Source organism: Streptomyces sp. NPDC126499 (assembly GCF_040302485.1).
In the GTDB taxonomy this organism is placed as follows: domain Bacteria; phylum Actinomycetota; class Actinomycetes; order Streptomycetales; family Streptomycetaceae; genus Streptomyces.
Genome location: NZ_JBEOUO010000003.1, coordinates 343,164 through 384,206, shown reverse-complemented (window position 1 = coordinate 384,206; position 41,043 = coordinate 343,164). Strand labels below are relative to the sequence as shown.

Below are 41,043 nucleotides of genomic sequence, written 5' to 3'. Positions count from 1 at the left end.
GTCCCACTTCTTGGAGGGGTTGGTGAAGTCGGTGCCCGTGCTGGTGAGGGTCCACAGGGCGGTGACGTTGGTGCCGTCGGTCTGGCGGCCGTTGTCGTAGAGGACGCCGACGTCGGTCTTGCCGTCGCCGTTGAAGTCGCCCGAGGTCACCTTGGAGCGGTCCCAGCTCCAGGAGCCGAAGTTGGTGGAGACGTTGTCCCACTTCTTGGAGGGGTTGGTGAAGTCGGTGCCCGTGCTGGTGAGGGTCCACAGGGCGGTGACGTTGGTGCCGTCGGTCTGGCGGCCGTTGTCGTACAGGATGCCCACGTCGGTCTTGCCGTCACCCGAGTAGTCACCGGCGGTGAGCCGGGAGCGGTCCCAGTTCCAGGAGCCGAAGTTGGTGGACACGTTGTCCCACTTCTTCACCGGGTTGGCGAAGCCGGTGCCGGTGCTGGTGAAGGTCCACAGCGCGGTGACGTTGGTGCCGTCGGTCTGGCGGCCGTTGTCGTAGAGGACGCCGATGTCGTCCTTGCCGTCACCGTTGAAGTCGCCCGCGATTGTCTTGGAGCGGTCCCAGTTCCAGGAACCGAGGTTCGCCGAGACGTTGTCCCACTTCTTGACCGGCTGACCGAAGCCGGATCCCGTGGACGTGAGCGTCCACAGGGCGGTCCGATACGTGCCGTCCTCCTGCTTGCCGCTGTCGTACAGCACGGCGACGTCGTCCTTGCCGTCACCATTGAAGTCGCCGGTGGTCTGGGTGTGGTTGGCGCGGTTCGCAGTGAGGAAGCTGATCGGATCCGACACCGGCCCGGCCTGCCCCGCCTCGTTGACGGCCCGGACGGTGACGTAGTGGACGGCGTCGGTCAGCGCCGTGGTGTCGAAGGAGACGCTGTACGTGGGGCCCGAGCCGGTGTCCGTGCCGACGGCGACGCCGTCCACGTAGAAGGTGGCCTTGGTCGGCTTGCTGTTCTCGTCCGCCACGCTCGCGGTGAAGGTGACCGTACCGTCCACCACCGTGGAGTGGGACAGACCGACGATCTTGGCGACCGCGGCCACGGGGTCCGGGTAAGGATCCGCGTCGTCTGCGCCGAGACCGGCGGCCGGCCCGCAGTGCGGCCACGCGCCCTCGCCCTGGCTGGCCAGGACCTTCTCGGCGGTGAGGATCTGCTCCTGCTTGGTGGCGAGGTCGGCGCGGGCGGCGTAGGCCGTACCGCCGAACGCCTGCCAGGTCGACTGCGAGAACTGGAGCCCGCCGTAGTAGCCGTTGCCCGTGTTGATGGACCAGTTTCCGCCCGACTCGCACTGGGCGACCTTGTCCCAGGTGGCGACGGAGGCGGCGGTGGCCGTGGTGGCGGAGAGCAGGGTGCCGGCGATGCCGGCGGAGGCGACGAGCGCGGTGGCGGTGGTGAGCAGCCGGGAGCGGCGGGACATCGTGAGGACTCCTGGGACGAGGGAGGGAGCGAAGCGGGGTGGGGGCCTCGGAGGGCCCGGGGCGGCCCGGCCGGCCGGAGGGGTCCGGCCGGCCGGGCCGTCAGGGCGTCGGCCGCGGGTCAGCCGAGCTTGCTGGTCTGCCAGTTCCAGCTGCCGAAGCTGCTGGCGCTGTCCCACGACTTGACCGGGTTCGCGAAGTCGGTGCCGGTGCTGGTGAACTTCCAGATCGCCGTGCGGTTGGTGCCGTCGTCCTGGCGGCCGTAGCCGTAGAGGACGCCGACGTCGGTCTTGCCGTCGCCGTTGAAGTCGCCGGCGGTCAGCTTGCTCGTCTTGGTGTTCCAGCTGTCGGTGCCGGAGTCCCACTTCTTGGACGGGTTGGTGAAGTCCGTGCCGGTGCTGGTGAAGGTCCACAGCGCCGACTTGTTGCGGTTGTCCTCGGTCTGGCCGTTGTCGTAGAGGACGCCGACGTCGGCCTTGCCGTCGCCGTTGAAGTCACCGGTCGTCACCTTCGACCGGTCCCAGTTCCAGGAGCCGAAGTTGGTGGAGGCGTTGTCCCACTTCTTCGACGGGTTGGTGAAGTCGGTGCCGGTGCTGTTGAGGGTCCACAGGGCGGTCACGTAGGTGCCGTCGCTCTGCCGGCCGTTGTCGTACAGCACGCCGATGTCGGTCCTGCCGTCGCCGCTGAAGTCGCCGGCCACCATCTTGGAGCGGTCCCAGTTCCAGGAGCCGAAGTTGGTGGAGGCGTTGTCCCACTTCTTGGAGGGGTTGGCGAAGTCGGTGCCGGTGCTGGTCATCGTCCACAGGGCGGTGACGTTGGTGCCGTCGGTCTGCTGACCGTTGTTGTAGAGCAGGCCGACGTCGTCCTTGCCGTCGTTGTTGAAGTCACCGGTGGTGAGCTTGGTCCGGTTCCAGTTCCAGGAGCCGAAGTTGGTGGTGAGGTTGTCCCACTTCTTCGACGGGCCGGTGAAACCGGTGCCGGTGCTGGTGAAGGTCCACATCGCCGTGACGTTGACGTTGTCGGCGTTCTGGCCGTTGTTGTAGAGGACGCCGACGTCGTCCTTGCCGTCGCCGTTGAAGTCGCCGGTGGTGACCTTGGAGCGGTCCCAGTTCCAGGAGCCGAAGCCGGACGAGACACTGTCCCAGACCCTGACCGGCGCGTTGAAGCCGGATCCGTTGCTGAGGTACGTCCACAGGGCGGTGTGGTAGTCGCCGCTCGCCTCCTGCCCGTAGTCGTACAGGACGCCGATGTCGGCCTTGCCGTCGCCGTTGAAGTCGGCGTGGAAGGTGGACGTGGCCTCGCCGTTGGAGGTGATGACCTGGGAGCGGGAGGCACCGGTGTTGCCGTTGACGTCCGTGACCTCGGCGGTGACGGTGTGCTTGCCGTCCGGGAAGCGGCTGGTGTCGAGGGCGAAGCCGTACGGGGCCCGGGTGAGCTTGCCGCTGACCGGCTCGCCGTCGACGTAGTACTGCACGGAGGCGACGCCGTAGGTGCCGGCGGTGACGGAGGCCGACAGGTTCGCGATGCCGGAGACGGTGCCGGCGGCGCCGGAGAGGGTGACCTTGGGCGGGGTGGCCTGCTGGAGCACCGGGGAGATGTAGCCGCTGATGACCTGGCCCCAGGGGGCCTGACCGACCCGGTAGGAGGTCGTGGAGGCGGTGGAGACCATGCCCTCGGGGTTGGAGGAGTGGCTCTGGTTGCCGCCGGTGATGGTGACGACGCCGTTGCTGACACCGGTCACGATGGCCACGTGCTGGGCCCAGCCGTTGCTGTAGCCGTACACGACCGCGTCGCCGACGTGCGGGGTGCTGGAGAGGGTGCCGTACGTCTGCCCGTACTTGTAGAAGCTGGAGGCGGCGTCGGTGAGGATGCTCTGGCCCTTGACGTTGTACTTCGACCAGACCCAGCCGACGAAGTCGGCGCACCAGGCGTGCGATTGCCCGCCGTAACCGTCGCAGCTGTTGTTCTGGTTGAGGCCGTTGTCGTAACCACCGCCTGCGCAGGGCCCGTTGCCGTTCTGACTGAGGGCGGTGTTCGCCATGTCCGTGAACTCGTCGGCGAACGCCGGGACGGTGGCGAGGCCCGACAGCGCGGCGGCGACCACGAGGGAGGCGAGACCGGTCTTGACGGTGCGGGGCAGGACGGTGCGGGACATGGAGATCCTCCTGGCGAAGGGCATGGCGGTGCCCTGGGAAGGGGTGGATGAGAGAGGTGAGGGGGCCGGCCGGGCGCGTGGTGGTGCCGGGCGGCGGGGGACTCCGGAGCGCGACGAGGCGACGGAGGGAAAAGAGGAGACGGAAAGCGAAGACGAGGACGGGGGGCGGGCGCCCGGACGGCGACCACGTGTACGGGGCCGGGGGCCCGGACCACTGCGCGGGATCAGTCCGCGGGGTCAGTGGGCGGGGAGCGCGTACCCCTGCGCGGCGATCGAGCGCCGGGCGCGGTCGAGGAGCGGGCGCATCTGTGCGACGGCCGGATCGTCACCCTCGGCGCGGACGAAGAGATAGAGGTCGATACCGCGGTCGGTCGGGCGTGGTTTCACGTGCTCCAGGCCGTCCTCGGGCAGGGCGTGCGCCCACAGCAGATCGGTGACGACGGCGACGGTCTCGGCACGGTGGGGGCCTTTGGACGTCCTTGTCAACGAGGCCAGAACCACGCGCACGAGGGGTCAGTCCCAGCCGATGACGTCGGTGCCGGTGGGGGTGGAGTCCCAGCCGATCACCTCGGAGCCGAGCGGGGCGGAGGCCCGGACCGAGTCCCAGCCGATCACCTCGGAGCCGGAGGTGCCGGAGGTGCCCGCGGCCTGGGCGGTGGCGGCAGCGGCCACGGAGACCAGAACGGCGAGCCCGGCGGCGGCGATGAGGCGGGGGATGCGGGACATGACGGTTCCTTCCAAACGGTAGGTGATCGGTGGGGCGTCGGGGGCTTTTTCCCGCCGCCGTCCTCGTGACCACTACCTTGCCGCCCAGGTCGGGAGCCCCGGAAGGGCTTCCGGGTGGCCCGAAGCTGCCTGGCAGGTTGAGGACGGATCGCTCTTGCCTGAGGGCAACCTTTCAAGATCAGATGTCTCCTGCGCAATCAGGCTGGAAACAACCCATGGGGGGGTTGAAGTGCTCGAAGTACTGGGTCTCGCCGCCGACGAGGAGTCCGTCTACCGGGAGATGCTGGCCGCACCGGCCGGCGGGGTGGAGGCCCTGGCGGCCCGTCTCGGCATGACCGAGACGCGGGTACGGGAGGCCCTCGACCGCCTCGTCGACCTGGACCTCCTGACACCGTCGAGGGACTCCACGGGCGGCCTGCGGGCGGTCTCGCCGGACGTCGGCCTCGACACGATGATCCGCCGCCAGGAGGCGGAGCTGGCCCGCCGCCAGGCCGAACTGGCCTCCAGCAAGGCGGCGGTGGCGAGGGCGGTCGCCGAGTACGCCCATCTGCGGCCGAACACGGAGACGGAGCAGGCGGAGCGGCTGGTGGGCCTCGACGCGATCCAGGACCGCCTGGAGATCCTCACCCGCGGGCTCACCGAGGAGTGCCTGTCGATCATCCCGGGCGGCGCGCAGTCGCAGCGCAGCCTCGACGCCTCGCGCCCGCTCGACGAGGAGGCGATGGCGCGCGGGGTCCACCTGAGGGCGGTGTACCAGGACAGCGCCCGCAACGACGGGCCGACCCTGGCCTACGCGCAGTGGACCACGGACCGGGGCGGCCTGGTCCGGACGAGCCCGGTGCTGCCGCCCCGCATGCTGATCTTCGACCGGCGGACCGCGCTCGTCCCCATCGACCCGGAGAACTCCCGGCTCGGCGCGCTGTGCACCTCGTCCCCGGGCATCGTCGCCTCCCTCGTGTCGCTCTTCGAACAGACCTGGGAGACGGCGGTCCCCCTCGGCGCCGACCACCGCCTGCGCCCCGACGACGGCATCACGGCCGGCGACCGCGAACTCCTGCGCCTCCTGGCCTCGGGCCTGACCGACGAGGGCGCGGGCAAGCGCCTGGGCGTCTCGGTCCGCACGGTCCGCCGCCAGATGGCCGCCCTGATGGAACGCCTCAACGCCAGCAGCCGCTTCGAGGCGGGTTTGAAGGCGGCGCAGCGCGGCTGGCTGTGAACGGGGCGGTGCCCGCCGCGCAGGGTGGGGGGCGCGGCGGCGCGCGCCGCGCCCCCCGGTGGGCGGTTTCCCGTTCTCTCCAGCTCGCGCCTTAGCCGACAGTCCGAGTTATGCAATGACGCGCATAGTCGCGTTCCCGCATGGACGGCTCACCCGTCGCGCTCGTAACGTCATGGCGAGCGGCTCACAGGGGGCCTGTACGAGGGGGGTCTCATCCATGGCTCGTGGGGAACTGACTCGACTGACCGGCAACGGAAACGGCAACTGCAACAACGACGACTGCCCGAACGTCTACCGCACCGCGTCCGGCTCGTTCGTCGTCCAGGGCGATGTGTCCGACGCCTTTACGGCCCCTGCGGGGGAAGGGCTCGTGGAGATCCCCGAGAGTGTGCTGAGGGAGGCTTTCCGTGCTCTTGGATGGTGAGGCGTGGGCCTCGAAGGTCCAGGGCTTCAAGCGCGAAGCGTGGCGACTCGAAACATTGCCCTGGTATCGGGTACCCAGTGAGGACGGCGACATCCGGGACTTCCTGACCGGACGGCGAATCGACCCGCAGAACTACTCCTCGGCCTACACGGATGGCCTGCGGAAGCTCATCGCTGAGGGAAAGACCAAGGGGCGCGTTCACATCGTCACCCGACCTCTCACGGACTACCTCCGCTTCGAGTTCATGTACTACGAGGCTCACGCCCTGGCCGGTGACGATATCCGCATTCTGGATGTGACCGACCGGCCCAATCCCCTCGCCGGGGTCCAGGACTTCTGGCTCTTCGACCGGTCCGACGTCGTGCTCATGCACTACACGGAGGACGGGACGCAGATCGGCCGGGAGCTGTACGAGGGCGATCCGGCTCCGTATGTCGAATACCAGCGCATCGCGCTTGCGGAATCGGTGCCGTTCAGGGAGTACGTGAACGGTGGCCATAGAGCCTGACGAGCTGGAGCAGTCGGGCCGTGAACTGGCGGCCATGCTAAAGCACCTCCGTAGAAAAGCCGGACTCTCAGGAGTCCGGCTTGCCGCGCGCTGCCACATGTCCCAGTCCAAGATCAGCCGGATCGAGAGCAACAAGAGCCGGCCCTCGCTGCTGGACGTGGAACAGATTCTTCGGGGTCTCGACGCGTCCCCCGCCATAGCGGCCGAGGTGATGGCCCTGGCAAGGATCGCTCAAACGGAGTGGCAGGACGGCAGAACGCTCCGCAGGAAGGGTCTCGACAAGAAACAAGTGCAGCTGGCGGGGCTCGAAGCGTCGTCCACCACATTTCGCTACTTCCTGCTCTCGATGATCACCGGACTCTTGGCCACGCCTGAATACGTCCGAGCCAGCCTTGCGCAGGCCCCGCCGGATCAGCAGGCCAAAGCCGTGGCCATGAAGCTGGACCGGCAGCGGGTGCTGTTCGACCGGTCCAAGCGATTCACGTTCATCCTCACGGAACAGGCTGTCAGGTACCCGCTCGTCCCGCCGGATGAGCTGGCGATGCAGATCGATCGGCTTGCGTCGCTGACCTACCAGCCCAACATCAGACTCGGCGTCATCCCCATGGAAGTTCACTTCACCTCTGGCGCGCTGAGCACCTTCACGGTATACGACGAGTCGCTGGCGACCGCCGAACTCGACCTGGGGGCAATCGTCTTCCGTGACGGACGTGACATTCAGGACTTGATTCGCCGATTCATCTCGTACGAAGAGCACGCCGCTTTCGGTGAGCAAGCGCGAGAGCACCTTGCGGAATGGGCCGCGTACTGCCGTCGGTGATCTTTAGTCGATAGCGCGCATATGTCGTCATGCTCCACCGGTACGGCGGGATCATCTACCTGCTACGGAATTCCGGAGGGCAGTGATGATGACCACGAACGCAGCGGCTACGGATGCGATCAACTACGAGTACGGCACCTACGCCCCTGCGGGGCACGTCTGTCCTGCCTGTCGGCAGGCCATCGCCCCGACCGAACCGGTTCGGCGCGGATACCGGCGGCCCGAGGACGCCGTGCATCTGGTCCCGGCCTACTGGCACGCCGACCGGTGTCCGCAGCTCGTGCCGATCACTCACGCGGAAGAGAGGGCGTCCTCATGACGGTGACGGCGTTCTGCGCCGAGGAGCACAGGCTCGATCCGGCGATGCCGTTGACGGTTACCGCTGTTCCCACGCGGCGCGGGTGAGTTCGTACTCGACTTCACCGTGTTCGGAGCCCTCGATGGCCTCCGGCCAGTCCCCGGTGAAGTTCCGGACGAAGGTCAGGCCCGACTTCTCCATGACGCGGCGGGAACGGGTGTTGACGGCCATCGTGTTCGCCGTGACCCGCTGGACCTCCAGGTCCGTGAACCCCTTGTGGATCAGCGCCCGGGAGCCCTCGGTGGCGTAACCGTGCCCCCATGCCGCCTGGTTCAAGCGGTAACCGAGTTCCACCACGGCGGGGCTGTGCTCGTCCAACGGCCGGAACTCGAACCACCCCAGGAAAGTGCCGGTGGTCTTCTCCTGCGCGGCCCAGTAGCCGCGGGTCCCCCAGCACGGGTAGTCGTGGAGGAGTCGCGGCAGGACCCGCGTCTCGATCACCTCACGGCTGGTAGGGCGGCCGCCGTTGATGAAGCGCATGACCTCGGGGTCGTTGTCGAGGGCCAGCAGGTGGTCGGTGTCGGCCGTCGTGAACGCGCGCAGGACGAGCCGGTCGGTCTCCAGGAAGTCGGACATGCCGCGATCTTCACCAGAGGCCGGCCGGGCCGCCACCGGTTTTCCGGAGTGCGTGGCCGTGGCCCTCGCGCCGGACGACAGTGCCGACCTGCTGACTAGGCTTGCCGAAGGAAGAGAGTGAGAGAAGGTGCGCGGAATGCGGTACGAGCCGGCCACGCTCGCGTGGCGCAGCAGCAGTTACAGCAGCGGGAACGGGCAGTGCGTCGAGGTCGCGGACGACCTTCCGGGCACCGTGCCGGTGCGGGACAGCAAGACGGCCGCAGGGCCCCACCTGGTCTTCGGAGCGGACGCCTGGTCGTCGTTCGTCGGCACGCTGAAGGACCGCCGCCGCGAGTGATCAGCTTCCGCGATGGGCCCGGGGCCCGGCCCACGCGTCCCGCCGCGTCGCCCGGCACCACGCCGTGAAACGCCCCGTGCCCGCCGCCCACCAGCAGGTGGGCGACGGGCACACGGGGCAACGTGACCGGCTCAGCCGCCCAGCCCCAGCTCCCGCGCGATCAGCATCCGCTGCACCTCGCTCGTGCCCTCGCCGATCTCCAGGATCTTGGAGTCGCGCCACATGCGGGCCACCGGGTACTCGTTCATGAAGCCGTAGCCGCCGTGGATCTGGGTGGCCTCGCGGGCGTTGTCCACGGCCACCGTCGAGGAGTACAGCTTCGCGATCGCCGCCTCCTTCTTGAAGGGCTCGCCCAGGACCAGCCGGGAGGCCGCGTCGCGCCAGCCGATGCGGGCCATGTGGGCGCGCGTCTCCATGTCGGCGATCTTGAACTGGATGGCCTGGTTGTCGGCGATCGGGCGGCCGAAGGCGTGACGTTCCTTCGCGTACTTCACCGACTCGTCCACACAGCCCTGCGCCAGGCCCGTCGCGAGCGCCGCGATCGCGATCCGGCCCTCGTCCAGGATCCGCAGGAACTGCGCGTAGCCGCGGCCCTCCTCGCCGAGCAGGTTCTCCACGGGGACCCGCACGTCGTCGAAGGACAGCTCCCGCGTGTCCGAGGCGTTCCAGCCCACCTTCGAGTACGGCGCCGCGACCGTGAAGCCCGGCGTGCCCGAGGGGACGATGATCGAGGAGATCAGCGGCTTGCCGTCCGGCTTGCGCCCGGTGACCGCCGTGACCGTCACCAGACCCGTGATGTCCGTACCGGAGTTGGTGATGAAGCACTTGGAGCCGTTGATCACCCAGTGGTCGCCGTCCCGGACGGCGGTGGTGCGGGTGCCGCCCGCGTCCGAGCCCGCGCCCGGCTCGGTCAGCCCGAACGCGCCCAGCATCTCGCCCGAGCACAGCTTCGGCAGCCAGGCGCGCTTCTGCTCCTCCGTACCGAAGCGGTAGACCGGCATCGCGCCCAGCGAGACGCCCGCCTCCAGCGTGATGGCGACCGAGGAGTCGACCCGGGCCAGCTCCTCCAGGGCGATGCCGAGCGCCAGGTAGTCGCCGCCCATGCCGCCGTACTCCTCGGGGAACGGCAGGCCGAACAGGCCCATGCGGCCCATCTCGGCGACGATCTCGTACGGGAACTCGTGCCGCTCGTAGTAGTCGCCGATCTTCGGCGCCACGACGTCGTGGGCGAACTCCTCGACGGTGCGGCGGAGTTCCTCGTGCTCTTCGGAGAGCCGGTGGTCGAGGGACATGGGTTTCGTCACTCCTTGTGGGAGAGGGCGCGGACGGTACGGGAAGGGCTGGGCCTGCCCAGGTGTTCGGCCATCCACGCGCTCGTGGCGGTGAGCTTGGCCAGATCGACCCCGGTCTCGATGCCGAGACCGTCGAGCATCCACACGAGGTCCTCGGTGGCGAGATTGCCGGTCGCGCTCTTCGCGTACGGGCAGCCGCCGAGGCCACCCGCGGACGCGTCGACCGTGGTGACGCCGTGCCGGAGCGCGGCGAGCGTGTTGGCGAGGGCCTGCCCGTAGGTGTCGTGGAAGTGCACGGCGATACGGGAGGTGGGCACCCCGCCCTCGTTCAGGGCCGTGAGCAGGGCCTGGACGTGGCCGGGCGTGGCGACGCCGATGGTGTCGCCGAGGCTCAGCTCGTCGCAGCCCATGTCGGCGAGCGCCTTGGTGACGCGGACGACCTGCTCGATGGGGACGGCGCCCTCCCAGGGGTCGCCGAAGCACATCGACAGATAGCCGCGGACCTTGAGTCCCGCCTCTATGGCCCGGGTGACGGTCGGCGCGAACATCGCGAGCGCCTCGTCGACGGTCCGGTTGAGGTTCGCCTTGGCGAACGACTCGGTGGCCGAGGCGAAGACGGCGACCTCGCGGGCGCCCAGCGCGAGGGCCCGGTCGAGCCCCCGCTCGTTCGGTACAAGCACCGGCAGCCGCACGGGCAGGTCCCGCACCCGCGGGAACAGCTCCTCGGCGTCGGCCAGCTGCGGCACCCACTTCGGGTGCACGAAGCTCGTCGTCTCGACGGTGGACAGGCCCGCGTCGGCGAGCCGCCGCACGAACTCGGCCTTCACCTCCGTCGGTACGGCCGTCTTCTCGTTCTGCAGCCCGTCACGGGGCCCCACCTCGTGGATCCGGACCCGGGCGGGCAGCGCCGGGTCGGGCACGGTCATCGGCAGACCGGTGCTCATGCGTCCTCCTCGTCGCGGGGCGTCACCACGGCCAGGACCTGGTCCATGGCGACGGTCGTGCCGGGCGTGACGTCCAGCTCGGTGACGGTGCCGGCGTGCGGGGCGGAGATGACGTGCTCCATCTTCATCGCCTCGACCACCAGCAGGCTCTGCCCGGCCTCCACCTCGTCGCCGACCGCGACCTTCACGACCGTGACGGTCCCGGGCATCGGCGCGGCGAGCGTGTCGGCCCCGCCGTGCCGGGCGCCGGAGAGCGCGGCGGCGACCGGGTCGTGGTCGAGGACGTGCCAGGCGTCGCCGTCCCGGCCGAGCCAGAGCCCGTCCGGGGAGGCGGTGACGGTGAAGCGGTGGGTGACGCCGTCCACGGTCACGACCAGCGCGGAGCCGGTGGTGTCACCGGCCAGGGCGGCGGAGACGGCCTCGGTGTCCTCGCCGAGCAGCAGCTCGGCGCTCCGTGCCGCGCCCCGGGCCCGCACCGCGACCGGCTCGTGGCCGGGGACGCGGAAGTGCAGCACCGTCCAGGCCGGGGTGCCGCCGAGACGCCAGCCCGTACGGGCGTCGAACGGGTCGCGCCACGAGGAGCCGGTACCGGCCGGGGCGTCCGGGGCGGCCGGGAAGTGACGTACCAGCGCCGCCGCCGCGTACACCTCCTCCGGCACGCCCGAGACCACCAGGCTCTCCGCGTCCCGCTCCACAAGCCCCGTGTCCAGGTCGCCCGAGACGACGTCCGGGTGGGCGAGGAGCCGCCGCAGGAAACCCGCGTTCGTCGGGACGCCGAGGGTGACCAGCTCCCCGAGGGCCGCGCGCAGCTTGCGCAGGGCGGTGGGGCGGTCGGGGGCGTGGACGATGACCTTCGACAGCATCGGGTCGTAGAGGGAGGAGACCTCCGTGCCCTCGGAGAGGCCCGAGTCGGTCCGCACGCCCGCGCCATGCGGCTCGCGCAGACGGACCACCGTGCCGCCGGACGGCAGGAAGCCGCGCGCCGGGTCCTCCGCGCAGATGCGGGCCTCGATCGCCCAGCCGTCGAGGCGGACGTCCTCCTGGGTGAAGGACAGCGGCTCGCCGGCCGCCACCCGCAGCTGCCACTCCACCAGGTCCAGGCCCGTGATCAGCTCGGTGACCGGGTGCTCGACCTGGAGGCGGGTGTTCATCTCCATGAAGTAGTACGAGGACGGGTCACCGCCCGGGACGATGAACTCCACCGTCCCCGCGCCCACATAGCCGCACGAGCGCGCCGCCTCGACCGCCGCCGCGCCCATCGCCGCGCGGATCTCCGCATCGAGCAGGACGCTCGGTGCCTCCTCGATGATCTTCTGGTGGCGGCGCTGCAGTGAGCACTCGCGCTCGCCCAGGTGCACCACGTTGCCGTGCGCGTCGGCGAGGACCTGGATCTCGATGTGCCGGGGGCGGTCGATCCACCGCTCCACGAGCAGGGTGTCGTCGCCGAACGAGGACCGGGCCTCGCGCCGCGCCGCCGCGATCTCGTCCGCGAGGACGGAGAGGTCCCGCACCAGGCGCATGCCCTTGCCGCCGCCGCCCGCCGAGGGCTTGAGCAGCACCGGGGCGCCCAGCTCCTTCGCCGCCGCCTCCAGTTCCGGATCGGCGGCGCCCGGGACGACCGGGACACCGGCGGCCTTGACGGTCTCCTTTGCCCGGATCTTGTCGCCCATCAGGGAGATCGCCTCGGCGGGCGGCCCGATGAAGACCAGGCCCGCCTCCGCGCAGGCGCGGGCGAAGCCCGCGTTCTCGGCGAGGAAGCCGTAGCCGGGGTGGACGGCCTGCGCGCCGGTGCGGCGGGCCGCGTCCAGCAGGGCCGGGACGGAGAGGTAGGACTCGGAGGCCGGCGCGGGCCCGATGCGTACCGCCGTGTCCGCCTCCCGTACGTGGCGGGCCTCGGCGTCGGCGTCGCTGTACACGGCCACCGAGCGCACGCCCATCTCCCGCAGCGTGCGGATGACGCGGACGGCGATCTCGCCCCGGTTGGCCACGAGGACCGTGTCGAACATGTGCTGCGTCTGAGACTGCATCGTCGGGGAGTCCCTCACATCCGGAAGACGCCGAACTGGGGGTCACCCAGGGGCGCGTTGGCACAGGCGGTCAGGGCCAGACCGAGGACCTGCCGGGTCTCCAGCGGGTCGATCACACCGTCGTCCCACAGCCGGGCGGTCGCGTAGTAGGCGCTGCCCTGCGTCTCGTACTGCTCGCGGATCGGGGCCTTGAAGGCCTCTTCCTCCTCCGCGCTCCACGCGTCGCCGAGCTGGTCGCGCTTGACGGTGGCGAGGACGGAGGCGGCCTGCTCGCCGCCCATCACCGAGATCTTGGCGTTGGGCCACATCCACAGGAAGCGGGGGGAGTAGGCCCGGCCGCACATGGAGTAGTTGCCCGCGCCGAAGGAGCCGCCGACGACGACCGTCAGCTTCGGCACGCGCGTGGTGGCCACCGCCGTCACCATCTTGGCGCCGTGCTTGGCGATGCCGCCGTGCTCGTACGCCTTGCCGACCATGAAGCCGGTGATGTTCTGCAGGAAGACCAGCGGGATCCCGCGCTGGTCGCACAGCTCGATGAAGTGCGCGCCCTTCTGGGCCGACTCGGCGAACAGGATGCCGTTGTTGGCGACGATGCCGACCGGGTGGCCGTGGATCCGGGCGAAGCCGGTGACCAGGGTCTGCCCGTACTCGGCCTTGAACTCCTGGAAGCGCGAGCCGTCCACCACGCGGGCGATCACCTCGCGCACGTCGTACGGTGTGCGGGAGTCCACCGGCACCACGCCGTACAGCCCGTACGGGTCGACCTTCGGTTCCTCGACGGGCTCCACCGACCACGGCAGCGGGCCACGCTCGGGCAGCGTCGCCACGATGTTGCGCACGATCCGCAGGGCGTGGGCGTCGTCCTCCGCGAGGTGGTCGGTGACGCCGGAGATCCGGGAGTGGACCTCGCCGCCGCCGAGCTCCTCCGCCGTCACGACCTCGCCGGTCGCCGCCTTCACCAGCGGCGGGCCGCCCAGGAAGATCGTGCCCTGCTCGCGGACGATCACGGCCTCGTCGCTCATCGCCGGGACGTACGCGCCGCCGGCCGTGCACGAGCCGAGGACCGCCGCGATCTGCGGGATGCCGGCGCCCGACATCCGGGCCTGGTTGTAGAAGATCCGGCCGAAGTGCTCCCGGTCGGGGAAGACCTCGTCCTGCATCGGCAGGAAGGCGCCGCCCGAGTCGACCAGGTAGAGGCAGGGGAGACGATTCTCCAGCGCCACCTCCTGGGCGCGCAGGTGCTTCTTGACCGTCATCGGGTAGTACGTGCCGCCCTTGACCGTGGCGTCGTTGGCGACGATCACGCACTCGCGCCCGCTGACCCGTCCGATGCCCGCGATCACGCCGGCCGCCGGGGCCTGGTCGCCGTACATCCCGTGCGCCGCGAGCGGCGCCAGCTCCAGGAACGGCGAACCCGGGTCGAGCAGCGTGTCCACGCGGTCGCGCGGCAGCAGCTTGCCGCGCGCGGTGTGCCGGGCGCGGGCCTTCTCCCCGCCGCCGAGGGCGGCTTCGGCGAGCTTGGCGCGCAGGGTCGCCGCCAGCTCGTGATGGGCCGCCTCATTGGCCTGCCAGGCCGCGGACGCGGGGTCGGCCGCGCTCGTCAGCACAGGTGCCTGCTGCATCCCTCGAGCTCCCTTGCTCGGTTAATGAGCGTTAACGCATGTCGTATGCCGGACAGGTTAACGACCGCTAACCGGGTTGTCTAGAATCGAATTCATGACCACGACCCCCACCCCGACCGGCCGCACCGACGCCCCGACGCGACGCGAGCAGATCCTCAAGGAGGCCGCCCGCCTGTTCGCCGAGCGCGGCTTCCACGGGGTGGGCGTGGACGAGATAGGGGCCGCCGTCGGCATCAGCGGCCCCGGGCTCTACCGCCACTTCCCCGGCAAGGACGCCATGCTCGCCGAGCTGCTCGTCGGCATCAGCGAACGGCTCCTCGACGGCGGCCGGCTGCGGGTCGCCGAGTCGGACGGGGACCCGCGCGCCGTGCTCGGCTCCCTCATCGACGGCCACATCGACTTCGCCCTCGACGACCGGCCCCTCATCACCCTCCACGACCGCGAGCTCGACCGCCTCAAGGACGAGGACCGCAAGCGGGTCCGCCAGCTCCAGCGGCAGTACGTCGAGCTGTGGGTCGCCGTCGTCCGCGAGCTGTATCCGGAGGCCGGCGAACCCCAGGTCCGTGCCGCCGTCCACGCCGTCTTCGGCCTCCTCAACTCCACCCCGCACCTCGGCGCCCCCCTCGGCCGCCCCGGCATGGAGGCCCTGCTGCGCGACCTCGCCCACGGGGCGCTCGGAGCCCTGGGCGCCGTCCGGGCCTGACGCCGGCGCCGGGTCCCGGGGCTCCTTCGGCGGCCCGGCCCGCCGGCCCCGGGAAACGGCGTACGGGGCGGGGTGGGCGCCCGGCAGAATGGGGGCATGCCGATACTCAGCCGCGCCGCACTCGTCGAGCACCTGCTCCGGACCCGTATCGCCGGGGACGTCGCCACGCCCCGCGACAACAACCTCAGCCACTACCGGAAGCTCGCCAACGGCGACCGGCACTACTGGCTCGGCCTGGAGTTCGGCGACCGGTGGAGCGACGAGCAGGACGTGCTCGCCGTGATGGCCGAGCGCTGCGGAGTCGTCGACGACCCCGCGCACCGCACCGGACAGGACACCATCGACCCCGAGCTGACCGTCGACGCCCTCGACCGCATGGCCGCCCGGCTCCGGAAGGCCGCCGCCGCGAAGCAGCGGGTGCTCTTCGCGACCGGTCACCCCGGCTCCCTGATCGACGCGCACAGCAGGGTCGCGGCGGCGCTGCGGGCCAAGGGCTGCGAGATCGTCCGCATCCCCGGTGGGCTCACCGCCGACGAGGGGTACGTGGTGCAGTTCGCCGACGTCGCCGTCTTCGAGCGCGGGGCCACCCTGTGGCACACCCACTCCCCGGAGCCCATGAACGCGATCCTGGACGCCCTGGAGACCCTCGGCGAACCCGCGCCGGACCTCGTCGTCGCCGACCACGGGTGGGCCGGGCGCGCCGCCCAGCGGGGCGTCGACACCGTCGGCTACGCCGACTGCAACGACCCCGCGCTGTTTCTCGCGGAGGCCGAGGGCACCCTGCAGGTCACCGTCCCGCTCGACGACCACGTCCTGGACCCGCGCTCGTACGAGCCGCTGACGGCGTACCTGCTGGACGCGGCGGGCCTGCTGGACTGACCCGGGCGCCGACCCGGGCCCACCCGGCGCCGACCCCAGCGTCGAGCCGGACCCCGGCCCTGGCGCCGACCCGGACCCCGGCCCCGACCCCAGCGTCGAGCCGGACCCCGGTCCTGGCCCCGTCCCGGACCCCCGCGCCCGCCCCGCCGCCGTCAACCGCGCCCCGGGGTCGGGTCCAGGTAGACGCGGCGGACGGCGGGGAAGCGAGCACGGAGCCGTGCGTCCGCTTCCTCGCAGGCCCGCTCGACGTCGGCTGCCGTCGCCACGTCCCGGAAGTCGACCTTCGCCGCCACCAGCACCTCGTCCGGCCCCTGGATCAGCGTCGTCAGATCCAGGACGGCCACCACCTGCTCCACCGCGAGCAGCTCCTCGCGGACCGCCGCCCGCATCGGGCGCGGCAGCGGGCGGCCCACGAGCAGTTCCGCGTTGGAGCGGCCGAGCACCCAGGCCACGTACACCAGGAGCGCCCCGATCAGGATGGAGGCGACGCCGTCCCAGACGCCCGAGCCGGTGAGCCGGCCGCCGAGCAGGCCGCCGGCCGCCAGCATCAGGCCGGCGAGGGCGGCGGAGTCCTCCATGACCACCGCCTTGACCGTGGTGTCGGGGGTCAGGCGGAGGTAGCGGGCGAAGGGGGCCTTCAGGCGGTCCGCCTCGGCCCTGACCTGCCGGACGGCGGTCCGCAGGCTGAAGCCCTCCAGGGCGAAGGCGACGCCGAGGACGACGTACGAGACGAGGGGGTCGCCGAGCTCCTCGCCGTGGATGAGGGTGTGGACGCCGTCGTACACGGAGAACACCGCGCCGCCGACGAAGGTGGCGACGGCCGCGAGCATCGCCCAGACGTAGCGCTCGCCGCCGTGGCCGAGGGGATGGTCCTCGTCGGCGGGCTTCCCGCTCCGCCGGAGCGCCGTGAACAGCATGACCTCGGTGACCGTGTCGGCGACCGAGTGCGCCGCCTCGGAGAGCATCGCGCTCGATCCGGAGATCACGCCCGCCACGGCCTTCGCGGCGGCGATCCCGAGGTTCGCCGCCGCGGCCACGATCACGGTGAAGGTGCTCTCACCGTTCCGCCCGCTGTCCCTGCTTTCCGCCATGATCGGACGGTATGTCCGGTCGTCAGCGCGGCACGCGAACGACACCCTCCTGGATGACGGAGATCGCCAGGCGCCCGTCCTGGGTGTAGATCCGGGCCTGGCCGAGCCCGCGCCCGCCGGACGAGGTCGGCGACTCCTGGTCGTAGAGCAGCCACTCGTCGGCGCGGAAGGGCCGGTGGAACCACATCGCGTGGTCGAGGGAGGCGCCGACGACGTCGCCGACCGCCCAGCCGCCCCGCCCGTGCGCCAGCAGCACCGAGTCGAGCAGTGTCATGTCGGAGACGTAGGTGGCGAGGACCACGTGCAGCAGTGGGTCGTCGGCCAGCTTGCCGTGGGTGCGGAACCAGACCTGGGAACGCGGCTCGCGCGGCTGCCCGACCGAGCCCCACGGCGGGGTGTCGGCATAGCGCAGGTCGACGGCGGCGCGGGCCTCGATCAGCCGGTCCGCGACCTCGCGGGGCAGGTGCCGGGGCAGCGTCTCGGCGGCCGTCGGCAGCGACTCGGGGTCCGGGGCGGGCGGCATCCCGGCCTGGTGGTCGAGACCTTCCTCGTACGTCTGGAAGGACGCCGAGAGGTGGAAGATCGGCTGGCCGTGCTGGACCGCGACCACCCGGCGGGTGGTGAAGGAACGGCCGTCGCGGATGCGGTCCACGGTGTAGACGATCGGCGCGCCGGGGTCGCCGGGGCGCAGGAAGTAGGCGTGGAGCGAGTGGGCGAGGCGGTCCTCCGGGACGGACCGTCCCGCCGCCACCAGCGCCTGGGCGGCCACCTGGCCGCCGAAGACGCGGGGGACGAGCGCGGAGCGGGACTCGCCCCGGAAGATGTCCCGCTCGATCCGCTCCAGGTCGAGCAGATCGAGCAGGGCATCCAGTGCCGTGTGCGGGTCGGGCACTTACAGACCCATCGACTTGGCGATGATCGACTTCATGATCTCGCTGGTGCCGCCGTAGATGCGGTTGACGCGGTTGTCGGCGTACAGGCGGGCGATCGGGTACTCGTTCATGTAGCCGTAGCCGCCGTGCAGCTGGAGGCAGCGGTCGATCACGCGGTGGGCGACCTCGGTGCAGAAGAGCTTGGCGGAGGCGGCCTCGGCCGGGGTGAGCTCGCCCGCGTCCAGGGCCTCGAGGGCGCGGTCGGCGACGGCCTCGGCGGCGTCCACCTCGGCCTGGCAGGCGGCCAGCTCGAACTTGGTGTTCTGGAAGTGCGCGACCGGCTTGCCGAAGACCGTGCGGTCCGTGACGTACTGCTGGGCGAACCGGATCGCGGCCTTGGCCTGGGCGTAGGCGCCGAAGGCGATGCCCCAGCGCTCGGAGGCGAGGTTGTGGCCGAGGTAGTAAAAGCCCTTGCCCTCCTCGCCGAGCAGGTCCTCGGCCGGCACCTTGACGTCGACGAACGCGAGCTCGGCGGTGTCGGAGGTGCGCAGGCCCAGCTTGTCGAGCTTGCGGCCGATGGAGTAGCCCTCGGACTTGGTGTCCACGGCGAAGAGGGAGATGCCGAAGCGGCGGTCCTCGGCCGACGGGGGCGAGGTGCGGGCGCAGACGATCACGCGGTCGGCGTGGACGCCGCCGGTGATGAAGGTCTTGGCGCCGTTGAGGACATAGTGGGTGCCGTCCTCGGAGAGCTTGGCGGTGGTCTTCATGCCCGCGACGTCGGAGCCGGTGCCCGGCTCGGTCATCGCGAGGGCCCACATCTCCTCGCCGGAGACGAACTTCGGCAGGTAGCGCTTCTTCTGCTCGTCGGTGGCGAGCATCTTGATGTACGGGAGCGCCAGCAGGACGTGCACGCCGGAGCCGCCGAACTGCACACCGGCGCGGGCGGTCTCCTCGTAGAGGACGGCCTCGAACTTGTGGGTGTCCAGACCGGCGCCGCCGAACTCCTCGGGCACGTTGATGCCGAAGACGCCGAGCTCACCGAGCTTGTAGTAGAAGTCGCGGGGCGCCTGACCGGCGGCGAACCACTCGTCGTACACCGGGACGACCTCGGCCTCGATGAAGGCCCGGATGGTCTCCCGGAACGCCTCGTGGTCCTCGTTGAATACGGTACGGCGCACGAGCCGCCTCCTTCGGTGTCCTGTCCTGTCCGGCCTGGCGCGAGCTTGTCTAAGCGCTTGCTCAGCCTCCTCCCTATGAAGTTACCGACCGGTCAACCGCTCTGTCCAGACTCCTCCGCTGTGATCCAGCGCCGACTGTCGGTGTCGTACGCGTACGTGGGCCGGCCCGCCGCCCCGCTCGTACGGAACGGCAGCCCGCCCCGGTCGGTGATCCGCACGGTCCCCGAACGCCCCTGGGAGCTCCACTCCAGCTCCAGGTACCACCGGCAGTCACAGCCCGCCGTCCGCGCGGCGACCAGCAGCTCCTCGGGACCGGCCGCCGTCACCGCGTACGGGAAGGAGACGGCGGGGATCGTCCGGCCGTCCCCGTCGGTCGCGTCGAAGCCGTCGACGGGCCGGGCGAGCGGACGCGGCCGGTCGAGGTCGACCGCGAAGTGGCGCGGGGTGACGGCCCCGCCGCAGCCCTCGTCCATCCGGTACGCAGGCCAGGGCAGCGGCCCGCGTCGGTCCACCACGCGCACGTGCAGGGCCTGGAGGACGACCGCGTCGGACGACCGCCCCTGGACCGAGATCCGCACGAGCGTCTCCCCGCCGTCCACGGCCCCCTGCGCCGCCGCCCAGCTCCGCGCGTCGACGGCCTCCGGCGGGGGAGGGGGCGTCCGCTCCACGAGGTAGGTGTGTCCGCAGCCGTCCTTCCAGACGTGCGAGGCGACCGTCCACGTCAGCGGCGCCGGTAGTTCGGCGGCCCGCTCCCGTGGCTTACCCGGCAGGAGTACGGCTCCGAGCGTCACCACGACCGCCAGCGCCGCGCCGACCGCACCCACCCAGCCCCACCGGTGCCGGCGCGGGCGCCGCTCGGTCGGGAGGCCCGGCACGCGCGCGTGCACGGGCTGGGGCTCGGGCCGGGGCTTGGACGCGGGTTGGGGCTCGGGCTTGTGCGCGGGCTGGGGCTTGGACGCGGGCTCCGGGGTGGGCTGCGGTTCCGGCGCCGGTTGCGGCTCCGGGGCGCGCTCGGGCTCTGGGGTGGGCTGGGGCTCCGGGCCGGGCTCGGGCTCCGGCGCCGGTTGCGGCTCCGGGGCGCGCTCGGGCCATGCGCCGGGCTCCGGGACCCGAGGGCGACGGGTGCGGTACGCGCGGCTCCAGGCCACCTCCAGGGCGCGCCGCTCCTCCTCGTCCGCCCCGCACAGCAGGGCGAGGCGGTCGACCACGGCGAACTCCTCCGGGACGGTCGCGCCCGAGCAGTAGCGGTGGAGGGTGGACGCGCTGACGCTCAGGCGCCGGCCCAGCGCCTCGTAACTGCGCCCGTCCCGCGCCTTCAGCGCGCGCACGAGCCCCGCGAACTCCTCTACGGTGGCGTCCTTCGGCATTCCATCCCCTTCGACCCTGCGTCCCACCCTTCACGTCCCTGCACGTCAGCGGGGGTGGAACGGTTCCGGGACGGAAGGGCGGCGCGTCACCATTGCAGGGCGGCGGGCGCCGGCCCGACGCTGGTCGAGCACGGACCGAACGACCCGACGGGGGATCCACCACCATGAACAAGCTCCGTACCGCACTCGCCACCGCAGCCGCTGCCGCCCTGGGCCTCGCGGCCCTCGCCACGGCCCCGGCGCAGGCCGCCGCCCAGCCCGCCTTCCTCGCCGCCGCCCAGCTGCCGCCGTCGTCGACGCCGTGGACCGCGACCCAGGTCTTCACCGGCGTCCCGGAGAACGGCGGCGCCCTCTGCGCCCCGTACAAGATCCCGGCGCAGAACAGCCGCTACCGCGAGTTCAGCACCGAGCTCGACACCAACGCCGTCCAGATCACCACCGTCGCCCGCACCGAGGCCGACGCCGTGAAGCTGGTCGACACCCTCCGCAAGGCCCTCGCCGGCTGCGGCCCCCTCCTGGAGCGGCAGAACCCGGGCCTGAAGGCCGTCAGCGCCGCCCACGGCAAGCTCGCCGTCGAGGAGGGCGCCTGGGTCTACAGCCTGGACACCGCCGACCCGCAGATCGGCAGCACCGACATCCACCTCTTCTCCGTCGGCCGCGACGGCCGCACCGTCACCTTCGTCCGCTGGGGCCAGATGGGCGATCTCAAGGACGCCCCGCTGACCGCCTTCCGCACCACGACGAAGACCGCGGTCAACAAGCTCTGGTCCTGAGGCCGGGACCGGTCGCCGGAGGCCGGGCGTTGCCTAACGCCCGGCCTTGACGCTCGTGATGAACGAGGTCCAGCCTGCCGCGGCGAAGACGAGCGCGGGGCCGTGAGGGTTCTTCGAGTCGCGGACCGGGACGCCCGACGGGTGGCCGTCGAGGACCTCGACGCAACTGCCGCCATCCCCGCTGCTGTAGGACGACTTGCGCCAGCCGCTCAGTGCGGCCGCGTTCGGGATGGTGCGGTCAGTCATGGCGCTCGTATTCCTTTGCCGTCGCCCTCAGCAGGGCCAGCGATTCCTTGCGGGGGAGGGCGTCGCCCAAGGCGAGAGTGTAGGTGCGCTGCAAGGTCTCGACCAGGGCGGGCGAGTCGTGCAGCTTGCCCATGAGCACGCCCTCGCCGTAGGCGACCGGAGGCTGGTCGTCGAACATCATCAGCGACAGCATCCCCTGAAGCAGCGGGTGGTAGCCCGCCCCGAAGGGGAGTACGTGTACGCGAACCCGCTCGCACTCCACCATGCCGATGATGTGGGTCAGTTGCTCCGCCATGATCTCCGGGCTCCCGACGTGGCGGCGCAGTACCGCCTCGTCGACGAGGGCGCAGAACAGCGGCGTGACGGGGTCGGAGAGAATCTTTCCTCGCTCCAGCCGTGTGACAAGGAGCCTGTCACATTCCTCTTCACTCCGGGGAGTGACACTCGGCCGCAGAACCGCACGGGCGTACCCCTCCGTCTGGAGCACGCCGGGCACGAGGGCCAGCGCGAACTCATGGATGGCCGAAGCCTGTTGTTCGAGTTCCAGCGCCGCCTCGAAGTAGTCCGCGACCGCCACGTCCTGCTTGGGCAGGAAGCTCTGCAACACATCGCCCGTGCTCAGCGCCCTGTCGAGCCTGCGGGCGTCCTCCTGTGAGGGAATCCGGCGGCCCCCCTCGATGTGGGCGATGTGCGAGCGGGTCATGATCGTGCGGTCCGCCAGCTCTTGTTGGGTGAGGCCGGCGGCCTCGCGTCGGGCCTTCAGCCACTCGCCGTAGACATTCGTCATCGTCAACTCCCTTGTGACAAACGCTCTGTCACACCGAACCCCCTGGTCAGGGTAGCCCTGCTGGTCTCACGCTGTGAGGGAATCGCTACAGAGCGCAGTTCCGGCGGGCGGACGAGCCCTGCGGAGCCGCGTACGCGAGACCCCCGCGACCGAGGCGACCGGTCCGGGGGCGTGGCCATCAACTACGCAGGAGCTGACGACGTGTTGCACTGTATCGCCCGGATGATCGACCCGCTGCTGCGGCTGCTGTGGCCTCCGCCGCCCGGACGCCATCGCCCGCCGTGCGCCCGCACCCTCCTCGTACGCCCTCTGTCCGGTGCCGAAGCCGAGGCCGAAGCCGGCCCCGCTCCGACCCCCGAGCCGTATCTCCGGGGAGAGGACAGCCCGCTCGTCCGGCCCTACCTCCTCGCCCATGAGCGCCGTCAGGCCGAGGCACGGAGGCAGCGAGGCCGTCGTCGTGCCCTCTGGCTCGCCGTGCACGGCATCGACATCGGGCCCCGCGTCATCCACGGAAGGGAGGTCGCGGCGTGAACCGGCCCGCCACGGAAGCCGCCCGACTGCTCCCCTGGACCGGCGCCGAGGGGAAGCCCTGCTATCTGATCGGTGACGGCCAGGGATACGTCTCCCGCGTCGCCGACAACGTCGAGAGCGTGCAGCTCGGCATGGCCGCCGATCTCCTCGGTCATGTCGAGGACCTGTTGAGCGACCGTTCGGCGACTCCTGAGCAGCTCCGCTACGTCGTCGCCCGCCTGGCCGAGTCGCTGCGCGAGGTGCACCGCGTCGCGCGGAGCCGGGGCGCCCGGCTGGCCGTGGACGCCGGCGACGTCCCCTAGCCGGAGGCCGCGAGCGGACTTCGGCTCACAGGGCGCCGAGCGCGAACCACAGCTCCATCCGCACGTCCGGGTCGTCCAGGTCCCGGTCGAGGAGCGCGGCGGCGCGGGCGATGCGCTGGCGGACGGTGTTGCGGTGGATGCCCATCGCCACCGCCGTCCGGTCCCAGCTGCCGTGCAGCGACAGCCAGGTGCGCAGCGTCTCGGTCAGCGGCCCGGGTCCGCCGAGCGGGGCGAGCAGGTCGCGGGCGTACGCGGCGGCCTCCTCCCGGTCCACGAGGCCGGCCAACCCGGCCGCGCGGTGCCGGACCAGGGGCGCCCGGGTCGCCTGCGCCCGTCGCAGGGCCCGGGCCGCCTGCGCGTCGGCGGCGGCCAGGTCGGCCGCCTCGGCGGGGGCGCTGACGCCGAGGGTCCAGCCGGGCTGGGCGGTGACGGATTCCGAGGCCGGCAGGAGCAGGCGTACGACTCCGGGGCCGGGGGCCGGCGAGCCCGGGGCGCCCTCGGTGGCCGCCTCGCCCGGCTCCGTCGTTCCCGCGTCCACCAGCGGTGTCCCCAGGGCCGCCGCCAGCGCCGCCGCCGCGAACGGCGTGCCGTCGCCACCGCGCGCGTGCACGACGGCCCAGGGCCCGGCGCCCAGGGCGCGCGCCGCGTCCGCCGGGTCCGCGCCGAGCAGGAGGCGGACCAGGGCCGTGTCGCGGGCGGTCACGTCGGCGGCGCGGTGCGGGGCGGTCAGGAGGGAGAGGAGGACGACCGCGACGCCCGCGATCGTGTGGTCGCCCGGCTCCCGGCGCTGCGCCGCGACCCCGAGCGTCAGCCCCTCCCCGCCGCCCAGCGCGTACGCCGCGAGGCGCAGCCCGCCGCCGTCGCCGCTCGCCGAGGCCGGCCCGCCCGGGCGGGGCCCCACCACCCGGGCCAGGTCCGCCAGGGCCCGCGCCGCCTCCGCCGGGATCTCACGGCCGGCCGCCGCCGACTCCGTACCGTCCGGGCCGAACAGCACCGCGCGTCCGCCGAGGCGCGAGGCCAGCGCGCCGAGCACCGCCGGGACCGGGGCCGGGCGGGCGGCGGCGGTCGCCAGGGACTGCTGGGCCTCGCTGACCCGGCGCAGCTCGTGCAGCCGCGCCTGGGCCATCAGCCGCCACAGCGCCCGGGCGACGGCGGTGAACGGGGTGTGGGGCGGGACCTCCACGAGCGGCAGGCCGTGCCGTGCGCAGGCCGCGACCAGTTCCGGCGGCACCGTGTCGTACACCGGGGTGACCCCAAAACCGAGCGCGGCCGCCCCGGCCTCCACCACCCGCTCGACGTACCGCGCCGGGTCCGTGAGCTGCACGCCCGCCGTCATCAGGAGCTCGCCGCCCAGCAGATACGGGTAGGGGTCGGCCATCTCCGAGGTGTGCACCCAGTGCAGCGACACGTCCGGCGACCCGGCGAGGAGCCGCAGGCCCAGCTCCTCGCGGGCGAGCAGGGCGGCCAGCGGCACCGGCGGCACGGGTGGGCCGGGCGGGGCGGTGCCGGGCGGACCGGCAACAGGCGGAGTGGCGGCGGGCGGGGTGGTACCGGGTGGACCGGCAGCGGGCGGGGTGGTACCGGGTGGAGTTCCGGCGGCTTCCGACGCGTTCATGGGTATGGATCCTTCGTACAGCCCCCGCCCCGACAGTGGAGAAAACGTACACTTCTCCGCCGCTGCCCGGCCACCTACCGTCGAAGCCGTCAGAGAAGCACCTCCAGGAGGACCCGACCATGAGCAGCAGCGACCAGAACACCCCGCGCGGCCCGATCGACTCGTCCCGCATCCCGCGGTACGCCGGTCCCGCGACGTTCGCCCGGCTGCCGCGCCTCGACGAGGTCGGCACCGCCGACGTCGCCGTGGTCGGCGTCCCCTTCGACAGCGGCGTCTCCTACCGCCCCGGCGCCCGCTTCGGCGGCAACGCCATCCGCGAGGCCTCCCGCCTGCTCCGTCCGTACAACCCGGCCCAGGACGCCTCGCCGTTCGCCCTCGCGCAGGTCGCCGACGCCGGTGACATCGCCGCCAACCCGTTCAACATCAACGAGGCCGTCGAGACCGTCGAGGCCGCCGCGGACGAGATCCTCGGCACCGGCGCCCGCATGATGACCCTGGGCGGCGACCACACCATCGCGCTGCCGCTGCTGCGCTCCGTCGCCAAGAAGCACGGCCCGGTCGCCCTGCTCCACTTCGACGCCCACCTCGACACCTGGGACACCTACTTCGGCGCCGAGTACACCCACGGCACCCCGTTCCGCCGGGCCGTCGAGGAGGGCATCCTCGACACCGAAGCGCTGTCGCACGTCGGCACCCGCGGGCCGCTCTACGGCAAGCAGGACCTCACGGACGACGAGAAGATGGGCTTCGGCATCGTGACCTCGGCGGACATCTACCGCCGCGGCGCCGACGAGGTCGCCGACCAGCTGCGCCAGCGCATCGGCGACCGCCCGCTCTACATCTCCATCGACATCGACTGCCTCGACCCGGCCCACGCTCCCGGCACCGGCACCCCCGAGGCGGGCGGCATGACCTCCCGCGAGCTCCTGGAGATCCTGCGCGGCCTCTCCTCCTGCAACCTGGTCTCCGCCGACGTGGTGGAGGTGGCCCCCGCGTACGACCACGCCGAGATCACGGCGGTCGCCGCCTCCCACACGGCGTACGAGCTGACGACGATCATGTCCCGCCAGATCGCGGCGAGCCGCGAGGCGAAGTAACCCGGGGACAGCCGTCCGGGGCGGGCCCGCGCCCGGCGGGTGTTCCGTCGCCTGCGCGCGAGCCCCGTCGCGCGCGAGGCCCCGTCCCGCGCGAGCCCCCGTCGCGCGCGAGGCCGCGCCCCGCGCGAGGCCACACCCTGTCCGGGCACGGCCCCGCCCGGGACGGCACCTGCCCCGGGAGACCCGGGCACGGGCCGCGCCCGCCCTGGGAGGTGCCCCAGGGCCGCCCCGGCAGCACCCCGCACGGGCGCCCGCCCCGACAGATCCGCACACGGGTGGCGCCCGCACCCGCAGGGTTCCCCGCCCCGTGTCGCCCGCCCGCAGGGCCCCGGCCCCGCCGGCGGCGGGCCGTCGCACGCCCTCCCGCGCGGCTCCCGCCCCGTGGCCTGCCCGGCAGGGCTGCCCACGCCCCGTGCCCGGGTCGGCGTCCTCCTCGTCCACCCCTCGCCCGCCCCCGCAGGGGCCCGCCCGTCCCCCCGCCCGCCCGGCAGGGCCCCCCGCCCGCCCCGCAGGGCCCCCCGCGCGCGACACTCGTCCTTGTCGGGCAGTGCCCCGACCCGGCCACCGGGCCGCCCTCGACCGACCAGCCAAGGGACCCCATGACTCACGACCACGACCTGGTGCTCCGGCCCACCGCGGCGCAGACGCGAGCGGCCCTGAACCCGCCCGCGGGGCGGATCGGGGGCGATCTCGTCGTCGAGACGCTGTCCGGGCTCGGGGCCACCACCGTCTTCGGGCTGCCCGGGCAGCACGCCCTCGGCATGTTCGACGCGCTGCGGCGGTCGGACCTGCGGTACGTGGGCCTGCGGGTCGAGAACAACGCGGGCTTCGCCGCCGACGCGTACGGCCGGATCACCGGCGAGGCCGCCCCGCTGCTGCTCTCCACCGGCCCCGGCGCGCTGATGTCGCTCGCCGCCCTCCAGGAGGCGGCCGCCGCCTCCGCGCCGGTCCTCGCGATCGGCAGCCAGGTCCCGGTGGCGGGGCTCGGCGGTGGCCGGCACGGCTATCTGCACGAGCTGCGCGACCAGCAGGCCTCGTTCCGGGACGTCGTGAAGTCCGTCCACACGGTCCGTACGCAGGCCCAGATCCCGTCCGCGATCGCCGCCGCGTGGAAGTCGGCGCTCACCGCCCCGCACGGCCCGGTCTGGGTCGAGATCCCCGAGGACGTGCTGCGCGCGGAGACGAGCCTGCCGGTCGTCACGGCGATGGACGCCACCCCCGACGAGGTCGTGCCCCGGCCGGAGCTGACCGCGGTCGCCGCCGACCTGCTCGCGAAGGCGGCCCGCCCGGTGATCGTCGCGGGCGGCGGGGTCGTACGCTCCGACGCGTCCGGCAAGCTGCGGGCCCTCGCCGAGCGGATCAACGCCCCCGTCGTCACCACCTTCGGCGGCAAGGGCGCCTTCCCCTGGACGCATCCGCTGTCGCTCCAGTCCTGGCTGGAGGACCGGCACACCACGGACTTCCTCGAGGACGCCGACGTCCTCCTCGTCGTCGGCTCCGGCCTCGGCGAGCTGTCCTCGAACTACCACACCTTCGCCCCGCGCGGCCGGGTGATCCAGATCGAGGCCGACGCCGGGAAGCTGGAGTCCAACCACCCGGCGCTCGGCATCCACGCGGACGCCCGCCTGGCCCTCCAGGCGCTCCTGGAGACGGTGGAGGCGCGGCCGGACGCGGAGGCGCCCGAGCGGGTCCGTGCGGTCCTGGCGAAGGTACGGGACCGGCTCGCCGCCCAGGACCTCGGCCTGGAACAGCGGGTCGTCGCCGCCGTGCGCGAGGCCCTGCCCGACCGGGCGCCCAGCTTCTGGGACATGACGATCCTGGCCTACTGGGCCTGGTCCGCCTTCGACGCCCGCCGCCCCAACACCATGCACTCCGCCCAGGGCTCCGGCGGCCTCGGCTACGGCTTCCCCGCCGCCCTCGGCGCGGCCGTCGCCGACCCGACGACCCCGGTTCTCGCGGTCTCCGGCGACGGCGGCGCGATGTACTCGATCGCGGAGCTGGCGACGGCGAAGCAGTACGGGCTCGATGTCACCTGGCTGATCGTCGACGACGGCGGCTACGGCATCCTGCGCGCGTACATGACGGACGCCTTCGGCGAGGCCACCGCCGCCGCCACCGACCTGTCCCGCCCGGACTTCGTCGCCCTCGCCGCTTCCTTCGGCGTCCCGGCCACCCTCACCACCCCGGACACCCTCACCAAGGACCTCTCCGAGGCCCTGGCGACCCCCGGCCCCTCGGTGGTGGTCCTCCCGGCCCTGCTGCGCATGTTCGAGCCGACACACCTGTGAGTGAAGGGCGTTCGCCGCGCCGATTTGGCGATGCCTTCGCCCGCGTCACCGGACAGCCCGCGCAGTGGGTCGCCCCGCCCGGAACGGCGTGACCTCCGCCGGTCTTGGAGCCCAACAGCCTGCGCCCGGCCCGCGCCCCGGCCCCCCTGCGGGGTCGGGCGCGGCCCGGTCCCCACCGGAGCCTCAGCTCCCCGCCAGCTCCGCCCACGCCTTCCGGTACGCGGCGACCCTGGCCTCGTACCCCTGCCGGAACTCCTCCGCCGCGCTCTGCCCCAGCCCGTGCAGCGGCATGCGCTCCGGGCGTATCAGCCTGGCGATGTCGGCGAAGACCACCGCGGCGGCCTCGGCGACGGTCCCGCCCCTCTGCCGCGCGGTGAACACCTGCCCGCCCACGCCCCGCAGGTGGTCCTCGAAGACGCTCCGCGGCATGTACGCCGTCCGCCGCACCTGCTGCTCCGGCACCGGCGCGATCCTCCCGGCCCCCGCGATGCCCTCCAGCACCAGCAGCGCCGCGTACAGCTCACCCCAGGCGTACGGCCTGCCCTCCTCGACCCGCGACACGGACCACCCCTTCCCCTCCGCTGCGACACCGGCCGCCCCACGGCGGCCGCCTGATTCCTACCCACCCCGGCCGCCGATTGTTGCGGCGGGATGAAATCGCACGTCGGGGACGTTGGGGCTTCCGGTAGAGCAGGATCGACGGGAGGCGCCACGTGGCGGCGGTGGGGCAGGAAGAACAGACGGAGAGCGCCCGGCAGGGGTGGGCGCGCAGACTGTGGGCGTACGCCTGGCGGTATCGGACGGACGTCGTGCTCGCGCTCGGCTCGTCCCTCGCCGGCATGGCCGTCCTCGCGCTCGTCCCCCTCATCACCAAGGTGATCATCGACGACGTCATCGGGGCCGGCACCCGGTCGCTCGCCGTCTGGACCGGCCTCCTCATCGGCGCCGCCGTCCTCGTCTACGTCCTCACCTACATCCGCCGCTACTACGGCGGCCGCCTCGCCCTCGACGTCCAGCGGGACCTCCGCGACGACATGTACGCCACCATCGTGCGGCTCGACGGGCGGCGGCAGGACGAGCTGTCCACCGGGCAGGTCGTCGGGCGCGCCACCAGCGACCTCCAGCTGATCCAGGGCCTGCTGTTCATGCTCCCGATGACGATCGGGAACATCCTCCTCTTCCTCATCTCGCTGGCCGTGATGGCCTGGCTGTCGATCCCGCTCACCCTCGTCGCCCTCGCCGTCGCCCCCGCCCTCTGGTACATCGCCAAGCTCAGCCGCACCCGCCTCCACCCCGCCACCTGGGCCGCCCAGCAGGAGGCCGCCGCCGTCGCCGGCGTCGTCGACGGGGCCGTGACCGGCGTCCGCGTTGTCAAGGGCTTCGGGCAGGAGGGGCAGGAGACCCGCAAGATCCGCGACGCGGGCCGCCGGCTCTTCGCCGCCCGGCTGCGCACCATCCGCCTGAACTCGCTCTACACCCCCGCCCTCCAGGCCGTGCCCGCCCTCGGCCAGGTCGCCGTCCTCGCCCTCGGCGGCTGGCTCGCCTACCGGGGCCAGATCTCGCTGGGCACCTTCGTCGCCTTCTCCTCCTACCTGGCCTCGCTCGTCGGCCCGGTCCGCATGCTCGCGATGGTCCTCACCGTCGGCCAGCAGGCCCGCGCCGGCGTCGAGCGGGTCGTGGAGCTGATCGACACCGAGCCGGCGATCAAGGACGGTACGAAGGTGCTGCCGGCCGACGCGCCCGCCACCGTCGAGTTCGACGACGTCTCCTTCGCGTACGGGGACGCCGGGAGCGACGGGGACGACGCGGCCTCCGGGGACGCCGAGGGCTCCGGGGCCGGGGGCAGCGGCGCCCGGCCCGTCCTCGACGGCTTCTCGCTGGAGATCCGGGCCGGCGAGACCGTCGCCGTCGTCGGCGCCTCCGGCTCCGGAAAGTCCACCGTCTCGCTCCTGCTTCCCCGCTTCTACGACGTGACCCGCGGCGCCGTCCTCGTCGGCGGCCACGACGTGCGCGAGCTGACCCTGGAGTCGCTGCGGGCCGCGATCGGCCTCGTCCCCGAGGACTCCTTCCTCTTCTCCGACACCGTCCGCGCCAACATCGCCTACGGTGTCCCGGGCGCGACCGACGAGCAGATCGAGGCCGCCGCCCGCGCCGCCCAGGCGGACCGCTTCATCGCCGAGCTGCCCGAGGGCTACGACACCAAGGTCGGCGAGCACGGACTCACCCTCTCCGGCGGCCAGCGCCAGCGCATCGCCCTCGCCCGCGCGATCCTCACCGACCCGAGGCTCCTCGTCCTCGACGACGCCACCTCCGCCGTCGACGCCCGGGTCGAGCACGAGATCCACGAGGCCCTGAAGGCCGTGATGGCGGGCCGGACGACCCTGCTCATCGCCCACCGCCGCTCCACCCTCCTCCTCGCCGACCGGATCGCCGTCCTCGACGGCGGCCGGCTCGCCGACCTCGGCACCCACGAGGAGCTCCAGGAGCGCTCCGCGCTCTACCGGCAGCTCCTCACCGACCCCGACGAGCTCGGCGGCGTCTCGCCCGGCCACACCCCGGCCGGCGCGGCCGAGGAGACGGACGAGGAGGACCGCGCCCTGCGGGCCGAGCTGGACGCCGAGTTCGACGCCGAGCGGGGCATCACCCCCGCCCTGTGGGGGCGCGAAGGCCGCCCTGACGGCGACGAGGGCGCGACCCGCGCCCCCGGGGCCACCCCCGAGCTGCTCGCCGCCGTCGAGGCGCTGCCGCCGGCCGACGGCACACCGGACGTCGACGAGACCCGGGCCGTCGAGCCCGAGGAGACCTACGGGCTGCGCCGGCTCCTTCGCGGCTTCGGACTGCCGCTCCTCGTCAGCCTCGGTCTGGTCGCCCTCGACGCCGGCGCCGGACTGCTCCTGCCCGTCCTGATCCGGCACGGCATCGACGAGGGCGTCAACCAGCTCGCGATCGGCGCCGTCTGGGCCGCCTCCCTGCTCGCGCTCGGCACCGTCGTCGTGCAGTGGGCCGCGCAGACCGCCGAGATCCGCATGACCGGACGCACCGGCGAGCGGGTCCTCTACGCGCTGCGCCTGAAGATCTTCGCCCAGCTCCAGCGGCTCGGCCTCGACTACTACGAGCGCGAGCTCACCGGCCGGATCATGACCCGGATGACGACAGACGTCGACGCCCTGTCGACCTTCCTCCAGACCGGACTGGTCACCGCGTTCGTCTCCGTCGTCACCTTCTTCGGCATCATGGTGGCGCTCCTCGTGCTCGACCTCCAGCTCGCCCTGGTCGTCTTCGCGACGCTGCCGGTCCTCGCCGTCGCGACCTACTTCTTCCGCCGCTCCAGCGTGAAGGCGTACGAGCTGGCCCGCGAGCGGATCAGCGTCGTCAACGGCGACCTCCAGGAGTCGGTCGCCGGCCTGCGGATCGTGCAGGCCTTCGGCCGCGAGCGGTCGGGCGCCGAGCGGTTCGCCGCGCGCGGCGCCGCCTACCGGGACGCGCGCGTGCGCGGCCAGTGGCTGATCTCCGTCTACTTCCCGTTCGTGACCCTGCTGTCGTCGGTGGCGGCCGCCGCCGTGATGATCGTGGGCGCGAACCGGATCCAGGCGGGCACCCTCACCACCGGCGCCCTCGTCGCCTACCTCCTCTACATCGACCTCTTCTTCGCCCCGGTCCAGCAGCTCTCCCAGGTCTTCGACGGCTACCAGCAGGCCGCCGTCTCGCTGAAGCGGATGCAGGAGCTCCTTCAGGAGCCGACGTCCACCGCCCCCGCGGACGCCCCGCTCGACGTGCCCTCGCTGCGCGGCGAGATCGCCTTCGAGAACGTCTCCTTCGGCTACGGGTCGGCCGACGGCGGCGAGCGGGCCCTGTCGGGCATCGACCTGCGCATCCCCGCCGGGCAGACCGTGGCCTTCGTCGGTGAGACCGGCGCGGGCAAGTCGACGCTGGTCAAGCTGGTCGCCCGGTTCTACGACCCGACGGGCGGCCGGGTCACCGTGGACGGCACCGACCTGCGCGAGCTCGACCTCACCGCGTACCGGCACCGGCTCGGTGTCGTGCCGCAGGAGGCGTATCTGTTCGCCGGGACGGTCCGCGACGCCATCGCGTACGGGCGTCCCGACGCCACCGACGCGGAGGTGGAGGCCGCGGCCCGCGCGGTCGGCGCCCACGACATGATCGCCACCCTCGACGGCGGCTACCTCCACGAGGTCGCCGAGCGCGGCCGCAACCTCTCGGCGGGCCAGCGCCAGCTGATCGCCCTGGCCCGCGCCGAGCTGGTCGACCCCGACGTGCTGCTGCTCGACGAGGCCACCGCCGCCCTCGACCTGGCCACCGAGGCCCAGGTCAACGCGGCCACCGACCGCCTGGCCGGCCGCCGCACCACCCTGGTCGTCGCCCACCGCCTCACCACCGCCGCCCGCGCCGACCGGGTGATCGTCATGGACCACGGCCGGATCGCCGAGGACGGCACCCACGACGAACTGCTCCTCCGCGACGGCCGGTACGCGGAGCTGTGGCGCACCTTCATCGGCGCGTCCGACGACAAGGCCGGCCGGACGGACACGGAGGAGCGGGCGGGCGCGGAGGCGATCTGACGACGCCGGCCATGCCGTCGCGCGCGGAAGTGATCTGAGTACGGTCGGAGATGCGGGCGGGCGCGGAGGCGGTCCGACCACGGCCGGCCAGGCGGGCGCCGCGACGATCCGGGTACGGCGGGCCATGCCGACCGGCACCGAGGCGATCTGAGTACGGCCGCTCATGCCGGCCGGCGGCGGGGCCGGTTGAATCGCTCCCATGAGCGACGACCTGCCGGCCCCCACCCCCGCCGCCCCTCCCGCCTCCGCCGCCTCCGAGGCGCGGCGGCTGCGCACCCGCGCCCTGTGGACCGGCCTCGGCCTGATCCCGGCCACCGTCCTGGTCGTGGTCCTCGCGCTCGCCTCCGAGAGCGGCACGCGCTGCGTGATGCTGGGCACGTGCGGCGACGTTCCGGGCCGGCTGACCCTGCTCACCCTCGCCGTCGCGGCCGCCGCCTGGATCACGGCCCTCTCCACTCCGGAGGGCGCCCCGCCCGCCCCGACCCGCAAGGCGGCCCTCTGGCTCCTGCTGGGCGCCGAGGCGACCTTCCTCACCCTGGTCCTCGCCCACTTCACCGGCGGCACGCCGGCCGGCTAGGACGATGCCCGTGCGGTCCCGCGGCCTCCTCGCTCAGGCCGGCCGGTCGGTGGCGGCCGGTGCGGTGGAGGCCGGCGCCTCGGCGGCGCGCTGGGCGAGCAGCACCCGCCGGCGCTTGGCGACACCGCCCGGCAGACGGTGCAGGCGGTACGAACCGGGCGTGTGCGCCTCTTCGGCCAGGTGTCGCGGGATGCCCTGGCAGACGAGTTCCTTGATCCGGGCACCCAGTCCCTCGCCGATGTGCAGCCACACGGCGACGTCGGACCGGTTGGCGAACTGGTAGATGCCCGCACTCCGGCCCAGGCTGATGCACTGGGCGTAGAAGCCCTGGTGGAGGCGGTCGGGCTGCTCACCGGCGAGCCGGCTGAGGACCGTGTCGGCGGCCCGGGCGCCCAGCGGCGTCGCGTTCAGGCAGCTCATCCGCAGCGGCAGGCCGGACGGTGCGGCCGAGTCCCCGGCCGCGAGGATCCGGTCGTCATCGACGCTCGTCAGCGTCTCGTCCGTGACCAGGCGGCCCACGGCGTCGGTGCTCAGCCCGCTGCGCGCGGCCAGGTCGGGCACGCCGAAGCCGACGGTCCAGACGGTGACCTCGCTCGGCAGCTCGCGGCCGTCGGCGAGCCTGACGGCGTCGCGGGTCACTGCCGTCACCTTCGTGCCGGAGCCGTCGACGACCCTCACCCCGAGCCCGTCCAGCCGCCTGGCGACCGTGCGCCGGCCCCGGGTGTGCAGATACGGGCCGAGGAGACCGCCGCAGACCAACGTCACCCGGCGACCCTGCTCCGCGAGCTCGGCGGCGGTCTCGATGCCGGTGGGCCCGGCGCCGACCACCGTCACCGGGGCCGTCGGGGGCGTGGCGTCGAGGACCGCGCGCAGCCGCCGGGCCTCCTCCAAGGTGGCGATCGGACGGGCGAAGTCGGCCGCGCCGGGCACGCTCGGTGCGGCGCTGCCGCTGCCCACGGCGTAGATCAGGTAGTCGTAGTCGAGGGTGCCGCCGGACGCCAGGGCCACGGCGCGCCCGGCCGCGTCGATCCGGGTCACGCTGTCGACCACCAGCCGTACGCGCTCGGCCAGCACGTCCCGGTAGGCGACGACCGCGTCGTCGGACCCGCCCACGAGCTGGTGCAGGCGGACCCGGTGGACCAGGTCGGGGCGCGGGTTGACCAGCGTCACGGTGACGTCCTCGCGCCGCGTCAGCCGGTTCGCGGCCATCACGCCCGCGTAACCGCCGCCGATCACGACCACACGCGTGTTCCCCGTCATGGTGCCTCCTCCGTCGTCGGGTGCTCGGCCATAAGGCACCGCGCGCCCGGCTGCTGTGACGGGATGTGGGCCGGATCACTTCCCGAGGCTCACCGCCCACCGGACGACCGCCGGTCGACCACGGGTCGGCAACAGGTCGGCAACCGGTCGGCAACCGAATCCGCCCCGGCCGCGTCGTAAGCATGTACGGCAGAAGCAGGGGAGGGGTGCACGTGTTCGGTGGGGTTCCGGTGGGAGCGGTCCGCAGGCTCTCCGCGTACCTGCTCGCCCTGGTCCTCGCCGTCGGTGTCCTCGTCGTGGCCGGGCCCGGCGCGGGGACCGCCGACGCCGCGTCCGTGTGTCACGGGCGCCCCACCCGCACCATCGGCTTCGCCACCGGCGAGCTGCGGCTCTACCGGACCCGGCAGTACGTGTGCGCGCTCGCCGTCACCAAGCGGCCCGGGCCGCTCCAGCAGATGTCGGTCTCGCTCCAGCCGCGCGGCGGGCGGGCCGCGGTCAACGCCGGCCGGTTCACGCGCCAGGCCGGTCCGGTGACCGTGCACGCCCTCAACCGCTGCGTCCGGGCGTCCGCCTCCATATCCGGCCGGGGCACGTCCACCGGCTGGGTGCTGTGCTGAGAGGGACGGCGACCGGATCCGTAGCGGATCCTGTGCAGGTCCACAGGTAAGTGCCAACCGGGTCTGGCGGCCCGGACCTTGGCCCCGCTAGGTTCGCGACACCGTTGTGAACCAAGGGGAGGGTGAATGCGCAAGTCGCTCAGATGGCTGCTGTCGCTGTCGGTGCTCATAGGCACCGTCGGCTCGACCGGTGTGGCTACCGCCGCGGAACCGGAGTCCGGCAGCACCGCCGTCGCCGACTCACCGAGCGCGGACGCGCAGAGCACGGACATCAAGGACCGCATCCTGGCGATACCCGGGATGAGCCTGATCGAGGAGAAGCCGTACGCCGGCTACCGCTTCTTCGTCCTGGAGTACGAGCAGCCGGTCGACCACCACCGCCCGTGGGCGGGCACCTTCAAGCAGCGGATCTCGGTCCTCCACAAGGACACCGACCGCCCCACCGTCTTCCGCACCAGCGGCTACGGGCTCAGCACCACCCCGAGCCGCAGCGAGCCGACCCGGATCGTCGACGGCAACCAGGTCTCCATGGAGTACCGGTTCTTCACGCCGTCCCGGCCGCAGCCCGCCGACTGGTCGAAGCTGGACATCTGGCAGGCCGCCAGCGACCAGCACCGCATCTTCACCGCGCTGAAGCGCATCTACGGCAAGAAGTGGCTGTCCACCGGCGCCTCCAAGGGCGGCATGACCGCCACCTACTACGAGCGCTTCTACCCCAAGGACATGGACGGCGTCGTCGCCTACGTCGCGCCCAACGACGTGGTGAACAAGGAGGACTCGGCCTACGACCGGTTCTTCGAGAACGTCGGCACCCAGGAGTGCCGCGACCGCCTGAACGCCATGCAGCGCGAGGCCCTGGTCCGCCGCGAGCCGCTGCAGAAGAAGTTCGACGCCTGGGCGAAGGCCGAGGGCATGACCTTCAACACGCTCGGCTCGGTCGACAAGGCGTACGAGGCCGTCGTCCTCGACTTCGTGTGGGGCTTCTGGCAGTACTACGGCGAAGAGGTCTGCGACCAGGTCCCGGCCGCCGCCACCGCGAGCGACGACACCGTCTACGAGACGATCGACGCCTACGCCGGCTGGTCCGCCTACACCGACCAGGGCCTGGAGTACTACACCCCGTACTACTACCAGGCGGCCACCGAGCTCGGCTCGCCCAGCATCCGGCAGCCGCACCTGGACGGCCTGAGCCGCTACGGCTACCAGCCGGCCGGCGCCTTCGTGCCGCGGGAGATCCCGATGCGGTTCAAGCCGTGGGTCATGCGGGACGTGGACGACTGGGTCCGCAAGAACGCCGACCGGATGATGTTCGTCTACGGCGAGAACGACCCGTGGGGCGCCGAGCCCTTCCGCCTGGGCAAGGGCGCCCGGGACAGCTACGTCTACTACGCGCCGGGCGCCAACCACGGCGCGAACGTGGCCGGTCTCGTCGACGCCGAGAAGGCCAAGGCCACCGCCCGCATCCTCGCCTGGGCCGGAGTCGACGCCCCGGCGGTCCAGGCGGCCCAGCCGCTCGCCCGCTTCGACGCCCGCCTCGACCGCCCGGTCGACGAGGAAGCGACCCGCGAGCACGGCCTGCGCCCGTAGGCCGTGGGCGGGGAGCTGGGGCGACCCGCATAGGGGCCCCTCCGCTGTGGCCCGCGGATGTCGCTCCGCTGCCGCCCGTACGACGTGAGCCGGCGTCCCGTCCTTGTGACGGGGCGCCGGCTCCACGCTTTCCCTGAGCCGGGCGGCGACGCTACGCGTACGACAGGCCGTGGCCCACCGGGAAGAGCACCTTCGCCGGGTCGTCCGCGCTCTGTACGGGCACGGGCAGCCGCCCGCGCGGCTCGGCCTGCCCGGCCAGGACCCGTACCGCCGCGCGCAGTTCGACGTCCGTCCAGGAGTAGGAGGCGAGCGTGGCCCGCTGGCCCTGGATCCGGGCCACGTCGTACGGGTTGCGGACGGCGATCGTCACGACGGGCACGCCGGTCGCGACCAGCCGGGCGACGAGGGTGCGCTGCGGGCTGGTCGCCGACACGTTGTAGGTGCCGACGACGACCAGGTCCTGACCGGCCGCGGCCGCCACCGCCTCCTCGATCCGCGCGGCCGTCGGGGTGATCCCGGTGGACAACGCCCGCGCCGAGAAACCGAGTTCGGTGAACGCGCCGGCCAGTGTGGTGGTGGGCGGCCCGGTGGTGCCCGACGGCGAGGCCGGGTCGGCGCCGACGACCAGGACCTTGGGGTGGCTGCGCCGGCTGACCGGCAGGAATCCGCCCTCGTTGACCAGCAGGGTGGTGGTCCGTTCGGCGATCCGGTCGGCGTGCGCGAGATGGGCGGCGGTGCCGACCGTCCGGTCGACCTCGGCGTGGTCGGTGTACGGGTCCTTGAAGAGGCCCAGTTTCGCCTTGAGCCGCAGGATCCGCAGGATCGATTCGTCGAGCCGGGCCTCGGTCAACTCGCCGTCCTTGACGGCCTTCAGGACCGCGTTCCAGGCGACCGACAGGTTCGGCGGGTTGAGCAGCTGGTCCACGCCCGCCTTGAGCGCGAGGACCGGGACGCGATCGTCCCCGTACTTCGTCCGTACGCCCTCCATGCCGAGCGAGTCGGTGACGACGACGCCGTCGTAGCCGAGCTGTTCGCGCAGGATGCCGGTGAGGATCGGGCGGGACAGGGTCGCCGGGTCCCCGCTCGGGTCGAGCGCCGGCACGACGATGTGCGCCGTCATGATCGAGTCGATGCCGGCGGCGATCGCGGCGCGGAACGGCGGGGCGTCGAGCTCGTCCCACTGCGCGCGGGTGTGGGTGATGGTCGGCAGCCCGTAGTGGCTGTCGACGGCCGTGTCGCCGTGCCCGGGGAAGTGCTTGGAGGTCGCCGCGACCCCCGCCCGCTGGTAGCCCTTGACCTGGGCGGCCACCAGGCCGGCGACGGCCTCGGGATCGGAGCCGTAGGAGCGGACGCCGATGACCGGGTTGGCCGGGTTGACGTTGACGTCGGCGACCGGGGCGTAGTTCTGCCTTATGCCGACGGCCGCGAGCTCGGCGCCCGCGATCTGTGCCGCCTTGCGGGCGTCGGCGTGCGAGCCGCCCGCGCCGAGCGCCATCGCGCCGGGCAGCAGCGTGGCGGGCTCGCCGACCCGGCAGACGATGCCGTGCTCCTGGTCGGTGGAGATGAGCAGCGGGATCGGGGTGGCCTGGGCGAGTCCGGCCCGCTGGATGCCGTTGGAGAGGTCCGCGATCTGGTGCGGGTCGCGGGTGTTGTGCGCCCAGGCGAAGTAGATGACGCCGCCGACGTGGTAACGCTCGATCAGCTCGGCGGCGGTGCGGACGCCGATCTCCCTGAGGTTGGCGTGGACGTCGGCCTGGTCGGGGGCGGTGGCGGAATGGCCGTAGACCCGCATGACGAAGAGCTGGCCGACCTTCTCCTCCAGGGACATCCGGGAGAGGAGGGCGCGCAGCCGGTCGTCCTGGCCGGCGTCGGCCGCGTAGGAGGGGGTGGTCAGGGTGGTCACCCCGGTGAGGGCGGCCGCGGCGGTGGCGGCGGTCACCGTGAGCAGGGTGCGTCGGGAGGGGGCGGAGGCGGGGTCGTGCACTGGTGCTCCTTCCGTGAAGGAAACTGCCAAGGTGTCACGGATAGCCGGAAAGTAACTGCCAGGTCAAGGATCGGCGCAAGAATCGCGGGCTGTGGCGGCCGGGGAGGCAGGCTGTCGCCGGGAGCCGGGAGCCGGGAGCCGGGAGCCGGGAGCCGGGAGCCGGGAGCCGGGAGGCGCGGCGGTGCGCGGCGGTGGGCGGCGGTGCGCGGCGGTGCGCGGCGGTGCGCGGCGGTGCGCGGCGGTGCGCGGCGGTGGGCGGCGGTGCGCGGCGGTGCGCGGTGGCCTGGGTGGCCCGGCGTGGCGGGCCGTGGCCTGGATCGTCCGTCAGCCCGCTGCCGCGACCTCGGGCCAGAGCTCCTGGAGGGTGCGGACGGTCTCCGTGATGGCCGGCCGCCGCGCCGCGCCCGTACGCCACAGCGCCCGCAGCCGCCGCCTGGGCACCGGATCGAGCAGCAGCGGGACGACCTCCGGCGGCAGCGGCCCGCGCCCGAGCCGCGGTACGAGGGCGATGCCCAGCCCGGCCGCGACCAGGGCGACCTGCGTGTTGTTCTCCTCCGCCTGATGGGCGACCCGCGGCGCGTACCCGACCGCCCGCAGCGTACGGATCAGCCAGTCGTGGCACACCGTCCCCGGCGGCTGGACGATCCACCGCTCCTCCACCAGCTCCTCCCGGCGCACCGCCTCCCGCTCGGCCAGCGGATGGTCCCGGTGCACGAGGATGTCGCACAGGTCGTCGCCGATCACCGCCTGCTCCACGCCCGGCGGCACCGGCAGCGGCGCGATGTCCCAGTCGTGCGCCACCGCCAGGTCGAGGACCCCGCGCGCCACCAGGTCCACCGACAGATGCGGGTCCACCTCCGACAGGTTGGCGTCGAGCGAGGGGTGCCGGCGGGCCAGGTCGGCGAGGGCCGGCGGCATCAGGCCGCGCGCCGCGCTCGGGAAGCAGCCGATCCGCAGCCGGCCCGCCGGCAGCCCGCGCCCTTCCTCCAGGCGCACCTCGGCCTCCTCCACCAGCGACAGCAACCTCTCGGCGGTGTCGGCGAGTTGATGAGCCTCGTCGGTCAGCCGGACGCCCCGTCCGCTGCGTTCGAGCAGGGTCGTACGGGTCTCCCGCTCCAGTTTGGCGATCTGCTGGGAGACTGCCGAGGGGGTGTAGCCGAGGGCGGCGGCAGCGGCGCCGACCGTGCCGTGCACGGCGACGGCGTGCAGCGCCCGCAGACGTCCCAGATCCAGCACGCGCTCGCTCCCCCTCGCTCCTCGATGTAGCAGTGCTTCATCCAACCATGAAGGAATCCGTGCTGGTGCTACATGGTTCGAACGGGTGATCCTCATCCCTATGCGCCCCTCCCATGTCGCCCTCGCCGCCCTGGTCACCGCCCTGTGGGGCGTCAACTTCGTCATCATCGACCTCGGGCTCGACCACTTCCCGCCGCTGCTCTTCTCCGCGCTCCGCTTCCTCGTCGCCGCCCTGCCCGCCGTGTTCTTCGTCGGCCGCCCCAAGGTCGCCTGGAAGTGGATCGTGGGAGTCGGACTGGCCCTCGGGGTGGCCAAGTTCGGGCTGCTGTTCACCGGCATGAGCATGGGCGCGCCGGCCGGTCTCTCCTCCCTGATCCTCCAGGTCCAGGCCGTCTTCACGGCCGTGTTCGCCTTCCTCGCGCTCGGCGAGCGGCCCGGCCCCGTCAAGCTGACCGGCATGGCCGTCGCCCTCGCCGGCATCGGGGTCGCGGCGATCGACGAAGGGGCGTCGAGCTCGCTGACCGGCTTCCTCCTGGTGATCGCGGCCGCCGTCGCCTGGGGCGTGTCCAACGTCCTCACCCGCAAGGCGTCCCCGCCCGACGCCCTCAACTTCATGGTCTGGGTCAGCACCGTGCCCGTCCTGCCGCTGCTCGCCCTCTCCCTGCTCATCGAAGGCCCCGAACGCGACCTGGCCGCGCTCAGGGACCTCGACCCGGTGGGCGTCGGCGTCATCGTCTTCATCGCCTGGGTCGCCACCGTCTTCGGCTTCGGCGCCTGGGGCTGGCTGCTGCGCCGCCACCCGGCGTCCTCCGTGGCCCCCTTCTCACTGCTCGTCCCCGTCTTCGGCATGTCCTCGGCGGCCCTCTTCCTGGGTGAGGAGATCTCCCCGCTGCGGTGGTGCGCGGCGGCGTTGCTCGTCGGGGGAGTGGCGCTGACCTCGCTGTCCTCCCCGCCGCGCAAGGCGGCCGAGGAACCGGAGGCTAAGGTGCTGGTTCCGACGCCGAACGGGGGAACAGCACCGTGAACCAGTCGCAGCCGCAGCCGCCGCAGTCGTACGGGC

Annotated in this window: 38 protein-coding genes (1 of these 38 cut by a window edge); 18 read left to right on the top strand and 20 right to left on the bottom strand. The window is 72.6% G+C overall.

Annotated features, from left to right (window positions below; genetic code table 11):
• The 4 genes from ABTZ91_RS06445 to ABTZ91_RS06430 form a co-directional block, all read right to left on the bottom strand.
• Window positions 1-1,410 (bottom strand): transglycosylase family protein (locus tag ABTZ91_RS06445; protein WP_352075989.1); only part of this gene is annotated, 1,410 nt, incomplete at its 3' end.
• Between the two features lie 119 nt (window positions 1,411-1,529).
• Window positions 1,530-3,563, bottom strand: a complete 2,034-nt coding sequence (locus ABTZ91_RS06440; protein ID WP_352075988.1) for an FG-GAP-like repeat-containing protein — start codon at window positions 3,561-3,563, stop codon at window positions 1,530-1,532.
• Between the two features lie 237 nt (window positions 3,564-3,800).
• Window positions 3,801-4,049 carry a hypothetical protein gene (locus ABTZ91_RS06435; protein ID WP_352075987.1) on the bottom strand — a complete coding sequence of 83 codons (249 nt, stop codon included), beginning with the start codon at window positions 4,047-4,049 and terminating at the stop codon, window positions 3,801-3,803.
• A 27-nt stretch (window positions 4,050-4,076) separates the two neighbouring features.
• Window positions 4,077-4,289 carry a hypothetical protein gene (locus ABTZ91_RS06430; protein ID WP_352075986.1) on the bottom strand — a complete coding sequence of 71 codons (213 nt, stop codon included), beginning with the start codon at window positions 4,287-4,289 and terminating at the stop codon, window positions 4,077-4,079.
• Between the two features lie 229 nt (window positions 4,290-4,518).
• Between ABTZ91_RS06430 and ABTZ91_RS06425 the strand changes: the two genes are divergently transcribed.
• From ABTZ91_RS06425 to ABTZ91_RS06410, 4 genes are all read left to right on the top strand, one after another.
• The gene (locus ABTZ91_RS06425) at window positions 4,519-5,505 is read left to right on the top strand and encodes a helix-turn-helix transcriptional regulator (protein ID WP_352075985.1); all 987 of its coding nucleotides are present in this window, start codon (window positions 4,519-4,521) and stop codon (window positions 5,503-5,505) included.
• Between the two features lie 217 nt (window positions 5,506-5,722).
• Entirely contained in the window at window positions 5,723-5,929 is a 207-nt protein-coding gene (locus ABTZ91_RS06420) for a hypothetical protein (protein ID WP_352075984.1), read from the top strand.
• Window positions 5,913-6,437 carry a DUF6879 family protein gene (locus tag ABTZ91_RS06415; protein WP_352075983.1) on the top strand — a complete coding sequence of 175 codons (525 nt, stop codon included), beginning with the start codon at window positions 5,913-5,915 and terminating at the stop codon, window positions 6,435-6,437. Before ABTZ91_RS06420 ends, ABTZ91_RS06415 begins: the two co-directional genes overlap by 17 nt.
• Window positions 6,421-7,257, top strand: a complete 837-nt coding sequence (locus ABTZ91_RS06410) for a Scr1 family TA system antitoxin-like transcriptional regulator (protein WP_352075982.1) — start codon at window positions 6,421-6,423, stop codon at window positions 7,255-7,257. Before ABTZ91_RS06415 ends, ABTZ91_RS06410 begins: the two co-directional genes overlap by 17 nt.
• A gap of 376 nt (window positions 7,258-7,633) precedes the next feature.
• Here ABTZ91_RS06410 and ABTZ91_RS06405 read toward each other — a convergent pair whose 3' ends face one another.
• Window positions 7,634-8,191, bottom strand: a complete 558-nt coding sequence (locus ABTZ91_RS06405; RefSeq protein ID WP_352075981.1) for a GNAT family N-acetyltransferase — start codon at window positions 8,189-8,191, stop codon at window positions 7,634-7,636.
• Window positions 8,192-8,327: 136 nt separating this feature from the next.
• Between ABTZ91_RS06405 and ABTZ91_RS06400 the strand changes: the two genes are divergently transcribed.
• A complete protein-coding gene (locus ABTZ91_RS06400; protein WP_352075980.1) occupies window positions 8,328-8,528 on the top strand; it encodes a DUF397 domain-containing protein in 201 nt (66 codons plus the stop codon).
• Window positions 8,529-8,659: 131 nt separating this feature from the next.
• On the opposite strand, the gene ABTZ91_RS06395 is transcribed toward ABTZ91_RS06400, so the two are convergent.
• Genes ABTZ91_RS06395 through ABTZ91_RS06380 form a run of 4 tightly spaced genes read right to left on the bottom strand, consistent with a single transcriptional unit; the run spans window position 8,660 to window position 14,413 of the window.
• Window positions 8,660-9,820: an acyl-CoA dehydrogenase family protein gene (locus ABTZ91_RS06395; RefSeq protein WP_352075979.1), complete on the bottom strand. Its 1,161-nt coding sequence runs from the start codon at window positions 9,818-9,820 to the stop codon at window positions 8,660-8,662.
• An 8-nt stretch (window positions 9,821-9,828) separates the two neighbouring features.
• Entirely contained in the window at window positions 9,829-10,764 is a 936-nt protein-coding gene (locus ABTZ91_RS06390; RefSeq protein WP_352075978.1) for a hydroxymethylglutaryl-CoA lyase, read from the bottom strand.
• A complete protein-coding gene (locus tag ABTZ91_RS06385; RefSeq protein ID WP_352076052.1) occupies window positions 10,761-12,770 on the bottom strand; it encodes an acetyl/propionyl/methylcrotonyl-CoA carboxylase subunit alpha in 2,010 nt (669 codons plus the stop codon). The genes ABTZ91_RS06390 and ABTZ91_RS06385 overlap by 4 nt, the downstream gene beginning before the upstream one ends.
• Before the next feature lie 35 nt (window positions 12,771-12,805).
• The gene (locus ABTZ91_RS06380) at window positions 12,806-14,413 is read right to left on the bottom strand and encodes a carboxyl transferase domain-containing protein (RefSeq protein ID WP_352075977.1); all 1,608 of its coding nucleotides are present in this window, start codon (window positions 14,411-14,413) and stop codon (window positions 12,806-12,808) included.
• A 94-nt stretch (window positions 14,414-14,507) separates the two neighbouring features.
• Here ABTZ91_RS06380 and ABTZ91_RS06375 point away from each other — a divergent pair, with 94 nt between their 5' ends.
• Together ABTZ91_RS06375 and ABTZ91_RS06370 are read left to right on the top strand one after the other, a co-directional pair.
• On the top strand, window positions 14,508-15,116 hold the full coding sequence (locus ABTZ91_RS06375) for a TetR/AcrR family transcriptional regulator (protein WP_352075976.1): 609 nt from the start codon (window positions 14,508-14,510) through the stop codon (window positions 15,114-15,116).
• 96 nt (window positions 15,117-15,212) lie between these two features.
• Window positions 15,213-15,995 carry a phosphatase gene (locus tag ABTZ91_RS06370; protein ID WP_352075975.1) on the top strand — a complete coding sequence of 261 codons (783 nt, stop codon included), beginning with the start codon at window positions 15,213-15,215 and terminating at the stop codon, window positions 15,993-15,995.
• A 152-nt stretch (window positions 15,996-16,147) separates the two neighbouring features.
• Here ABTZ91_RS06370 and ABTZ91_RS06365 read toward each other — a convergent pair whose 3' ends face one another.
• The 4 genes from ABTZ91_RS06365 to ABTZ91_RS06350 all read right to left on the bottom strand — a co-directional run bounded on the left by ABTZ91_RS06365 (window position 16,148) and on the right by ABTZ91_RS06350 (window position 20,503).
• Window positions 16,148-17,086, bottom strand: a complete 939-nt coding sequence (locus ABTZ91_RS06365; RefSeq protein ID WP_352075974.1) for a cation diffusion facilitator family transporter — start codon at window positions 17,084-17,086, stop codon at window positions 16,148-16,150.
• 22 nt (window positions 17,087-17,108) lie between these two features.
• Window positions 17,109-17,978 (bottom strand): acyl-CoA thioesterase II, encoded by an 870-nt coding sequence (locus tag ABTZ91_RS06360; protein ID WP_352075973.1) that lies wholly within the window; start codon window positions 17,976-17,978, stop codon window positions 17,109-17,111.
• On the bottom strand, window positions 17,979-19,136 hold the full coding sequence (locus ABTZ91_RS06355; RefSeq protein ID WP_352075972.1) for an acyl-CoA dehydrogenase family protein: 1,158 nt from the start codon (window positions 19,134-19,136) through the stop codon (window positions 17,979-17,981).
• Between the two features lie 92 nt (window positions 19,137-19,228).
• Window positions 19,229-20,503 (bottom strand): helix-turn-helix transcriptional regulator, encoded by a 1,275-nt coding sequence (locus ABTZ91_RS06350; RefSeq protein ID WP_352075971.1) that lies wholly within the window; start codon window positions 20,501-20,503, stop codon window positions 19,229-19,231.
• A gap of 164 nt (window positions 20,504-20,667) precedes the next feature.
• Between ABTZ91_RS06350 and ABTZ91_RS06345 the strand changes: the two genes are divergently transcribed.
• The gene (locus ABTZ91_RS06345; protein WP_352075970.1) at window positions 20,668-21,276 is read left to right on the top strand and encodes a hypothetical protein; all 609 of its coding nucleotides are present in this window, start codon (window positions 20,668-20,670) and stop codon (window positions 21,274-21,276) included.
• Window positions 21,277-21,309: 33 nt separating this feature from the next.
• On the opposite strand, the gene ABTZ91_RS06340 is transcribed toward ABTZ91_RS06345, so the two are convergent.
• Both ABTZ91_RS06340 and ABTZ91_RS06335 read right to left on the bottom strand, forming a co-directional pair.
• A complete protein-coding gene (locus ABTZ91_RS06340) occupies window positions 21,310-21,522 on the bottom strand; it encodes a DUF397 domain-containing protein (protein WP_352075969.1) in 213 nt (70 codons plus the stop codon).
• On the bottom strand, window positions 21,515-22,309 hold the full coding sequence (locus ABTZ91_RS06335; protein WP_352075968.1) for a helix-turn-helix transcriptional regulator: 795 nt from the start codon (window positions 22,307-22,309) through the stop codon (window positions 21,515-21,517). The genes ABTZ91_RS06340 and ABTZ91_RS06335 overlap by 8 nt, the downstream gene beginning before the upstream one ends.
• A gap of 201 nt (window positions 22,310-22,510) precedes the next feature.
• On the opposite strand from ABTZ91_RS06335, the gene ABTZ91_RS06330 reads away from it, so the two are divergent.
• A complete protein-coding gene (locus ABTZ91_RS06330) occupies window positions 22,511-22,840 on the top strand; it encodes a hypothetical protein (protein WP_352075967.1) in 330 nt (109 codons plus the stop codon).
• Window positions 22,837-23,142, top strand: a complete 306-nt coding sequence (locus ABTZ91_RS06325; RefSeq protein ID WP_352075966.1) for a hypothetical protein — start codon at window positions 22,837-22,839, stop codon at window positions 23,140-23,142. Before ABTZ91_RS06330 ends, ABTZ91_RS06325 begins: the two co-directional genes overlap by 4 nt.
• Before the next feature lie 25 nt (window positions 23,143-23,167).
• Here ABTZ91_RS06325 and ABTZ91_RS06320 read toward each other — a convergent pair whose 3' ends face one another.
• The gene (locus tag ABTZ91_RS06320; RefSeq protein WP_407077900.1) at window positions 23,168-24,757 is read right to left on the bottom strand and encodes a PucR family transcriptional regulator ligand-binding domain-containing protein; all 1,590 of its coding nucleotides are present in this window, start codon (window positions 24,755-24,757) and stop codon (window positions 23,168-23,170) included.
• A 119-nt stretch (window positions 24,758-24,876) separates the two neighbouring features.
• Between ABTZ91_RS06320 and speB the strand changes: the two genes are divergently transcribed.
• Both speB and ABTZ91_RS06310 read left to right on the top strand, forming a co-directional pair.
• On the top strand, window positions 24,877-25,854 hold the full coding sequence (gene speB / locus ABTZ91_RS06315; RefSeq protein ID WP_352075965.1) for an agmatinase: 978 nt from the start codon (window positions 24,877-24,879) through the stop codon (window positions 25,852-25,854).
• A 599-nt stretch (window positions 25,855-26,453) separates the two neighbouring features.
• On the top strand, window positions 26,454-28,142 hold the full coding sequence (locus ABTZ91_RS06310) for a thiamine pyrophosphate-binding protein (RefSeq protein ID WP_352075964.1): 1,689 nt from the start codon (window positions 26,454-26,456) through the stop codon (window positions 28,140-28,142).
• Window positions 28,143-28,325: 183 nt separating this feature from the next.
• Here the strand turns inward: ABTZ91_RS06310 and ABTZ91_RS06305 are convergent, their stop codons facing one another.
• Window positions 28,326-28,703, bottom strand: a complete 378-nt coding sequence (locus ABTZ91_RS06305; RefSeq protein ID WP_352075963.1) for a hypothetical protein — start codon at window positions 28,701-28,703, stop codon at window positions 28,326-28,328.
• Between the two features lie 152 nt (window positions 28,704-28,855).
• On the opposite strand from ABTZ91_RS06305, the gene ABTZ91_RS06300 reads away from it, so the two are divergent.
• Together ABTZ91_RS06300 and ABTZ91_RS06295 are read left to right on the top strand one after the other, a co-directional pair.
• Entirely contained in the window at window positions 28,856-32,722 is a 3,867-nt protein-coding gene (locus ABTZ91_RS06300) for an ABC transporter ATP-binding protein (RefSeq protein ID WP_352075962.1), read from the top strand.
• A 199-nt stretch (window positions 32,723-32,921) separates the two neighbouring features.
• Window positions 32,922-33,299 carry a hypothetical protein gene (locus ABTZ91_RS06295; RefSeq protein ID WP_352075961.1) on the top strand — a complete coding sequence of 126 codons (378 nt, stop codon included), beginning with the start codon at window positions 32,922-32,924 and terminating at the stop codon, window positions 33,297-33,299.
• Window positions 33,300-33,332: 33 nt separating this feature from the next.
• Here the strand turns inward: ABTZ91_RS06295 and ABTZ91_RS06290 are convergent, their stop codons facing one another.
• Window positions 33,333-34,559: an FAD-dependent oxidoreductase gene (locus ABTZ91_RS06290; RefSeq protein ID WP_352075960.1), complete on the bottom strand. Its 1,227-nt coding sequence runs from the start codon at window positions 34,557-34,559 to the stop codon at window positions 33,333-33,335.
• A 212-nt stretch (window positions 34,560-34,771) separates the two neighbouring features.
• Here ABTZ91_RS06290 and ABTZ91_RS06285 point away from each other — a divergent pair, with 212 nt between their 5' ends.
• Together ABTZ91_RS06285 and ABTZ91_RS06280 are read left to right on the top strand one after the other, a co-directional pair.
• Window positions 34,772-35,176 (top strand): hypothetical protein, encoded by a 405-nt coding sequence (locus tag ABTZ91_RS06285; RefSeq protein WP_352075959.1) that lies wholly within the window; start codon window positions 34,772-34,774, stop codon window positions 35,174-35,176.
• A gap of 126 nt (window positions 35,177-35,302) precedes the next feature.
• A complete protein-coding gene (locus ABTZ91_RS06280; RefSeq protein WP_352075958.1) occupies window positions 35,303-36,763 on the top strand; it encodes an aminopeptidase in 1,461 nt (486 codons plus the stop codon).
• A gap of 151 nt (window positions 36,764-36,914) precedes the next feature.
• Here the strand turns inward: ABTZ91_RS06280 and ABTZ91_RS06275 are convergent, their stop codons facing one another.
• Both ABTZ91_RS06275 and ABTZ91_RS06270 read right to left on the bottom strand, forming a co-directional pair.
• A complete protein-coding gene (locus ABTZ91_RS06275; RefSeq protein ID WP_352075957.1) occupies window positions 36,915-38,747 on the bottom strand; it encodes a glycoside hydrolase family 3 protein in 1,833 nt (610 codons plus the stop codon).
• A 324-nt stretch (window positions 38,748-39,071) separates the two neighbouring features.
• Window positions 39,072-39,983 (bottom strand): LysR family transcriptional regulator, encoded by a 912-nt coding sequence (locus ABTZ91_RS06270; protein WP_352075956.1) that lies wholly within the window; start codon window positions 39,981-39,983, stop codon window positions 39,072-39,074.
• 100 nt (window positions 39,984-40,083) lie between these two features.
• On the opposite strand from ABTZ91_RS06270, the gene ABTZ91_RS06265 reads away from it, so the two are divergent.
• Both ABTZ91_RS06265 and ABTZ91_RS06260 read left to right on the top strand, forming a co-directional pair.
• Window positions 40,084-41,007, top strand: coding sequence for an EamA family transporter (locus ABTZ91_RS06265; protein ID WP_352075955.1), 924 nt, complete (start codon window positions 40,084-40,086; stop codon window positions 41,005-41,007).
• Window positions 41,004-41,043 carry the 5' end (the start) of a hypothetical protein gene (locus ABTZ91_RS06260; RefSeq protein WP_352075954.1) on the top strand. 776 nt of this gene lie beyond the right edge of the window, so the window shows 40 of its 816 coding nt (coding positions 1-40); it begins with the start codon at window positions 41,004-41,006; the stop codon falls past the right edge of the window. The genes ABTZ91_RS06265 and ABTZ91_RS06260 overlap by 4 nt, the downstream gene beginning before the upstream one ends.

What these genes read in the sequence shown, in the direction of transcription:
- ABTZ91_RS06335 (WP_352075968.1), bottom strand. Translation starts at nt 22,309, where the DNA reads ATGACGAATGTCTACGGCGAGTGGCTGAAGGCCCGACGCGAGGCCGCC.
- ABTZ91_RS06380 (WP_352075977.1), bottom strand. Translation starts at nt 14,413, where the DNA reads ATGCAGCAGGCACCTGTGCTGACGAGCGCGGCCGACCCCGCGTCCGCG.
- ABTZ91_RS06370 (WP_352075975.1), top strand. Translation starts at nt 15,213, where the DNA reads ATGCCGATACTCAGCCGCGCCGCACTCGTCGAGCACCTGCTCCGGACC.
- ABTZ91_RS06420 (WP_352075984.1), top strand. Translation starts at nt 5,723, where the DNA reads ATGGCTCGTGGGGAACTGACTCGACTGACCGGCAACGGAAACGGCAAC.
- ABTZ91_RS06430 (WP_352075986.1), bottom strand. Translation starts at nt 4,289, where the DNA reads ATGTCCCGCATCCCCCGCCTCATCGCCGCCGCCGGGCTCGCCGTTCTG.
- ABTZ91_RS06340 (WP_352075969.1), bottom strand. Translation starts at nt 21,522, where the DNA reads ATGACTGACCGCACCATCCCGAACGCGGCCGCACTGAGCGGCTGGCGC.
- ABTZ91_RS06290 (WP_352075960.1), bottom strand. Translation starts at nt 34,559, where the DNA reads ATGACGGGGAACACGCGTGTGGTCGTGATCGGCGGCGGTTACGCGGGC.
- ABTZ91_RS06345 (WP_352075970.1), top strand. Translation starts at nt 20,668, where the DNA reads ATGAACAAGCTCCGTACCGCACTCGCCACCGCAGCCGCTGCCGCCCTG.
- ABTZ91_RS06320 (WP_407077900.1), bottom strand. Translation starts at nt 24,757, where the DNA reads ATGAACGCGTCGGAAGCCGCCGGAACTCCACCCGGTACCACCCCGCCC.
- ABTZ91_RS06375 (WP_352075976.1), top strand. Translation starts at nt 14,508, where the DNA reads ATGACCACGACCCCCACCCCGACCGGCCGCACCGACGCCCCGACGCGA.
- ABTZ91_RS06440 (WP_352075988.1), bottom strand. Translation starts at nt 3,563, where the DNA reads ATGTCCCGCACCGTCCTGCCCCGCACCGTCAAGACCGGTCTCGCCTCC.
- ABTZ91_RS06265 (WP_352075955.1), top strand. Translation starts at nt 40,084, where the DNA reads ATGCGCCCCTCCCATGTCGCCCTCGCCGCCCTGGTCACCGCCCTGTGG.
- ABTZ91_RS06395 (WP_352075979.1), bottom strand. Translation starts at nt 9,820, where the DNA reads ATGTCCCTCGACCACCGGCTCTCCGAAGAGCACGAGGAACTCCGCCGC.
- ABTZ91_RS06385 (WP_352076052.1), bottom strand. Translation starts at nt 12,770, where the DNA reads ATGTTCGACACGGTCCTCGTGGCCAACCGGGGCGAGATCGCCGTCCGC.
- ABTZ91_RS06365 (WP_352075974.1), bottom strand. Translation starts at nt 17,086, where the DNA reads ATGGCGGAAAGCAGGGACAGCGGGCGGAACGGTGAGAGCACCTTCACC.
- ABTZ91_RS06390 (WP_352075978.1), bottom strand. Translation starts at nt 10,764, where the DNA reads ATGAGCACCGGTCTGCCGATGACCGTGCCCGACCCGGCGCTGCCCGCC.
- speB (WP_352075965.1), top strand. Translation starts at nt 24,877, where the DNA reads ATGAGCAGCAGCGACCAGAACACCCCGCGCGGCCCGATCGACTCGTCC.
- ABTZ91_RS06400 (WP_352075980.1), top strand. Translation starts at nt 8,328, where the DNA reads ATGCGGTACGAGCCGGCCACGCTCGCGTGGCGCAGCAGCAGTTACAGC.
- ABTZ91_RS06295 (WP_352075961.1), top strand. Translation starts at nt 32,922, where the DNA reads ATGAGCGACGACCTGCCGGCCCCCACCCCCGCCGCCCCTCCCGCCTCC.
- ABTZ91_RS06350 (WP_352075971.1), bottom strand. Translation starts at nt 20,503, where the DNA reads ATGCCGAAGGACGCCACCGTAGAGGAGTTCGCGGGGCTCGTGCGCGCG.
- ABTZ91_RS06405 (WP_352075981.1), bottom strand. Translation starts at nt 8,191, where the DNA reads ATGTCCGACTTCCTGGAGACCGACCGGCTCGTCCTGCGCGCGTTCACG.
- ABTZ91_RS06280 (WP_352075958.1), top strand. Translation starts at nt 35,303, where the DNA reads ATGCGCAAGTCGCTCAGATGGCTGCTGTCGCTGTCGGTGCTCATAGGC.
- ABTZ91_RS06310 (WP_352075964.1), top strand. Translation starts at nt 26,454, where the DNA reads ATGACTCACGACCACGACCTGGTGCTCCGGCCCACCGCGGCGCAGACG.